This window comes from Tepidiphilus thermophilus (assembly GCF_001418245.1).
Lineage (GTDB): Bacteria > Pseudomonadota > Gammaproteobacteria > Burkholderiales > Rhodocyclaceae > Tepidiphilus > Tepidiphilus succinatimandens.
In genome coordinates, this window is sequence record NZ_LIPU01000013.1 from 1 (window position 1) to 52805 (window position 52805).

The following is a 52805-nucleotide window of genomic DNA, read 5'->3' on the forward strand; positions in this document are numbered from 1 at the left end:
AGTCCCAGTGTGGCGGATCGTCCTCTCAGACCCGCTACCGATCGTCGCCTTGGTGGGCCTTTACCCCACCAACTAGCCTAATCGGACATCGGCCGCTCCGAGAGCGCGAGGCCCGAAGGTCCCCCGCTTTGCTCTTCCGAGTTCATGCGGTATTAGCCAGCCTTTCGGCCGGTTATCCCCCTCTCCCGGGTACGTTCCGATGCATTACTCACCCGTTCGCCACTCGCCGGCACCCCGAAGGGCCCGCTGCCGTTCGACTTGCATGTGTAAGGCATGCCGCCAGCGTTCAATCTGAGCCAGGATCAAACTCTCAGGTTCAATCCAAAAACCTCGCACGCATCCTGCGATGCGCGTGCCAGCGCTCTACCCCTCGCCAGCACCCACACCGCTCGGCTGTCCCCAAATTCTTAAAGAACCTTCCCTTCCCACCACACCGCCTCAGCAGCGCGGCAGAACCAGCATTATTCCTTACTCCCCTACCGCTGTCAACCCCTCCCAACATCCTCTACCTTACGGAGGGCGCCGCTTCCGCGGCAGGGAGGCGAATTATAGGGAGTCATGCGACGCGACGCAAGCCCCCTTGCGGTTTTCTTCAGCTACGCAACTGCCCGAGGAGCGATTCGAGCTCTCCGCGAACCTGCTGTACGCGGGTGCGCAATTGTTCGAGGGCCGCCCTGGCTGCGGCCTCGACGAGGTGCTCTTCGCCGAGTCGCTGACGCGCCCCGGCGATGGTATAGCCTTCGTCGTAGAGCAGATGCCGGATGCGGCGCACTAGGAGCACTTCGTGGTGCTGATAGTAGCGGCGATTGGCCCTCTTGGCGGGTCGCAGCTGGGTGAATTCCTGCTCCCAGTAGCGCAGCACGTGGGGTTTGACGTCGCACAGCTGCGCTACTTCGCCGATCGTGAAGTAGCGCTTGGGTGGGATGGGCGGCAAGGCGCCGCCCTCAGCGGGTTTCTTCTCCATGCGTCAGTCGCTCCACGGCGTGTTTGAGCTTCTGGCTGGCGTGGAAGGTGACCACCCGCCGTGGCGGGATGGGAACTTCTTCGCCGGTCTTGGGGTTGCGCCCCGGGCGCTGCGGCTTGTCGCGCAGCTCGAAATTGCCGAATCCGGAAAGTTTAACCGTTTCGCCGCGTTCGAGCGCGTCTTCGATCTCGGCGAAAAAGGCGTCGACGAGCTCCTTGCTTTCGCGTTTGGCGAGGCCGACGCGCTCGAACAGGATGTCGGCGAGCTCGGCCTTGGTGAGCTGGGCAGTCATGGGATGTTCCTCATCGTCATTGTTGCCTCAGGCGGGCACCGAATTGCGTCTCGATCTGGGCACACAGGCGCTGCAGCAGCGCGTCGATCTCTTCGTCGGTGAGTGTGTGCTCGTCATGCTGCAGGGTGAGGCGGAAGGCAAGGCTGCGCTTGCCTGGCTCGACACCTTGCCCCTGATAGACGTCGAAGAGCGTGATCTGACGCACCCAAGCAGGGGCTTCGCTGCGCAACGCATCGAGCAGGGTCTGCGCCGGCACGTTCGCGTCGACCACGAAGGCGAGGTCTCGCTGCACGACGGGCTGGCGCGACACGGGAACGTAGTGCGGCGCGGGGCGACGGCGGATTGCGTCGAGCTCGAGCTCGAAGAGCTGGGGCGCAGTGCCGAGTTCGAGCCGCTGCACCCATTCGGGATGCAATTCGCCAATCCAGCCGACGGCTCGCCCCTCGAGAAGCACGCGCGCGCTGCGTCCTGGATGCAACGCGGGGTGAGCGGCAGGCTCGAAGCGGGGGACGAGCGGCGCGAGAAGCGCTTCCAGGTCGCCTTTGAGATCGTAGAAGTCTACCGGACGGGAAGGGACGCCCCACTGTTCGGACACGACGGGGCCGGCAGCGAGCGCGGCGAGCCGCAGCGGCTGGGCGAAACCGGGCACGGCGGCATCGGCGGATTCGTCGCGCAGGAAACAGCGGCCGAGCTCGAAGAGGCGCACGCGTGCCTGCTGGCGCTTGCGGTTCGTCTGCAGCGCCTGCAGCAGCCCCGGCCAGAGGGAGCTGCGCATGGCGTTCATGTTCCGGGCGATCGGGTTAGTGAGCAGGATCGGTGCGGCGTTGGCCAGGAGTTCGCGCTCGAGCGCCTCGTCGATGAAGGCATAGGTGATGACTTCATGGTAGTCGCGCAGCACGAGGCGGGCGCGCACGTCCGCGTTCGTGCGCTCGCCCTCGGGCACGGGCAGGGGCGCCATGGGTGCAAGCGGGGTGAGCGCCGGGATCTCGTCGTAGCCATGCAGTCGGGCGACTTCCTCGATCAGGTCTTCTTCGATGGCGAGATCGAAACGCCAGCTCGGGGCCTGGGCGATGATCACTCCTCCGTTTTGCTGCACGTCGATGAAGTCGCGCCGCAACAGGGCGAGAATGCGATCGAATGATAAAGGGATGCCCAGTACGTCAGGGACTTTCTCGGACCGCAACCAGATGGGATCACGGCGCGGCAGGTGCTCGGGGGCGACGGTTTCGTTGATGGGGCCGGCAGCGCCGCCAGCGAGTTCGAGCACGAGGGCAGTGGCGCGCTCGAGGGCGCGGCGCGGCAGTTCGGGATCGACGCCGCGCTCGAAGCGATGCGAGGCTTCCGAGACGAACCCGTAGCGACGCGCGCGTCCGGCCACGGCGGCAGGAGCGAAGAAGGCGCTCTCGAGAAAGACGTCGGTGGTGTCGAGCGTGATCCCACTGCCCTCGCCGCCCATGATGCCGGCCATCGCGACGGGGCCTCCCTCGTCGGCGATGACGAGCACGTCGGGCGCGAGTGTGACGCGCTGCTCGTTCAAAAGCGACAGGGACTCGCCTGGCCGAGCCCAGCGCACGGTGATGCCGCCCCGCAGCCTGGCCTCGTCGAAGGCGTGCAGCGGCTGGCCGAGTTCGAGCATCACGTAGTTGGTGATGTCGACGAGCAGATGGATGGCACGCACGCCGCTGCGTTCGAGCCGGCGACGCATCCATTCGGGCGTGGGGCGCTTGGCATCGACCCCACGGATCATTCGACCGAGGTAGCGCGGGCACGCTTCGGGGACCGCCAGCTGGATAGGCCGGACGGCGTCCAGCGTCGCCGTGACCGGATCGATGCGCGGCAGGCGCAGCGGCGCTTCGGTGAGCGCCGAAACCTCGCGCGCGATACCCAGGATGCTGAGGCAGTCGGCACGGTTGGGCGTGAGCGAGACGTCGAAGACGGCTTCGTCGAGTTCGAGTACCTGGCGGATGTCCTGGCCGGGTGTCAGGTCCGGGTCGAGTTCGAGCAGCCCCGAGTGATCCTCGCTCAGACCGAGTTCGCGCGCCGAGCACAGCATCCCTTGCGATTCGACGCCGCGCAGCTTGGCACGCTTGATTACCAGCCCGCCCGGCAATTGGGCCCCGACGAGGGCGCAGGGCACGACGATGCCGGCCCGGGCGTTGGGTGCGCCACAGACGATCTGTAATGGCGTTTCGCCCCCTACGTCGACTTGGCACACGCGCAGCTTGTCGGCATTGGGATGCGGTTCGGCGCCGAGGATGCGGGCGGTGACCACGCCGCTGAAGGGCGGCGCGGCCGGCTCGAGGGATTCGAGTTCGAGCCCGGCCATGGTGAGCCGCTCGCCGAGTTCTTCCGCCGAGAGAGGGGGATCACAGAATTCGCGCAACCAGCGTTCGGGAAACTTCATGATGGGCCTCTTTAGCGGAATTGCGCGAGGAAGCGCAGGTCGCTCTCGAAGAAGAGCCGCAGGTCGTTGATGCCATAGCGCAGCATGGTGAGGCGGTCGAGCCCCATGCCGAAGGCGAATCCGCGCACCGACTCGGGATCGAAGCCACCGTTGCGCAGCACCTGGGGATGCACCATGCCGCAGCCGGCGATCTCGAGCCAACGGCCCTCGAGTGCGCCGCTCGTGAAGCGCACGTCGATCTCGGCGCTGGGCTCGGTGAAGGGAAAGAAGGAAGGGCGAAAGCGCACGGCGAGCGCCTCGGTCTCGAAGAAGGCGCACAGGAAGGAGGCGATGACGCCTTTGAGGTGGGCGAACGCCACGTCCTTGCCGACCCACAGTCCCTCGAGCTGATGGAACATGGGGGAGTGGGTGGCGTCGGAATCGACACGATAGACGCGCCCGGGGACGATGACGCGCAGATCGGGCATCGACGCCGCGTCGCGATGCCGCGCGGTATGCGCGAGCATGGCGCGGATCTGCACGGGGCTGGTGTGCGTGCGCAGCACGACGTCGTCGCGCCCTTGCAGATAGAAGGTATCGTGCATGGAGCGCGCCGGGTGATCCGCCGGCGTGTTGAGCGCGCTGAAGTTGTGCCAGTCGGTCTCGATCTCGGGGCCATCGACGGAAGCAAAGCCCATCGAGCGAAAGAGCGCCTCGACGCGCTCCAGCGTCCGCGTGACCGGATGCAGACCGCCGATACTCCCATTGCGCCCCGGCAGGGTCACGTCGAGCGCCTGGGCGGCGAGCTGCGCTTCGAGCCGACACCGGGCGAGCGCCTCACGCGCCTCCTCCAGCAGGGTCTCGATTTGCGCCTTGGCCCGGTTGATCGCCGCGCCAGCGCGCTTGCGCTCTTCCAGCGGAAGATTTGCCAGACTTTTGAGCGCCTCGGTGACGACGCCCGCCTTGCCGAGGAAACGCGCCTTGACGCGCTCCAACTCGGCCGGATCGGCCGCGGCGGCAAATGCCTGCCGCGCCGATTCCACCAAGCCATCCGGATCGATCATCGCTTGCTCCTGCTGCCAAAGTAAAAAAGGAGGCAAGCGCCTCCTTTTGGACACCTCGTATAACCTGCTGCGCGGCTGCATGGCGGTGTTGCGCGGTGCTCGGATGCTCGCCTATCTGGGCGATAGGTCTCGCATCCTGCGCTCCGGGCGCCTTGCCCTGCAGCCGCTCGCGACGGTTCTTCGAGCTGCCCTTTCGCCGCCGTCTTCGTGGGCTCAGGCGGAGAGCTGGGCGCGCGCCCGTTCGACGAGAGCAGCAAATGCCGGCTTGTCGAACACGGCCAGGTCGGCGAGCACCTTACGGTCGACCTCGACGCTGGCTTTCTTGAGTCCGTTCATGAACGCGCTGTAGGTGAGGCCGCACTCGCGCGCGGCGGCGTTGATGCGGGCGATCCACAGGGCACGGAATTGGCGCTTGCGCTGCCGCCGGTCGCGGTAGGCATACTGGCCGGCCTTCATCACCGCTTCTTTGGCGATGCGGTAGACGTTCTTGCGGCGGCCGCGATAGCCTTTGGCAAGGGCTAGGACTTTCTTGTGGCGGGCACGGGCGGTGACACCGCGTTTGACGCGAGGCATGTCGTTCTCCTATCAGGCGTAAGGCATCATCTTCTTGACGAGGGACAGGTCGCTCGGATGGACCTCGACCATGCCGCGCAGCTGGCGCTTGCGCTTGGGGCTTTTCTTCGTCAGGATGTGGCGCTTGAACGCCTGGGAACGCTTGATGCTGCCGCTCGAGCGCACTTTGAAACGCTTGGCGGCCCCGCTCTTGGTTTTCATCTTGGGCATGAAGGCTCTCCTATGACATGACGCCAGGCAGCCTCCGGCGGAGGCGTTTATGGGCCCGGCTTCACTTGTGGTGCACCGCGACCGAACCGCCGCGGCGCCCTTTCTCGCCACGACGGCGAGAAAGCTTTTATTTTACCGCGAATCGAAGCGCAAGACCATCATCTATTTGCTTTTCTTGGGCGCGATCACCATCACCATCTGCCGCCCTTCGAGCCGGGGCATCTGCTCGACCACGCCGATGTCGGCCAGATCCTCGCGGATACGCTCGAGCTGGCGCATGCCCAGCTCCTGGTGTGACAGCTCCCGCCCGCGGAAGCGCAACGTGACTTTGGCCTTGTCCCCCTCTTCGAGGAAACGGCGCAGGTTGCGCAGCTTGATCTGGTAGTCGTTCTCGTCGGTCCCCGGACGCAGCTTGATTTCCTTGACCTGGATCTGCTTTTGCTTGAGCCGGGCTTCCTGCGCTTTTTTCTGCTCCTGGTAACGGTACTTGCCGTAGTCCATCACCTTGCACACGGGCGGATTGGCCATGGGCGCGATCTCGACGAGATCGAGCCCCGCCTCCTCGGCCACCGCCAGCGCCTTAGCGAGCGGCACGACGCCCAGCTGCTCTCCGTCCTCTCCGATCAAGCGAACTTGCGGCGCGTCGATTTCGTCGTTGACGCGTACTTTCTTTTCCTGTGCGATGGTCTTGCTCTCCTATGTCTGACTGGACGCAGGGGCGGGCGACTTGCGCTCGATCTCCTCGCGCAGACGCGCGATGAAACCGTCGAGCGGCATGGAACCCAAGTTGAGGTTGCCGCGGGCGCGCACCGCCACCCCTCCCGATTCCCGCTCCTGGTCGCCGACGACGAGCAGGTAAGGGATTTTGTGCACACTGTGCTCGCGGATTTTATAGTTTATCTTTTCGTTGCGCAAATCGGTCTCGACGCGAAAACCTTGGCGTCGCAGCGCATCGGCCACCTGCTGTGCATACTCGGCATGACGCTCGGCGATGCTGAGCACCACGGCCTGCACCGGCGCGAGCCAGGCGGGCAGCGCCCCGGCGTAGTGTTCGATGAGGATCCCGGTGAAGCGCTCGAGCGAGCCGAAGAGCGCCCGGTGCAGCATCACCGGCCGTTGGCGCGTGTTGTCCTCGGCCACGTATTCGAGGTCGAAGCGCTCGGGCAGATTCATGTCGACTTGCAGGGTGCCGCACTGCCAGTCGCGGCCGATGGCGTCGCGCAGCACGAATTCGAGCTTGGGCCCATAGAAGGCGCCCTCGCCAGGGAAGAGCTCGTAGCTCATGCCCATGGATTCGAGCGCCCGTGCGAGCGCCCCTTCGAGCCGATCCCAGATCTCGTCGCTGCCGATGCGGTGTTCGGGGCGGGTGGAGAGCTTGACGCGCACCTGCTCGAAGCCGAAATCCTTGTAGATGTCCATGATGAGACGCACGACGGTGCGGCACTCTTCTTCCATCTGCTCGGGGGTGCAGAAGATGTGCGCATCGTCTTGCGTGAAGTGGCGCACGCGCAGCAGCCCGTGCAGGGCGCCGGAAGGCTCGTAGCGGTGCACCTTGCCGAATTCGGCCATGCGCAGCGGCAGATCGCGGTAGCTGTGCAGCCCGTGCTTGAACATGGTCACCGCCCCGGGGCAGTTCATGGGCTTCAAGGCAAAGACGCGACCGTCCTCGGTCTGGGTGGTAAACATGTGGTCGCGATAGTTCTGCCAGTGGCCGGAGAGCTCCCACAGCGAGCGGTCCATGACGTCGGGGGTGTTGACCTCGACGTAGCCGGCCGCTTCCTGGCGGGCGCGCATGTACTGGATGAGGGCCTGGAAGATGCGCCAGCCCTTGGGATGCCAGAAGACGGCGCCGGGCGCGCAGTCCTCGAAGTGGAAGAGGTCGAGTTGCTGACCGAGCCGCCGATGATCGCGTTTCTCGGCCTCTTCGAGCAGGGTCAGATAGGCCTTGAGCGACTTCTCGTCGGGCCAGGCGGTGCCGTAGATGCGCTGCAGCTGCTCGTTGCGCGCATCGCCCCGCCAATAGGCTCCGGCCACTTTGGTGAGCTTGAAGGCTTTGAGCTTGTCGGTGGAGGGGACGTGCGGACCGCGGCACAGGTCGATGAAGCCACCTTGCCGGTAGAGGGAAATGGTCTCCCCTTCGGGAATGGAGGCGATGATCTCGGCCTTGTAGTGCTCCCCGAGGGATTTGAAGAATTCGATCGCCTGGTCGCGCGGCCACTCCTCACGCACCACGGGGATGGCTTGGGAGGCGAGCTCGCGCATGCGGGCTTCGATCTTCTCCAAATCCTCGGGGGTGAAAGGACGGTCGTAGGCGAAGTCGTAGTAGAAGCCGTTTTCGATCACCGGGCCGATGGTCACCTGGGCCTCGGGAAAGAGCTCCTTGACGGCGTGCGCGAGCAGATGCGCGGTGGAGTGGCGCAGGATCTCCAGACCTTCGGGGCTGCGATCGGTGACGATCTCGACGCGAGCATCGTGCTCGATGCGGTGCGACAGATCGACGAGACGCCCGTCGACCTTGCCGGCGAGCGCGGCCTTGGCAAGCCCCGGGCCGAGCGACTCGGCCACTTCGCGCACCGTCACGGGCGCGGGGAATTCCTTGATGGATCCATCGGGCAGGGTGATTCGAATCATGTTCGTGTCTCGCAGGCAAAAAAAATGCGGCCACCGGGCCGCATTCTTGGTACAGGAGCTTCTTCCCCGGTGAGGCGGTCAGGAAGAGCGCAGGGTAGTTCGGATCATGAGAAGCTCCTAGAATCTGGTAGGCGCGATTGGACTCGAACCAACGACCCCCACCATGTCAAGGTGGTGCTCTAACCAACTGAGCTACGCGCCTGTTAGAGGTGGGGATTATATCTTCGGATCGGCGGCTGTCAAGGGCCACTGCGCCAAAAATTCGCGCCAGTGCGCACCGGGGAGTTTTTCGAGATGTTCGCGCAGGCGATCGAGAGCGGACTTCAGTTCCCTCTCGTCGAGCTTGCCGCGCAGCCACTGGAAGCGCAGGAAGACGAGATGGGTATTGACGGCATCGGTCTCGCAGTACGCCCGGATCGCCGCGGCTTCGCCCCGGCACCAGGCGCCCCACACCTGCCCGCCGTCCATGCCGAGTTTGCCGGGAAAACCGAGCAGCCGGGCGATCTGGTCGAGCGGTGCGGCGGCGCGCGTCTGGTAGCCGGCGAGCACGTCCATCAAGTCGAGATGGCGCCAGTGGAAACGCCCGAGGTAGTTGTTGTAGCGGTATTCCGACTCCCGCTCGCCCACTTCCCAATAGGCGCTTGCCTGCACGCCGTGCAACAGGCTGCGGTAGTGCAGCACCGGCAGGTCGAAGCCGCCGCCGTTCCAGGTCACGAGCTGGGGGCGTTTCTTGTCGATGGCGGCGAAGAACTGACGCAGGATCTCGGCCTCGTCCAGTTCGGGCGCGGCCAGTGAAAACACTTTCACGTCGTGCCCATTGTCCCAGACGCCGGCCAGCGTCACGATGCGCTGCAGGTGATGCGGCAGAAAGTCGCTGCCGCTGCGGGCGCGCTGGCGCTGGGCGGCGTATTCCACCACTTCCTCGTCGGACAGCGCGTCGGGCAGCTCGTGGAGCAGCCGCAACGCTGCCACGTCGGGGATCGTCTCCAGGTCGAAAACGAGCGTCGGCGCACTCATCGTCAGGCGGGAAAGACGCCGGTGGAGAGATAGCGGTCGCCGCGATCGCACACGACGAAGACGATGACCGCATCGCGCACCCCGGAAGCCACGCGCAGGGCCGCTGCCAGCGCCCCGCCGGAAGAGATGCCGGCGAAGATCCCCTCCTCACGCGCCAGCCGCCGTGCCATTTCCTCGGCCTCGGCCTGGGTGATCGGTTCGATCCGGTCGACGAGCTCCGGGCGATAGATCTTCGGCAGATATTCCGCAGGCCACTTGCGGATGCCCGGGATTTGCGATCCTTCCTCCGGCTGGCAGCCGACGGTGACGACGGCAGGATTCTTTTCCTTGAGGTAGCGCGCCACGCCCATGAGGGTGCCGGTCGTGCCCATGCTGGAGACGAAGTGGGTGATGCGCCCCGCCGTCTGCTCCCACAGCTCGGGACCGGTGGTTTCGTAGTGCGCCCGGGGGTTGTCGGGATTGGAGAACTGATCGAGGATGACGCCCTTGCCTTCGCGCTGCATTTGCTCGGCGACGTCGCGGGCGAGCTCCATGCCGCCGCCCTTGGGCGTGAGCACGAGTTCGGCGCCATAAGCCTTCATGATCTGGCGCCGTTCGACGCTCTGGTTTTCCGGCATCACCAGGATCAGGCGATAGCCCCGGATCGCCGCCACCATGGCGAGCGCGATGCCGGTGTTGCCGCTGGTGGCCTCGATGAGCGTGTCGCCCGGCTTGATCTGGCCGCGGGCCTCGGCACCGCGGATCATGGCCAGCGCCGGGCGATCCTTCACCGAACCGGCGGGATTGTTGCCCTCGAGCTTGGCGAGCAACACGTTGTTCTCCCCCGCCCCCAGACGCTGCAGACGCACGAGCGGCGTCTTGCCCACCCAGGATTCTATCGTCTCGAACATCACTCGTTCCTCTCAATGACCGGCGATCGCGTCGATCTCGATGACGCGCGCCGGGCCGAACGTCTCCCATTGACCGCAGGCAGGACAGCGCCACAGGTGGCGCCGCGCCTTGAAGCCGCATTGCGTGCAGCGATAGCGCGCCAGCCGCTGCACGTAGCCGTGCACCACCTCCCGCACGCGCTCGACGTCGGCGAGCCAGGCCGGATCGACGTGGCGCGCCACCAGCAGCAGGTATTCGTCGAGCACGATGAGGCTGGGCTGCTGACGCAGCAGCCCTTGCAACAGGCGCATGGCCGTGGCCGGCTCGCCGTGGCGCGCCTCGAACTCGACATAGCGCTCGACCAGGTCGAGCTGCGGGTAGCGGTGCAGCCACTGCCGCATGCGCTTCAAGAGCTTCGCCTGCCAGCCGCAGCGTTCGGCCACCGCCATGAGCCGGTCGATCGCCAGCGGCAGATGCTCCACGGCGATACGCTCGAGCGTGAGCCACTCTTCGAACGCCGCCTCGAACCGTCCCTGCAGGAAATGCCGCTCTCCTTCGAGCAGAATCGGACGCACGGCGTGCCGCTCGATCGCGCGCGCCTGCTCGAGGTGGTGCCCGGCCTCGTCCCAGCGTTCGGCAGTCAGCGCGAGCGCCGCGAGCTCGCAGTGGTAATGGATGAGCCGGACGCGCCAGACGGGGCTATCGTCCCGCGCCAGGCGCGTAGCCACGTCGATGCACTTGCGCCAGTCCTTCTCGACCTGATAGATCTCCAGCAGCTGGGCGAGCGCCCAATGTTTGCGCTCGGTCTGCTGCAAGGCGGCGTAGAGCGCTTCGGCACGGTCGAAGAATCCGGCCTTGTGATAATCGAGCGCCAGTTCGGCAAGGATCTCGCTGCGACGCTCCTCGCTCAAATCCTCGCGCGCGAGCAGTTCCTGATGAACGCGGATCGCGCGATCGAATTCACCGCGCCGGCGAAAGAGCACCGCCAGCGCCAGCTGCAGTTCCAGCGTGGCGGGGTTCTCACGCGCGGCAGAAAGAAACGCCTCGATCGCCTGATCGAGTTCGTCGTGCAGCAGGTGATTGAGCCCCGTGAGGTAGATACGCGGCAGGCGGCTCGAAGCGCGCACCACCTGGCGCATGTCGATGCGCGCGGCCACCCAGCCCACGCCGAAGAAAACGGGCAGCAGCAGTAGCCACCAGAGTTGGAGTTCGTTCATGCGGTAGGCAGCGTGCGGTCAGGGTTCTCGTTCGTGCGCTCCGCCGTCTCCAGACGGCGACGAAGGCGGGACAGCGTCCATTTCTGGCGCATGAGGGTACCCAACGTGAAGCTCAGGCCGAGCAGGATTCCCACCAGGGCCGCGACGAGCAGCACCACGGCGAGCGGCGCCTGCCATTGCCGGCCGAACCATTCCACGGTCACCGGCGCATGATTTTGCGCCGCGAAGGCGACGAGCACGCCGAAGACGACGAACCGGAGCACCCAAACGAACATTCGCATCTCGTTTCCCCTGGTTGGCGGAACCCCTGTCCGCACCGTGCGATTATCCCAAGCCGGACGAAAAAAAAGAAGCGGCCCTCGCGGGCCGCCTCTCTCGGGACGAGCGCCAGGCGCTCAAAGGCGCCTCGAAAGACCGTCGCGCAGCAGGTTAGTCGAGGTGCCGTCAACACACGGCCGCCGGCTCCGGGGCCTTGTGCCGGTCCACGCGTTCACGCAGCTCCTTGCCCGCCTTGAAATGCGGCACGTATTTCGCCGGCACCGGCACGGGCAGACCCGTTTTCGGGTTGCGCCCCATGCGCGGCGGGCGATACGTGAGCGTGAAACTGCCGAAGCCGCGGATTTCGATGCGGCCATTGGCGACGAGCGTCTCGCCCATCGCCTGCAGGATCAGTTTCACGGCAAGCTCCACATCTTTGGACGGTAGCTGCGGGAAACGCGCGGCCAGCCGTTCGATCAATTCGGAACGGGTCATGGCCGCTGGTCGATCAGGACTGTTTCTGTTCGTTGAGCTTGGCTTTGAGCAGTGCCCCCAGGCTGGTGGTGCCGCTGGCGGACGCGCCTTCGCCAGAGAGGCGATTGAGCGCTTCGGTCTGCTCGGCCTGCTCCTTGGCGCGGATCGACAGATTGATGCTGCGGTTCTTGCGATCGACGTTGACGATGGCCACTTCCACCTGCTGCCCTTCGTGCAGGAGCTGGGTGAGATCGTCGACGCGATGCGCCGCCGCCTCGGAGGCGCGCAGATAGCCCTCTACCTCGTCCTCGAGCTGGATCACGGCACCCTTGGGTTCGACCGACTTGACGGTACCGGTGACCACGGAGCCCTTCTCGTGCGTGGCGATGTAGTTGGTGAAGGGGTCGCCCTCGAGCTGCTTGATGCCCAGCGAGATGCGCTCGCGCTCGACGTCGACGGCGAGCACCACGGCCTCGACTTCGTCGCCTTTCTTGTAGCGGCGCACGGCCGTCTCACCCGGCTCGGTCCAGGAGAGGTCGGAGAGGTGCACCAGGCCATCGATGCCCCCTTCCAGGCCGATGAAGACGCCAAAATCGGTGATCGACTTGATCTGGCCGCGGACCTTGTCGCCTTTCTTGTGATTCTGGGCGAACTCTTCCCACGGGTTGGGCTTGCACTGTTTCATGCCGAGCGAAATGCGACGGCGGTCCTCGTCGATTTCCAGGATCATCACCTCGACTTCGTCGCCGACCTGCACCACCTTGCTCGGGTGGATGTTCTTGTTGGTCCAGTCCATCTCGGAGACGTGCACCAGCCCTTCGATGCCCGGCTCGATTTCCACGAAAGCGCCGTAGTCGGTGAGGTTCGTGACCTTGCCGAACAGGCGCGTGCCGGCCGGATAGCGGCGGGAGATGCCGACCCAGGGATCCTCGCCGAGCTGTTTCAAGCCCAGGGAGACGCGCATCTTCTCGCGGTCGAACTTGAGCACCTTGGCCTCGACCTCGTCGCCGACGTTGACGACTTCGGACGGATGGCGCACGCGGCGCCAGGCGAGATCGGTGATGTGCAGCAACCCGTCGATGCCGCCCAGGTCGACGAAGGCGCCGTAATCGGTGATGTTCTTGACCACACCCTTGACGATGGAGCCCTCTTGCAGGGACTCGAGCAGCTTTTCGCGATCCTCGCCCATGGTCTCTTCGAGCACGGCGCGGCGCGACACGACGATGTTGTTACGTTTGCGGTCGATCTTGATGACCTTGAACTCGAGCTCTTTACCCTCGATCGGGGTGGTGTCCTTCATCGGGCGGATGTCGACGAGGGAACCGGGCAGGAAGGCGCGCAATCCATTGACCATGACGGTGAGGCCGCCCTTGACGCGGCCGGTGACCACCCCCTTGACGATGCGGCCTTCTTCGAAAGCCTGCTCGAGCTCGTTCCAGGCTTCCAGGCGCTTGGCCTTCTCGCGCGACAGGCGCGTTTCGCCGTAGCCGTCTTCGAGGGCCTCGATCGCCACGTGCACGAAGTCACCGACCTTGACTTCGAGCTCGCCGCGGTCGTTCATGAATTCTTCTTTGGGGATGTAGCTCTCGGACTTCAGGCCGGCATTGACGATGACGAAGTTGTCGTCGATACCGACGACCTCGGCGGTGATCACCTGCCCCGGCGTCATCTCCTGCAGCACGAGGCTTTGCTCGAAGAGATCGGCGAAGCTTTCTTGGGTTTCGGTGGGTTGAGTGGCTACGGCGGTTGAGTTCATCGTTTCGGTTTCCAAAGACGTTTCTCCATCAGGAAAAACGCAAGACAAAAAGAGTGAATGAAAATTCCCGGATCACGCAAGCCCGCGCGTCCGGACCCAATCGAAAATGGCCTCCACGGCCTCTTCCACGCCGATGTGGGACGTGTCGAGCCGCAAGGCGTCGGGGCATTGCTGCAGAGGGGCGATGGCGCGTTCCCGGTCCCGCCGGTCGCGCGCCTCGAGCTCTTCACGCAATCTTTCAATGCTAGCAGACATTCCTTTGTCGATCAACTGCTTGAAGCGCCGCTCGGCGCGCACTTCGACGGAGGCGGTGAGAAAGACCTTGAGCTCGGCATCGGGGAAGACGACCGAGCCCATGTCGCGCCCCTCGGCCACGAGCCCCGGACGGCGGCGGAAAGCCCGCTGGCGCGCAAGGAGCGCCTCGCGCACGGTGCCGTGTACGGCGATGCGTGAGGCCGCGGCGGAGACGTCCTCCGTCCGGATGGCCTCGGTCACGTCCTCGCCGGCAAGAAGGATGCGATCGCCGGAGAAACGCACGTCCAGGTCGCGCGCAAGCCGCGCGAGCATCGCGGCATCCTCGGTCGCCAGGCCGCGGCGCAGCGCCGCGAGCGCGACCAGCCGGTAGAGCGCACCGCTGTCGAGATAGTGCCAGCCAAGCCGCTCGGCCAGGCGCGCCGCCACCGTGCCCTTGCCGCTTGCCGTCGGCCCGTCGATCGCCACCACCGGCACCGGCCGTACCACCGAGCGGTACACCTGCCAATACTCGGGAAACGTCTTGTTGACGCATTCGGGCTCGAGGATGCGCACGTAGATGTCGCCGAAAGCCGCCAGCGAAAAGCACATCGCCATGCGATGGTCGTCGTAGGTGGCGATCGCCGCCGGCTGCAGCCGCTCGGGCGGGGTGATGACGAGAAAATCCGGCCCCTCCTCGACCGTGGCGCCGAGCTTGCGCAGCTCGGTGGCCATGGCGGCGATGCGGTCGGTCTCTTTCACCCGCCAGCTGCCGATGTGGCGCAGGCGAGACGGCCCCTCGCAGAAGAGCGCCACGACCGCCAGCGTCATCGCCGCATCCGGAATGTGGTTGAGATCGAGGTCGAAGGCGCGCAGTCGGCCGTTTTCAGGGGCAGACGCCTCGATCCAGTTCTCTCCCATCGCGACCCGGGCGCCGAGCGCCTCCAGGGCCTCGGCGAAACGCACGTCGCCTTGCAGGCTCGTCCGCCCCACGCCCTCGACGCGCACCGGTCCACCGCCCAGAACCCCGGCGGCGAGGAAATAGGAAGCCGAAGAGGCATCCCCCTCGACGTAGACTTCCCCTGGCGAGCGGTAGCGCGCCTGGCCATCGTAGTGGAAGCGCCCGTCGCGCTCGACGAGTTCCACGCCGAATCGCGCCATCAGCGCGAGGGTGAGGGCCACGTAGGGACGGGAGATGAGCTCCCCTACGACTTCGACGGTGATCGGCCGGCCGAGCAAGGGCAGCGCCATGAGGAGCGCCGAGAGGAATTGACTGGAGACGTTGCCCCGGATACGGACGGTCTCGACGGAGACGGGCGCGGGCGGATGGATCGCGAGCGGCGGATAGCCCTCGTTCTCCAGATAGTCGATGCGCGCCCCAAGCTGACGCAAAGCCTCGACCAGATCGCCGATGGGCCGCTCGTGCATGCGCGGCACCCCGCGCAGGCGGTATTCCCCGTCCATCAAGGCGAGCACGGCGGTGAGCGGCCGGAAGGCCGTACCCGCATTGCCTAGGAAGAGCTCGGCCTCACGCACCGGGAAGGGAGCGCCAGCCGTGCCATGGACCACGTAGTCGTGCGCGCCGGTGCGCTCCCAGCGCACGCCCAACGCCTCGAGCGCCTCGAGCATGCGCGCGACGTCGTCGGAGTGCAGCAGGTCATGGATGTGGGTGTCACCCTCGGCGAGCGCCGCGAGCAGCAGCACGCGATTGGAGATGCTCTTGCTGCCCGGCAGCCGCGCGCTGCCCTGGGCGCACCGCGCAGGTGGCAAATCGAGGAAGGCGCTCATTCGTCGGAACCTCCGCCGTTGGCGTCGTTGACGTAGCGCTCGCCCCAGGCCATGCGCGCCGCGCGCGCCTTGGCGAAGACCTCCTCCAGTCCCGGGCCGTTGGCCGACAGCAGCAGGGCGCGGATGAAGGCGAGCTCCGAGAGATACTGATCGAGCTCGGCGAGGATCGCCTGGCGATTGACGAGGCAGATGTCGCGCCACATTTCGGGATGGCTCGCGGCGATGCGGGTGAAGTCGCGAAAGCCGCCCGCGGCGTACTCGAAGAGCTGCTCGGCGTTGGCACGCTCGGCGAGGTCGTGCACCAGGGCGTAGGCGAGCACGTGCGGCAGATGGCTCACCGCGGCGAAGACGCGGTCGTGCTCCTGCGGCGACATCTCGCGGATGATCGCGCCGCAGGCTTGCCAGAGCTGCGCCACGCGCAGCACGCTACCGGGCTCGTTCTCGGGCAGCGGTGTGAGCACCACCTTGCGGCCGCGAAAGAGCGTCGCATCGGCCGCCTCGCAGCCGCTCTTCTCCGCCCCGGCGATGGGATGCCCCGGCACGGCGTGCGCCAGATGTCCTCCCAGGTGCAGGTAAAACGCCTCGATCACGTTGCGCTTGGTGCTGCCTGCATCGGTGACCAGGGTGCCCGGCGCCAGATGCGGCGCCATGGCCTTGACCACCGCCTCCGTCTGCCCCACCGGCATGGCGAGCAGCACGACTTCCGCCCCGGCGAGCGCCTGGGCCCAGTCCGCGGCGGCCCGATCGATCACCCCCAAGGCGAGCGCCCGCTCGAGGGACGCCTGCGAACGCCCCACGCCCACCACCTCGCGCACCAGGCCGGCCGCCTTGAGGGCGAGCGCGAACGAGCCGCCGATGAGCCCGACACCGCACACGACCAGGCGTCCCACCGGTTTCGTCTTCATGGGACCCCCTCAGGTGGGAAGAATGTCGGCGAGCGCTTCGAGAAAGCGGGCGTTCTCTTCGGGCAGACCCACGGTGACGCGCAGCCACTCGGGCAGACCGTAGCCGGCGATCGGCCGCACGATCACGCCGCGATCGAGCAGCGCCTCGTTGACCGCCGCCGCATCGCCCACGTGCACCATCACGAAGTTGCCGCGCGAGGGCACCCACTGCAATCCCAGCCGCGCGAATCCTTCATAGAGTTGCTGCAGACCCCGGCGGTTGAGCTCGGCGCTGCGCGCGACGAACGCCTCGTCTTCGAGCGCCGCTGCCGCTGCCGTAAGCGCGAAGGAATTGACATTGAAGGGCTGCCGGATGCGGTTCATCACATCGACGAGCTCGGGACGCGCCACGCCGTAGCCCACACGCAGCGAGGCAAGCCCATAGATCTTGGAAAACGTCCGGCACACGAGCAGGTTGGAGAAGCGATCGACCCAGGAGAGCGCGTCGTAGCGCTCGGCAGGATCGAGGTATTCTCCGTAGGCCTCGTCGAGCACCACCAGCACGTCCTCGGGTACCCGTTCGAGGAACGCTGCCAGCGCCTCGCCGGACACGAAAGTGCCGGTAGGATTGTTCGGATTGGCAAGAAAGACGACGCGCGTACGCGGGGTGATCGCTGCGAGCATCGCCTCGAGGTCATGCCCGTAGTCCCTGGCGGGCACTTGGACCGGCCTTGCCCCCAGCGCCTGCGTCACCAGCGGATAGACCGCAAAAGCGTATCGAGAATACACGGCCTCGGTACCTGGCTGCAGCACGATGCGCGCGGCCAGTTCCAGCACGTCGTTCGAGCCGTTGCCAAGCACCAGGCGCTCGGGCGCGACGCCGAATTTACGGGAAATCGCCTCCTTGAGCACGAAGCCATTGCCGTCGGGATAACGGGCCCCTTCGGCCGCAGTCGCTTCCAGCGTGGCCCGCGCCTTGGGACTCATGCCGAGCGGATTCTCGTTCGAGGCGAGCTTGACGATGTCGGCCGGGTTCAGGCCGCGTTCGCGCGCGAGCTCCTCGATGGGCTTGCCGGGCTGATAGGGGGCGAGCGAGCGAATCGCCGCCGGAACGTGATCGATGACGCGCATAGCTTCTCCTCGTCGCGCTGTTGCCCAAAGTCACCACGCCGCGGCCGGATAGGAACCGAGCAGCTTGAGGAAGGTGGCGCGTTCCTCGAGCGCCGCAAGCGCCTGGCGCACCGGTTCGTCGAGCCGATGTCCCTCGACGTCGATGTAGAAGACATACTCCCACAGCCCGCTCTTGGCCGGACGCGATTGCAGCTTGGTCATACTAACGCCATAGTGCGCCAAGGGTTCGAGCAGACGGTGCATGGCGCCGGGCTTGTTCGGCGCGGAGCACACGAGCGAAGTCTTGTCCCGCCCCGAAGGGCCGGCGGCGTCGTGTTTGGCGATGACGAGGAAACGCGTGGTGTTGTTCGGATCGTCCTCGATGTTGGCCGCAAGCACCGTGAGCCCATAGCGCTCGGCCGCCGCCTCGCCGGCGATGGCCGCCGCGTCCGGATCCTGCGCGGCAAGGCGCGCCGCCTCGGCGTTGCTCGCCACCGGCACGTAGGGCACGTCGGGCAGATGGCGCGAGAGCCACTCGTGGCACTGCGCGAGCGACTGGGCGTGGGAATAGACGCGCTTGACCGCCGCAAGGCTCGGGGCGAGCGACATGAGGTGCTGGTGGATGCGCAGCATCACCTCGCCGCAGATCTGCAGCGGATGCAGCAGGAGCAAATCGTGTGTGACCCCTACCATGCCCTCGACCGAATTCTCGATGGGCACCACGCCGTAGTCGATGTTGCCCGCCTCGACCTCACGAAAGACCTCGTCAATGGAAGCAAGCGACACGAACTGCGGCGCGCTGCCGAAATGCTTGCGCGCGGCCGCCTCGGAGAAGGTCCCGGCCGGGCCGAGATAGGCTACCTTGAGCGGCTGCTCGAGCGCGAGGCAGGCCGACATGATCTCGCGAAAGATGGTGCGCACGGCGCTCTCGGGCAGCGGCCCGGGGTTGAGCGCGGCGATGCGGCGCAACACCTGCGCCTCGCGCTCGGGGCGATAGATCGCCCCCTGCTTGAGCTCGCCCACGCGCCGCGCACAGCGCCCGCGCTCGGAGAGCAGCTTGAGGATCTCCTCGTCGATGGCATCGATACGGCGGCGCAGCGCCAAGAGTTCCGACTCGTCCATTCCCTCCCCCCTTGCTCAGGCATGCCGCACGGCAAAATCGCGCAGGAAGGCGGCGAGCGCCTCCACCCCCTCGAGCGGCATGGCGTTGTAGATGGAAGCCCGCATGCCGCCCACCATCTTGTGCCCCTTGAGGTATTTGAGCCCGGCGGCCTCGGCTTGCTGCAGGAACGTTTCGTTCAAAGACTCGTCGGCGAGACGAAAGGGCACGTTCATCCAGCTGCGCCAGCGCGGCTCGACGGCGTTGCGGTAAAAGGGCGTGGCATCGATGCACTCGTAGAGCAGACGCGCCTTGGCTTCGTTGCGCTGCGCCATCGCCGCGAGCCCGCCGAGCGATTCGAGCCACTGAAAAACCAGCCCGGCGACGTAGATGGCAAACGTGGGCGGCGTATTGAGCATCGAGCCGTTCTCGGCCATGCGGTCGTAGCGCAGCACCGGCGGCGTTCCCTCCCAGGGCGAAGCCATGAGATCGCGGCGCACGATCACGAGCGTCAGTCCCGCCGGGCCGATGTTTTTCTGCGCCCCGGCATAGATGAGGCCGAAGCGGCGCACGTCGATCGGGCGCGACAGCAGGTGCGAGGACATGTCGGCAACGAGGGGCACGCCAGAGGCTTGCAGCGCCTCGAGCTCCAGCCACTCCACGCCGTGGATCGTCTCGTTGGTGCACACATGCACGTAGCGCGCATTGGGATCGAGCGAAAGCTCCTCGGGGCGCGGCGCGCGGGTAAAGCCGCTTTCCTCGGTGGAGCCGGCCAGACGGACCCTGCCGCCGAGCACGGGCGCGATGCGCTGCGCCTCCGCGAACGCCTTCTGCGACCAGGCGCCGGTGACGACGTAATCGGCCGAGCCGCCGCCAAGCAGGTTCATGGGGATGGCGGAGAACTGCAGCGTCGCCCCGCCCTGCAGGAAGAGCACGGCGTAGTCCTCGGGAATGGAGAGCAGCTTGCGGAGATCGGCCTCCGCCCGCGCGATCACTTCTGAAAAGTGCTTGCCGCGATGGCTCACCTCGATGATGCTCGAGCCGATCCCGTGCCAGTCGAGCAGCTCCTCCTGCACCGTGCGCAGGACCGGCTCCGGCAGCATCGCCGGCCCGGCACTGAAGTTATACACCCGCATCGTCTTCCCCTTCGTCCTCGTCCCCGACCACCGGCGTACGCGCCACTTTCACCACCGTCACCAAGCGGTCGCCGTCGTCCAGCGCCATCAGCGTCACCCCTTGGGTGGAACGGCCCATCTCGCGGATGTCGTCGACCGAAGTGCGGATCAGCACCCCGTTCTGCGAAATGAGGATGATCTCATCGCCCGGCTGCACCAGGCAAGCGGCCACGAGCCGGCCGTTGCGGCGGCTGGTCTGGATGGCGATCATCCCCTTGGTGCCACGCCCGTGGCGGGTGAATTCGGCCACCGGCGTGCGCTTGCCGTAGCCCGCCTCCGTGGCCGTGAGCACCGAGCCGGACTCGTCGCGCACCACCAGCATCGACACCACCTGCTGACCGTCTTCGAGCGCCATGCCGCGCACACCGCGCGCCTCGCGCCCCATCGGCCGCACGTCGTCTTCGGCGAAGCGCACCGCCTTGCCCGCGTCGGAGAAGAGCATCACGTCGCAGGTCCCGTCGGTGAGGTCTACGCCGATGAGGCGGTCGCCGTCGTCGAGCGACAGCGCCACGATCCCGGCCTTGCGCGGATTGGCGAATGCCGACAGCGCCGTCTTCTTCACCACGCCGGAGGCGGTGGCGAAGAAGACGTAGTGCGCATCGTCGAACTCACGCACCGGCAGTACGGCCTGGATGCGCTCGTCCGGCCCCATGGGCACGAGGTTGACGATGGGCTTGCCGCGCGCACCGCGAGCCCCCTCGGGCAGCTCGAAGACGCGCAGCCAGTAGACGCGCCCGCGGCTGGAGAAGCACAGCACCCAGTCGTGGGTATTGGCCACGAACACCTGCTCGAGGAAATCTTCCTCCTTGACCGCGGCCGCTTGCTTGCCGCGCCCGCCGCGGCGCTGCGCCCGGTAGTCGTCGAGCGGCTGGCGCTTGACGTAGCCGGCGTGCGAGAGCGTGACCACCATGTCCTGTGGCGCCACCAGGTCTTCGAGGCGGATCTCGTCGGCTTCGAGCACCAGCTCGCTGCGGCGCGGATCGGCGTACTGGGCGGCGATCTGGCGCAGCTCCTCGGCGATGATGGCCGAGACGCGCTCGGGCCTGGCAAGGATGTCGAGCAGATCGGCGATGCGCTCGATCACCTCGCGGTACTCCTGCACGATCTTGTCCTGCTCGAGCCCCGTGAGGCGCTGCAGGCGCAGATCCAGGATCGCCTGTGCCTGCACTTCTGACAGGCGATAACCTTCCTCCGACCAGCCAAACTCGGCCCCCAGCCCCTCGGGACGGAAACGCCCAGCATCCTCGCCTGCGCGCGCCACCAGCTCCGCCACCACCGGCGAATGCCAGCGGCGTGCGAGCAGCGCCTCTTTCGCCGCAGCCGGCGTGGGCGAAGCCTTGATGAGCGCGACGATTTCGTCGACGTTGGAGAGCGCCACCGCCAGACCTTCCAGGATGTGCCCGCGCTCGCGCGCCTTGCGCAGCTCGAAGACGGTGCGCCGCGTCACCACCTCGCGCCGGTGCGCAAGGAAGTGTCCGACGAGGGCCTTGAGCGTGAGCGTCTGCGGCCGCCCATCGACGAGCGCCACCAGGTTCATGCCGAAGGTATCCTGCATCTGCGTGTGCTTGAAGAGCTGGTTGAGGATCACCTCGGGATGCTCGCCGCGCTTCAATTCGATGACCACGCGCATGCCGGACTTGTCCGACTCGTCGCGGATCTCGCTGATGCCCTCGATGCGCTTCTCATTGACGAGCTCGGCGATGCGCTCGAGCAGCGTCTTCTTGTTGACCTGATACGGCAGCTCGTCGACGATGATCGCCTGCCGGTCGCCGCGGCCGATCTCCTCGAAATGGGTGCGCGCCCGCATCACCACGCGGCCCCGCCCCGTACGGTAGCCCTCGCGCACCCCTTCGAGCCCGACGATGAGCCCAGCAGTAGGGAAATCCGGCGCCGGTACGTACTGCATCAGATCGTCGTCGGAGAGCTCGGGGTTTTCCAGCAACGCCAGGCACGCCCGCACCACCTCGCCGAGGTTGTGCGGCGGGATGTTGGTGGCCATGCCCACCGCGATGCCGCTCGAACCGTTGATGAGCAGATTGGGAATGCGGGAAGGCAGCACCAGCGGCTCGCGCTCGCTGCCGTCGTAGTTCGGACCGAAATCGACGGTTTCCTTGTCGATGTCGACCAGCATCTCGTGCCCGATGCGCGACATGCGGATTTCCGTGTAGCGCATGGCCGCGGGGCTGTCACCGTCGACCGAGCCGAAGTTGCCCTGACCGTCGATGAGGGGATAGCGCAGGGAAAAATCCTGCGCCATGCGCACGATGGTGTCGTAGACGGCCGTGTCGCCGTGCGGGTGGTATTTACCGATCACGTCGCCGACGATGCGCGCCGACTTCTTGTAGGGCTTGTTCCAGTCGTTGCCCAATTCGTGCATGGCGTAGAGCACGCGCCGATGCACGGGCTTCAAGCCGTCGCGCACGTCGGGCAGAGCCCGGCCGACGATGACGCTCATGGCGTAGTCGAGATAAGAGCGCCGCATCTCCTCTTCGAGGGGCACGGGCAGGGTTTCGCGGGCAAAAGAATCCATTGAGCAAAAACCGCCGTACAAATCCGTAGAATTCGCTATTTTATCACGCCGTTCAACCCCCTTCCGGAGCCCGCCGATGCCCGAGCCGACCGCGCTTCAGTCCGCCGATGCCCTCCTCCTCCCCCGCTGGTTGCTGCCGATGGAACCGGCCGGGGCACTGCTCACTGGTCACGCCGTCGCGATCCGCAGCGACAAAATCCTCGACGTAGGGCCGACCGACGCGCTGGAACGGCGCTGGCGCCCCCGCGAGCGCGTCGAGCTGCCCGAGCACGTGCTGCTGCCCGGCCTCATCAACGCGCACACGCACGCGGCCATGACCCTGCTGCGTGGCATCGGCGACGATCTCCCTTTGCGCCGCTGGCTCGAAGAGGCGATCTGGCCGCGCGAGGCGGCCCTGATGAGCGAGGAATTCGTCTACGACGGCACGCTGATCGCCGCCGCCGAGATGCTGCGCGGCGGCATCACCACCGCCGTCGACATGTACTTCTATCCCGAGGCCGCCGCGCGCGCCTTCACCACCATGGGCATGCGCTCGGTGCTCGGCATCACCGTCATCGATTTTCCTACGCCGTACGCGGCCGACGCCGACGAGGCGCTCGCCAAAGGGCTCGCCGTGCGCGACGCCTGGCGCGAGGAACCGCTCGTCTCCTTCCTGCTCGCGCCGCACGCACCCTATTCGGTGGGCGATGCGGCGCTTGAGCGCATCGCCACCCTCGCCGCCCAGCTCGACCTGCCGGTGCAGATCCACCTGCTCGAAACGGCGCAGGAGCGGGAAGAATCACACGCACGCCACGGCGAGACCCCCCTGGAGCGGCTCGACCGCCTCGGCCTGCTGGGACCGGGGCTCGTCGGCGTGCACGCGGTGCACCTCACCGAGAGCGAAATCGCGCTGCTGGCCGAGCGCGGCGTAGCCCTCGTGCACTGCCCCACCTCCAACATGAAACTTGCCAGCGGCATCGCCGCCGTACCCCAGTGGCTCGATGCCGGCATCGCCGTCGGCCTGGGCACCGACGGGGCGGCGAGCAACAACCGGCTCGACCTCTTTCAGGAGATTCGCCACGCGGCCTTGCTCGCCAAGGTCAGCCAAGGACGCGCCGAAGTACTACCCGCGATACAGGCGCTGGAACTGGCCACCATCGGCGCCGCCCGCGCCCTCGGGCTGGATGCACGCCTCGGCTCGATCCGCCCGGGCAAGGCCGCCGATCTCACCGCCGTGGCGCTCGACGCCGTCGAAACCCAGCCCTGCTACGACCCCTGCTCACATCTCGTCTTCGTCGCCGGACGCGAGCACGTCAGCGACGTCTGGGTCGCTGGCCGGCGGCGCGTGGCCAACGGCCAACTTCTGTTGCAAGAAAGCAACAGCCATTTGACCGCTTTGGCGCAAAACTGGCGACAGCGGATTCAGTTGCAAACCCGCTGAAAAAGTGCTTGTATAATGAACTCAAGGATGCAATCCCAGACCTTGTCCCAACCGTTTTCACAAGAAAGGATGCTGCCATGACTAAAAACACCCGCCTCAAGCTGCTCGCCGTGCTCGGAACGCTCGGTTTCTCCATGAGCGCGATGTCCGCCGACGTCGTCGTCGATCCGAAAGGCGTCGTTCCCTACGTCACCGACTCCCGCAACGTCGTCGTCACCTCGGGTTCCGGCCTGTGCGTGCAGGCAGGCGCCAGCTGGTCGCCCGCAGCCGCCGAACAGGCCAAGGACGCCAGCGGCAAACCGCTCGCCTGCAGCTGCGATCCCGACCTGATCGCCAAAGAAAAATGCGAACCGCCCAAGCCGGCCGCTCCGGTCGCGCGTCCCGCGCCGAAACCTGCCGAGCAGAAAGTCAAGCTCGCGGCCGACACCCTCTTCGACTTCGACAAGGCCACCCTGCGCCCCGAAGGCAAGGCCAAGCTCGACGAAATCGTCTCGCAACTCGGCAAATACAACGTCGAAGTCATCCTCGCCGTCGGCCATACCGACCGTATCGGCAGCGATGCCTACAACCAGAAACTCTCCGAGCGCCGCGCCGACGCCGTCAAGAAATACCTGATCAGCAAAGGCGTGCCGGCCAACCGCGTCTACACGGAAGGCAAGGGCGAGAAAATGCCCGTCACTGGCGACAAGTGCAAAAACATGGGCCCGGAAAACCGCCGCAACAAGAAACTCATCGACTGCCTGCAACCCGACCGTCGCGTCGAAATCCAGGTCATCGGCACCGACAAGTAATTCTGGTCATCCGATGTCTGCGAAAAACCCCGCCATGGCGGGGTTTTTCTTTGGAGAAACTGCTATGACGAACGTCGACCCGCTGGAACTCGCCAAATTCGACGAGCACGCCCACCACTGGTGGGATCCGACGAGCGAATTCCGCCCGCTGCACGAGATCAATCCGCTGCGGCTCTCCTGGATCGAGTCGCACGTCACCCTTGCCGGCAAACGCGTGCTCGACGTCGGCTGCGGCGGCGGCATCCTCTCCGAAGGAATGGCGCAGCGCGGCGCCAAGGTCACCGGCATCGATCTCTCCGCTGCCGCCCTCGACGTCGCCAAGCTCCATCTCCTGGAATCCGGCCTATCGGTGGACTACCGCCTAGAGAGCGCAGAGGACCACGCCGAAGCACATCCCGGTGCCTACGAGGTCGTCACCTGCATGGAGCTGCTCGAGCACGTCCCCGACCCCGAATCCATCGTCGCCGCCTGCGCCGCGACGCTCGCCCCCGGCGGCTGGGCCTTCTTCGCCACGATCAACCGCACGCCCAAAGCCTACCTGCACGCCATCCTGGGGGCGGAATATCTGCTGAGGCTGCTGCCGCGCGGCACCCACGACTTCGGAAAATTCATCCGCCCCGCCGAACTCGCCCGCTGGGCGCGATCGCACGGGCTCGAACCGGTCGCCCTCAAGGGGCTGGGCTACAACCCGCTCACGAAAACCTATCGCCTGATCGACGAAACCGCGGTAAACTACCTGCTCGCCGCCCGCAAGGCGACGTGAAAAAAGTGCACCCACCGGCGGAACTTTTCCGCCCTGCGATGCACTAATACCTTGCAAACCCAATGGGGCCGTACCTGGCTTCGACGGGGGTCGCAAAGCAGCACAGCGCATACCGAGGACCAGTCCCCTCGTAAATCCACTGGAAAGCAAACAAACGCCAACGACGAGCGTTTCGCTCTCGCCGCCTGAGGGCGGCGAGCGCTGCACCGGCTGGCCTCTGGGCCGGATGATGGCGTAAGCCATCTCGCAGCGTCATTCACAGAGGCTCGTCCCCGGGTCGGGCCGCTTGGCTCGGGGCCTAAAACCAAGGCGGCTCGCGTCGGTGCGGTGAGCCTACCCACCCACACCGGCGCTAAATTCAAACGGTAGGCTAAGTATGTAGACCTGGCTGTAGAGGGCTTCCGGACGGGGGTTCGACTCCCCCCGGCTCCACCAATACCCCAAGGCCAACCGATCTCGGTTGGCCTTTTTTCATGCCCGCAACGCCAGTATTGGCGCGGTTTCCGGGCGGCGCCTTGCGGACGCGCGCGCCGTCCGAGCGCCGTTTCCGCCCCGACAGCGCCTCTCTGTTCTCGGTTTTTCTCTGCGGCCCGTGGTGGGAACCAGAGGCCACCTCCTTGTCTGACAAGGACTTAGAGACCCCGGGTTGCGGTCGGAGACTGCCTTGCAACGGCGACCGAAGTAAGTGGGTGAGCCCGACGTGAAAAAGACCCCTTCCGCGCTCAAGTGGCTCGCCGAGAGGCGCGCCCGCACGGCCCGCGACTTGGCGCAAAACCTGCGCTTTCTGCAGCGCGTGCAACACGAGATCAAGACGCTCGAACTCGGCCTCGAGAGTTTCTTCCCCAACTCTTCCCGTCATTGACGAACGCACGTCTTCAGGGCAATACTTTTGCAACACCGAATGGGACCAAAGCGATGCCGCGAGTCAGACGCAAGACCGAAGTCGCGACCATCAAACTCACGCCTGAAGTCAGGCGTGCATGGGTGGCCGCCGCCGAGGCCGAGCGCCGCTCGTTGGCCAACGTGTTCGAGGTCGCCATCCTCGAGTACGTCAAGCGCCACCACATAGCCGTGCCCGCTGCCGTCAAAGAAGAACAGCCCAGGGAAGACTGATGCCGACGACCCCGCAACACGGTTTGCTTACACGCCTGCTCGATTACATCGTCGAGCAGGGCAAGGAGATCGACCCCAGGGCCTACGTTCTCACGGGCGCCTCCGACTTCAGGCGTTTCCCAAAGGACCTGTCCGGGCTGCCCGGCGTCGACCTCGATCGCAAGGTCGAAGGCGACCACATCTGGCTGCAGGTTGCGCGCCTCGCGTCCACCTCGCCACCTGCTCCTGACGAGGAGGCGCGGCCCTATATCACCTATTCCGACGATCCGAGCGGGCCCGTGCCGACCCTCAACGAGCAGGCGCTGCAACATCGATTCGCAGCTGACAGACGTACGATGAGTGAGGAGGTCGCGGCCACTCGCGACAAGCATCGCCGCGAGCGCGTCACGAGAGCCTTGACGGACTACATACCGCTTTGGCAGGCCTGGGCCGAAGGGGAGAAACCCCGGCGCCGCACCATCGCACTCTATGGCGATCTCTTCATGCTCAAGGGTCGGCTCGAAGCCGAGGAGACCTCCAACCCATGGGAACTGGTTTGGGGCATGGGCGTGTCGGCCTGGAAGTTCACCGGCACGCGCACGGAGGACGGAAACGGCAAGGGCGTCAGCGTCGACTACCAGTACCCGCTGCTGACACAAGTCGTCGAGATTGACCTCGACCCCCAGACGCACACGATTTCGGTGCGCCCCAGGGCCGTGGCCCCGCGCCTGGAGTTCGACGCCTTTGGCGCCTGTCAAGTCATGGGAGCGGCCGAAGTCGAGAAGCAGGCCAAGGTGCTCCTGGAGAGCGACTCGGAACGCACGCTCACGCCGTTCGACATCGGCAGCTTCGAGCCCATCTTGAAGCTCGTCGCCGGAAGCCTCGACAAGGCGGGGCGCTACGACCCGGCCTATCAAGACTTACCCACTCCGTCCGACCAACTGCTCGTCACGGCCGGATGGGTGTTGTTCGTTCGTCCGCGCTCGGCCAACTTCCTGGTCGAGGACATCCGTCGTCTAAAAGCACGCCTGCAAGCAGGCGATGCGATACCTGCCGGCCCTGCTTGCCTCGTGACGCCGCCCTCTGATGAGGTCGTCAAGTACGAGGCCATCTCGTTTCGAGGCCTATGCAGCGGCAGCAGTGCCAAGGGTGAGCCGCGCGAACTCTACTTCCCGCTGCCCTATAACCAAGAGCAGGAGACCATCGTCGAGATGCTCGAGCGCGCTCCTGGCGTCTGCGTCCAAGGGCCGCCAGGCACCGGCAAAACGCACACGATCGCCAACATCATCTGTCACTACCTCGCCACTGGGCGCAAGGTGCTGGTGACATCCAAGGGCGAGCATGCGTTGTCCGTGCTGCAGGAGAAGATCCCGGAGGACGTGCGGCCACTGACAGTGGCGCTGCTTTCAGGCGACAAGGAAGGGATGCGGCAGTTCCAGGCCTCCATCGAGGCCATCATCCACAACCTGTCGCAGCTCAACACACGCGCCATACAAGACGAGATTGAGCGCTGCAAGCAGCTGATCGACGCCGCACACGCCGAGATCGCCCGTATCGACAAGCGCGTTGACCAGATTGCCGTTCAGCAGTTGGCGGGCATCGAGGTCGATGGCGTGCAGATGCGCGCGCAGAAGATGGCCGAGCTGGTCGTCTGCGGCCAACAACAGCACGACTGGTTCGACGACGATCTGACGCTATTGCCGGAGCACGCCCCGCCCCTGAGCGACGCCGAGGCACAGACGCTCAGAGATGCCCGCCGCCGACTGGGAACCGACCTCATCTACGTCTCTTCACGGCTGCCCTCGAGCTTCGGGCTCTTGCCTACCGAAGAGGTGGCCAAGCTGCACGACGCTCTCGTGGGTATTCGCGAAATCGATGGTGCTGAGGCCGACGGCGAATTGCTGGCGCTGCGTGCCTTGACGCCCGAGGTGCTCGATGAAGCCCGCCGCATGCTCGCGGCAGTCGACCAGGTGCTCAAGATCGTGCACCACCTGGAAGAATTGGAGAGCCCCTGGGTCTTCGATCTGCGAGCCAAGTGCCGACGCCCGGACTTCGCCAGCGAACAGGAGGCGCTGAAGGCACTGCTGGCCGAGGTCGACGAACTGGTGCAGGCTCGCGCGGCATTCCTGCAGCGGCCTGTGGCGTTGCCCGCCGAAGCATTGGGCAACCCGAAGGTCATCCAAGCCATCGAGCGGGCGCGCGAGACGGGAAAGCCCTTCGGGTTGATGAGCTTTGGCAACGGTGATGCGAAGGAACAGGTGGGTGCCATCCGCGTGTCCGGACTACCGCCCCAAGCAGTCGAGGATTGGGTACATGTGCATCGCTATGTGCGATTGCACGAGAGGGTACTGTCGTTCTCCGTGCGATGGAATCAGTTCGCGCAGGAACTCTCGGTGCCTGAGGTCAAGGCTGACGTAGAGGCGCTGCGTTCGACCGAGCGGATTGCGCTCGCGGCGAAACTGGCGCACGAACTGGCGATCGCCCACGACGCCAATCTGCCTCGCATGGCCGAGAAGGTGTTTCGCGAGCCGCCGAAGAACGAACTCCTTGGCGGCTCGTCTCAACTGCAGACGGTGCGCGAACATCTACGCCGCCACCTCACGCGCGCCGAGCTCGCGACTGCCGCCGCGCAGCTCGCCATTCTCCAGGAGAAGCTCGCCGGCACTTCGGGGCCGGTGGTCGAGCGGCTGCGCGCGTTCATCGACTCGCAGCTCGGCAATCCCGAAGTCGCCACCGAGCGCATCGTGGCGCAGTATGCGGAGATCATCGGTGAGATCAAGCGCGTCGAGTCGCTGTCGTCGAGCCTGGCAACCGTCAACGACCTGTGTACGCGCATCGAGCGCGCCGGGGCGATGAAGTGGGCAGCCCGCCTGCGTTCTCAAGTACTCCCGCCCACCGGCGACGACGAGGTGTTGCCTGTCTCATGGCGCGATGCCTGGAACTGGGCGCGCATCAAGAACCACCTCGCAACCATCGAAGCCCGCGATGAACTCCTGACGCTCGCACAACGCCGCCGCGACCTCGAGAGAGTGCTCGCTCAGCAGTACGAGCAGTTGGTGGCCAAGTCGGCGTGGCTTGAGACAAAGGCCCAGGCATCAGCCAGGGTGCTATCCGCCCTGGAGAGCTACCGTGTGGCCATCCGGAGGATCGGCCAAGGCACCGGGCCCAACGCCACCCGCTATCGACGCGACGCACAAAAGGCGATGCTCGACGCTCAAGGCGCCATTCCCTGCTGGATCATGAGTCATGCCAAGGTCTCCGAGAGCATGCCGGCCCAGCTCGGTGTCTTTGACCTAGTCATCGTGGACGAAGCCAGCCAGTCCGACCTCTGGGCATTACCAGCGGTGCTACGTGGCAAGAAGATCCTGGTGGTGGGCGACGACAAGCAAGTATCACCGAGTGGTGGCTTCATCTCGGCAGCCAAGATCGCAACGCTCCGAGAGCGCTTCCTCTCTGACCAACCTTACGGGCGGGACCTGACTCCTGAGAAGTCGCTGTACGACATCGCGTCCACCGTCTTTGCGGCCGAGCGCGTGATGCTCGCGGAGCACTTCCGTTGCGTGCAGCCCATCATCGCCTACAGCAACAAGACCTTCTACAAGAACCAGATTCGACCCCTTCGCGTGCCCAAGGCCTCTGAGCGCATCGACCCACCGCTCGTGGACGTATTCATTGAGCATGGGGTGCGGGACAACCGGGACGTCAACCGGATGGAGGCCGAGTTCATCGCAGCTGAGATCGAGGCCATCCTGCGTAACCCCAAGCTGCGCAATCGCACGATCGGGGTCGTGTCGCTCTTGGGGCCAGAGCAGGCCAAGTTCATCCACAACTTGGTGGTCAGCCGGGTGGACCTGGCCGAACTCGATCGCCGAAAGTTCGCCTGCGGCGACGCCTACGTGTTCCAGGGCAGCGAGCGCGACATCATGTTCCTGAGCATGGTGGCCGACGCCACCCGCCATCACGCGCTCTCCGGACAGATCTTCGAGCAGCGATTCAACGTCGCCGCCAGCCGTGCCCGCGACCGTATGTACCTCGTACGCTCAGTCAAGCTCGGTGAGCTGTCGATGACGGACGTCCGGCGCACGCTCGTCGAACACTTCACCATGCCGCTGGAGGGCGGCGAGGAGGAAACGAGCCTCGTCGACCTGTGTGAGTCTGGTTTCGAGCGCGACGTGTATTCGTCGCTCGTCGATCTCGGCTATCGCGTCACGCCTCAGGTCAAGGTTGGTGCCTACCGCATCGACATGGTGGTGGAGGGAGCGAACGACACGCGCCTTGCTATCGAATGTGACGGCGACGAGTTCCACGGGCCGGACCGCTGGCCGGCAGACATGCAGCGCCAGCGCATACTCGAGCGCGCTGGCTGGGTCTTTTGGCGGTGCTTTGCGTCGACGTGGTCGCTGCGTAAGGACGAGGTGCTAGCCGAACTCAAGGCACGGCTACATGCAATGGGCATCGAGCCGCTTGGGGCTCTGGAGCGCATACCGTCGGTTGTCGAGAGTCGCGTGTGGTCGATGCCGAGTGCAGTTGCCGGCAGTTCGGTTGCAGATGAGGCTGGCGACGCGGTTGCGGTGTAGCGATGACTGGGCTTTCTCGCAATGCTCGCTGCCCTTGCTAAACAGGCAACAAGTACGCACTGCTGCTTGGGCAAACTCGATTGGGATATTCGTCCCGCCGACTGGTTCAAGATCGCCTCAGTCAAGCAACCGCACCTGCTCGCGCCAGCCGTAAGGCCAGGGGCGGCCCAGCACCTTCTCGACGGCGAGGTCGGGCGATCCGATCAGCCGCTCGACCACCTCGGGCGCGAGCAGCGTCAGCCGCATCAGGCGATGCACTTTGGATACATCCAGCCCTTCGGCCTGGGCGATCTCGGCCGCCGACGCCACCCGCCCCTCATGGAGCAGCCGTTGCCAGTGGTGCGCCAGCCCGAGCGCGCGCATCAACGCCGTGTCCTTGGCCTCGGTGCGCGCCGGGCCGGCCCACGTCGAGTGAACCTCCACACCTTTCGGTGCGCCGGGCGGCGCGATCACCGCGCGCCGGATGCAGCGCTGCACCAGCCGCCAGGGCACGAAGGTTTCCAGTTTCACGCCGCCCGCCGGCGTCGGCAGTTTCTGGGTGACCGGCGCTCCCTCGATGCGTCCCCGGTGCTTCGTGCTCACGCTTTCTCCTCGAAGCGCCGCACGATCTCGCGCTGGGCCGCCCAGTCCACCGGCAGCGGGTGGCGCTGGAACCAGATCAGGCTCATCCGGCGTGGCTGCCGCCCGGCCATCAGCATCTCGACGATGTCGGGCGCGAGCAGCGTCAGGCGCAGCAGCTCGTTGACCACGGAGTGGTGCAGCCCTTCGGCGCGCGCGATGGCCGAGCCGCTGGGCATCGCGCCGCTGTCTAGCAGCCGTTGCCAGTGGAAGGCCCGTGCCATCCCTTCGATGAGCGTGCTGTCGTGCGCGTCCCGGTCCTCGGCCTGGTGCTGGACCAGCCGGCGCACGCCGCGCCGCCGCAGGGTCAGCGGCACGAAGGTCTCGAGCGTCCCGTCCTTCATGCCTCGACCTCCAGCAGCTCGGCGCCGATGCTCCTGGGCGCGAACTCGCCGATCAAGGCGTCCCAGCCCAGTTCGCGCCACTTCACCCGGATGCCCTGCATCTCGTCGGTGTGGACGAGATCGATGCGCTCGATCATCAGGTTGGCGATGCGGTGCTGCTCAACCGGGAAGAGCTGATCCCACACGTCGTTGAGGCGCCCCATCGCCATCACGACCGTGGTCTCGTCGATCGGCACGCCCTGGCGTTGGATGTGGCGCACGACGGCGGCGATGGATTCGGGGCTGGTCAGCACGGTGCGGATCTGGGCCACGACCGCCGCCTCGATCTCGCGGGCGGGCAGGCGCTCGTAGCTCTTGCCCGGCGCGCCGAAGGGGCTCTCGGACTTGGAGACGTAGTACTGGTACTTGCGGCCGTTCTTGCGCGAGTACGTGGGGTACATGCGTTCGCCCGTCGGCGCGTACAGCAGCCCCCGCAGCAGCGCGTCGTTGCGCGAGCGGATCTTGGTCTCCACCGACCGCGCGTGGCTGTCGCGGGCCAGCACGACGTGGACCTGGTCCCACAGCTCGCGCTTGATGATCGGCTCGTGTACGCCGGGGTACCACTGGCCCCGGTTCGACAACTCCCCGAGGTATATGCGGTTGCGCAGCACCTTGTGGATGTACTTCTTGTCGATGCGCGTGCCGGTCCGCACCCGCCCGTCCTGCGTCGTCCACGCCTTGGTCGTGATGCCCTCGGCGGTCAGGCGCGCTGCGATCTGCGTGGGTGAGCCAATGGTCAACATCTCCTCGAAGATGCGGCGCACCACCGCCGCCTCGGCGGGGTTGACCACCAACTGGCGGTTGACCACGTCGTAGCCGATGGTGGGCACGCCGCCCATCCACAGCCCCTTCTTCTTGGCCGCGGCGATCTTGTCGCGGATGCGCTCGCCCGTGACCTCGCGCTCGAACTGGGCGAAGGACAGCAGGATGTTGAGCGTGAGCCGCCCCATCGAGGTCGTGGTGTTGAACTGCTGCGTGACCGAGACGAAGGACACGCCGTGGCGCTCGAACACCTCGACCATCTTGGAGAAGTCGGCGAGGCTCCTCGTCAGGCGGTCGATCTTGTAGACCACCACGATGTCGATCAGCCCGCGCTGGATATCGGCCATCAGGCGCTTCAAGGCCGGGCGCTCGGTGTTGCCGCCGGAGTAGCCGGGGTCGTCGTAGTCGTCGGCCACCGCAATCCATCCCTCGGCGCGCTGGCTGGCGATGAAGGCGTGCCCGGCTTCCTTTTGCGCATCGATGGAGTTGAACTCCTGGTCGAGCCGCTCGTCCGACGACACCCGGCAGTAGACCGCACAGCGCTTGCGCGCCTTGGTGGAGGCGATTTCCGTCATCGGGCGCCTCCCTTCAGGCCGAAGAACAGCGGGCCGCTCCAATGCTGGCCGGTGATGTGCCGCGCCACGGCGGTCAGGCTCTTGAAGCGGCGGCCTTCGTATTCGAAGTGACCATCGGCGTCAACCGTCACCCGGTGCTCGCGCTCGCCCCATTCGCGTAGCAGCACGGTGCCCGGTGCGAAGTCGAACTTGCGCGGGCGCGCGCGCAGTTTGATCTTGGAGTGCTTCGCGCCGATGGCCTCAAGGCGCTGGCGCGTTTCGGGTGCGAGTCCGCCGAAGGCTTCTTCCTGCAGCTTGTAGGCGATACGGGATTCGACATGGGTGCGGTTCGGAAACTCCGGGCGCCGCTCGAAGTACCGATCCCAGAGCACCCAGAGTTCGGCCATCGGCAGGTGACTCAGCTCGGCGATCCGCGCCGCGACGGAAGCTTGTTTCTCGTTCATCACAACTTCTCCTGTTGAGAGGGGGTTGTATGAACGCGCTGGTCGGGCAAGAAGCCAAGGCGAACCGCGCTCTGTTCCAGCCCGGAAGACCCGAGGGTACGGACGATGGCGGCCGCAAGGATGGTGGTGATTTCGCCAGCACGGGCGCTGGCGCTCATCTCTGCCGGAGATGCAAGTTCGAGGTTTCTCATGACGGCTCCAGGGAATCGAAACCGCCAGGGATGATGTGCGCAGATTTCCGAAGCGGATCGCAACGCCGATCAATCGGCGCGGCGCGCTGACGCCTCAACGGCGGTCAGACGTCTTCGGTGACTGCTTCGATCGCAGCGCTGCGCGTGTCGCTGTCATCGACGATCACTCGATCGAGTGGGGTCAGCTTCAGCTGCCACGCCCGCGTGCCTGGGACCCTTTCGAGATAGTCGCGCCAGGGCGAGTGCTTGCCGGTGAAGAGGTTGGCCGGAGACGTGCAGCCCGTGCCGGCCATCAGCGCCTTCGTGTTGACGTGGGGCGTTCCTGCGGCCCAGGCCTCCACCAGCCGCTGCAAGACGGCGATCCTTGCTTTGCCCGTGACCCGCCACGGCGCCTTGCCCGGAAGGTACAGCGTCGCCGCGTGACCATCGGGGGCGACCTTGAGCGTCACCGTCGACCCGCCCATGGCCGCCAGTTGCCCGTGGCGATAGGCCACCTTCAGCCGGTCCAGGTCGATGGCGCTGCCGTTGCCCGCATCGGCGAGCACATCCTCGATGGGAATGACGACATTGGTGCCGGCGAATGGCAGCGGCGTCGAGGTCGTCGTCAACACCACGCCCGCCACCGGGCGCGGACGAAGCCTCAGCGCAGCGTCGACTTTCGCGTACGCGCGCTCGTGGGACATCCTGGAGGCGAAGTACAGCGCCACGGCATGGCCGTCGATGTCGATCTCGCCAAGGAACACCGGCTCGTCGTCGAAGTGCCGACTGCGGGGTCCTTTCAAGGCCGATCCCAGCGCCGTGATCAATTCCTCGCGCAACCAGTCCAGCTGCACCTTCCAGCGCCGGGCGAGACGGGCCGGCATGACCACGTCGTTGCCCGTCAGAGGATCGCGGTAGCGCACGGTGTCGGCATCGGCGCAGCGTTCGAGCACCACCTTCATCGGCTCGCCTTCGTCGACGGGGACCGACAGCTCGGCGATGCGCTCGCCTTCGATGAGGATGCCTTCGTCCTGCAGCCGCTCGATGTCGATGCCGAGCTTATGCAGTGCGAAGCCGTCCATCGGGCTGCTGGCGCTCTCCAGAAGCCGGGCCACCTGCGCGATCAGGCTCGGATCGTCCCGCCCGCAGCCCGGGTGCAGCGGTTTGCGCACCCCCAGGGCCTCGAGCAGTTGCATCCCGGCGCGGCGCAGGCGTTGGTCTTTCTCGCCAGCCAGGCTGCAGCGACCGGGCTCGGCCAGCACGATGGCCAGCGGGGTGGCCGCCGTCTCCCCCTCGAACACCAGTTCGGCCACCAGGGTCACACCGAGCAAGGCACCAGGCTGCGCGAAGGGGTGGTTGCCCCAGCGCTCGTCGATCACCTCGTGCAGTTCTGCGCCGCTGTCGATGTGCAGCGTGACGGCGTCCGTGGCATGCCCAAGCAAAGCCTTGGCTTCGGTCAGATACAGCCGCTCGATGCGGCCCCCGTCGATGCGCGGCTTGGTGTCCTTCAGTGGCCGCGCAAAGCGCGACAGGTCGTAGCGCGAGCGGTCCAGCGGACGGTTCGACAAGGGGGCCTTGAAGCCGTGCCGGGACAGCACGTTGGCCAGCGGCGCACGGGTGCCCAGCGTCGGGGCAAAGACTTCGACGAGCCCACGATGAGGCGCGTAGATGAGGGTGGCGTCGCGCGCCGGGAAGTAGAAGAAGCTCTTGCGCTGGCGGTTGCGCATCTCCACCGCGGCCACCTGATCGCCGGCGAAACGCACCACGAGGTAGTGTGTCGCCTGGGTCTGGCCTTGCCGGTTCGGCTCCTCCATGGCCACGTGGATGACCTCGCAGGGCTCGGCCAGCCGCATCGCCTCGGTGAGTTGCGCTTCCAGCCGGTCCTTGACCTCATCGTTCCACAGGAAGGGCGGCGCCTCGCCAGGCACGTCGAACGCGTCGTGCAGGCGTTTGAGCCCCTTCAGGTCCTGGGTGTTGACGATGGACTCGGCAGTGTCGAAGAGCTTGATCGAGGCCTCGCTGTGCGTGCGCATCCACACCGCGCGACCGACCTCGCCGCCTTCTTGCGCACGAAACCGTGCGAGCAGGTCCTCGTCGTAGAGCTGCTCGGCGACGGTGGCGAGGATGGCGGCCCCGCGTGCGGTGCTCAGGCGCAGCACCCGCAAGGCTTCGCGCTCGGCCGGATCGCGCTGCTCCTTGCGCAGGTGCTTGATGTGCTCGATGAGGGCAGCGCTCAGCCCCTCGTCGGGCTGCGTCCAATCAAACCCGCGCTGCAGTCCCAGGCACTCGGGCAGGCCGGCGAACAGCTTGAGGACTGAGGCCGGCACGCGCTCGACCAGCTCCAGCAGACAGTGTGCGTTGGTCAGGGTCTTCTTGCCCATGCTCCCTCCGATACAGCGCGGTGCCTCACATGGCCATGACCCATGGGCGCATCACCGCCACCGATTGCGTCAGCCCCTGCGCCAGCAGGGTGTCCAGGTAGTCGTCCGCCGACTTGGGCGGGTTCTTCAGACTGCGGCGGTGGCGGGCGACTGCTTCGAGCACGCCGGCCGGGTGCAGATCCAGCAGATCGACGATGAAGTCGTCCGGATGCTGCGCCGCGAGGTTGTAGGGCTTGAGCGCCTCGGGCGGGAAGTCCTTGAGGTTGAAGGTCACGATGAGGCTGGCGCCGGCGTGGATGGCGGCCGCCACCACATGGCGGTCGCTGGGGTCGGGCAACTCGATCGAGGCAATCAGGTACTCGAAGCCGGTGACCAGGCAGTCGCGGACGTGGGCGTTCATCAGCCGCCGCGTGCGCTCGAGTTGCTCGGCAGTCAGATCGGGACGGCTGGCCAGCACGTGGCGCATCCACTCGTCGTGAATCATGTCGCTCCAGCGCGCCCGGTACAGGTCCGACAGCGCCAGATGCATCAGCAGGTCGCGCAGGGGCGCGGGATAGAGCACGCAGGCGTCGTAGACGACGGTGAAGTGCGAGCTCATCCGCTCAGTACCCCATGCCGAGTTCCTGGGCCTGCGCGGCCAGTTCGTCGAGGGCCTTGCGGCGCTCGGCATCGATCCGGTGCTTGTAGGCGATCACGTCCTGGTAGCGCACCCGACGATGCGTGCCGATCTTGTGGAACGGGATCTCGCCTTTTTCCAGCAACTGCACGAGGAAGGGCCGCGAGACGTTGAGCAGGTCGGCCGCTTCCTGCGTGGTCAGTTCGGCGTGGATGGGGATGACGGTGACGGCATTGCCCTGGCCGATCTCGGTCAGCACGTCCAGCAGCAACCGCAGCGCCGTCGTCGGCAGCGTCACTGAGCGCACGGCGCCCTTGTCGTCGTGGAAGTCGATCTGCTGGGTCTCGGCGCGCGTTTGCAGCACCGTCGAGAGCACGCGCCCGGATTCCCGAGCCAGCGCGACGTCCTCGGCCGAGGGCAGCGCATTGGGGATGGTGGGGGTCGTCATGGGGCTCTCCTGGTCGGATCGGATGCGATAGGGGTCATTGTAAACGAAACAAACGAAATCGCAATAACCGAAAAGACATTGTTCTGACCATACAAATCAAAGACTTAAGGCGCATGCCTGGCTCGCCACCGGTCGGGCCGCGCCCCGTGATCGCCTAAAAAGCACTCGCCCAAGCCCAAAGCGCCGGGCAATTCAATGAGGGCTCCCAAACAGAAGGAGCCCCGCCATGCAGAAACACCCTGCATCTGTTCGATCCCCCCGGAACTTCTATCCGGCACCACCCGAAGGCACGACGCCGGTCGCGCTCAACGAGTTCGAACTCGCCGCCCGCTGGCGACTGTCCGTCCACACCCTGCGCCGCTGGCGGCAGGAGCAGCTGGGCCCGGTCTTTTGCAAGCTGGGCGCACGCGTCACCTACCTGATCAGCGACGTCGAGGCCTTCGAGCGGCGCGTCTCGCGCTACTCGACCTTCGCTCGGGCATACCAGTGAGGGGGCGGCCATGAGCGACCTCACCCTCTACCCCGCCGACATCGCCGCGATGTCCGTCGGCCAGCTGGCTCAACTCCCGCCCGCCCAGAAGGCGCAGATCAGCCGCAACCTCGACGAAGCGCTCGCCTGGCTCAAGCAAGCCCGCGCCAAGTTCGACGCTGCGCTGGAGGCCGCCTACGGCGAGCAGGCCCGTGCTGCCCGCCTCGAGGCGGGCAAGGACTTCGGCGTCGTGCACCTGCAGGACGGTGCGCTGCGCGTGACGGTCGATGTCCCGAAGCGCGTGTCCTGGGACCAGGCGCAACTGGCGGCGATTGCCCGGCGCATCGCCGCCGCCGGCGAGAAGGTCGAGGACTACCTCGACGTCGAGTACTCCGTCTCGGAATCGCGCTTCTCCAACTGGCCGCCGGCACTGCGCGCCGGGTTCGAGGCCGCCCGCACCGTCAAGCCCGGCAAGCCCACGTTCCGGCTGGCCCTCGTCTCGGAGGAGTGATCCATGAGCACCGAACTGATCCCGTTTGATTTCGAAGGCCGTCCGGTCCGGGTCGTCACGGATGCCCAAGGCGAACCGTGGTTCGTCGCGGCGGATGTGTGCGCGGTTCTTGAACTGCCGAACACCACCCGCGCCCTGGCGCGACTGGACCCTGACGAGCAAGCCCTGATCTCGATTCAGGGCATCTCGCGCGGCAATGACCAGGTCAACGTCGTCAACGAGCCCGGGCTGTACAGCCTGGTCCTCGGCAGCCGCAAGCGCGAGGCCAAGCGCTTCAAGCGCTGGGTCACCCACGAGGTGCTGCCGGCGATCCGCAAGACGGGCAGCTACACGGCGCCAAGTGCACGCCCGACCCTGCCGGCACCCACCCAGGACCGCGTCGCCGCTCTGCTGCTGATCGGCGAGGCCGTGGCCAAGGTGCCGGGGGTCAAACCCGGCATCGCGATGGCGGCCACGCTCACCTGCATCCAGGAGAACACGGGGTTGAGCGTCCAGACCCTGCGTCGCGCGCTGCCTGCGGCGAACGAGGCGATCTGCTCGCTCAACGCCACCCAGCTCGGCAGGCTGCTCGGCCTGTCGGCCAAGGCCACCAACCAGCGCCTGGCCCACCACGGCCTGCAGTTGCGCAACGAGCGGGACGAGTGGGAACTGACCGAAGCCGGCGAGGCCTGGGCCGAGGCGATGCCGTATTCGCGCAACGGGCACAGCGGCTACCAGATCCTCTGGAACCCGGCGGTCGCTGAAGTGCTGAAGGAGGTGGCGTGATGGCCCTTCCCATCATCACCGCCGACCAGCGGCTGCGCGAGAAGCAGGGCGTCAAGCTCGTGCTTCTAGGCAAGAGCGGCATCGGCAAGACCAGCCAGCTCAAGACGCTGCCGGAAGGATCGACCCTGTTCGTCGACCTCGAGGCTGGCGACTTGGCCGTCAAGGACTGGCGCGGCGACTGCGTGCGCCCGAGCACCTGGCCGGAGTTCCGCGATCTCGTCGTGTTCCTCGCCGGCCCGAACCCGGCGCTGCCCGCCGACGCGCCGTTCTCCGAGGCGCACTACCGGCACGTGTGTGAGCGCTACGGCGATCCCGGTCAACTCGCCAAGTACGACACCTACTTCGTCGACTCGATCACGGTACTCGCGCGCCTGGCGCTCGTCTGGGCCAAGACCCAGCCGCAGGCCTACAGCGAGCGCACCGGCAAGCCCGACACCCGGGGCGCCTACGGCCTGCTCGGCTCGGAACTGATCGGGGCGCTGACCCATCTGCAGCACGCGCGCGGCAAGCACGTCGTGTTCGTCGCCATCCTCGACGAGCGCCTGGACGACTTCAACCGCAAGGTCTTCGTGCCGCAGATCGAGGGCGCCAAGACCGCCGCGGAACTGCCCGGCATCGTCGACGAGGTGGTCACCTTGGCCGAGATCAAGGCCGAGGACGGCTCGTCCTACCGCGCCTTCGTCTGCCACACGGTGAACCCCTACGGCGTCCCGGCCAAGGACCGCTCCGGCCAGCTCGAGTTGCTGGAGCCGCCGAACCTGCGCGCGCTGATCGACAAGTGCGCCGCCGCCACCCGCATCCCGCCATCCCCCACTGCATCCCAGGAGTAAGCCATGACCCATTGGTCCGATTTCAACGACGCCGAACAGCAGCAGCACTTCGACCTCATCCCCAAGGGCACGCTCGCCCGCGTGCGCATGACCCTCAAGCCCGGGGGCTACGACGACCCAGCCCAGGGTTGGACCGGCGGCTATGCCACCCAAAGCTTCGAGTCCGGCTCGGTGTATCTGGCGGCCGAGTTCGTCGTGCTGGAGGGCGAGTACGCCCGTCGCAAGCTCTGGAGCAACATCGGCCTGCATTCCCCGAAGGGCCCGACCTGGGGCCAGATGGGCCGCAGCCTCATCCGCGCGATCCTCAACAGCGCCCGCAACGTCCATCCCCAGGACATGAGCCCGCAGGCCGCCGCCGCGCGGCGCATCCAGGGCTTCCACGAGCTCGACGGCATCGAGTTTGCGGCCCGCATCGACATCGAGAAGGACGGCCGCGGCGAGTTGAAGAACGTCGTCAAGAGCGCCGTCGAGCCCGACCACCCGGAGTATGCCCGCCTGATGGGCGTGCCGCCGAAGAACCCTGGCAGCGGCTCCAGCGGTGCGCCGGCGGCGCTCACCCCGCCCCGTGCGATGTCTGCGCCAGCCGCCCCGCAACCCCCCGCCATGCCGGGCAAGCCCGCCTGGGCGCAGTGAGAGGAGGGTCAGTGAAGTGTTGGGTCTGCAAACGACAGGCGCGCGGCTACGGCCACTCGGACCTTCGGCATCCGGTGGGCGACGCCCGGCGCTATCCGATCGACTGGGTGTTCTGCTCGCGGCGTTGCCAGGAGGCGTTTCACGCGCTCTACGGTCAGTGGCTGCGGGTGCAGGAAGGACGCACGCCCAAGACGGAGGTGGCCATGATCGACCCGTCTGACGTCGAACTGGCCGCGATGAAGAAGTGCCTCAAGGCCTTCGGCGCGGCGGCAGAAAGCATCGGCTTTGCCAAGCCGCTGGGCGAGTATTCCGAGGCTGAGGCGATGCAGGTGATCGACGCCATCGTCACCTGCTACACGGACGCGATGGTCGAGCACCACGAGGCGACCAAGTATCCGCCGGTGCGGGGCTTGAAAGACCCGGTGTCCGACCCGTTCGCCGACCTCGAGGACGATCTGCCGTGGGAAGAACCGAAGGCTCAAGCGCAGACGGCACGCACGGCAGCACCCAAGGAGGCGCGGCGATGATGGACTTCAACGCCTCCAAGAGCCTGTCGGGTCAGCTCACGGCGCTGATCGACGCCGGGCTGCAGCAGTCTCGCGCGGCGCAGCCTCGCCGCACCTACCTCGGCGCCTCGCGCCTCGGGGTCGCCTGCGAGCGCGCGCTGCAGTACGAGTTTGCCGACGCCCCGGTCGATCCGGGTCGCGAGACCGACGGCCGCCTGCTGCGCGTCTTCGATCGCGGCCACGTGATCGAGGACTGCATGGTCGGATGGCTGCGTGCCGCGGGCTTCGATCTGCGCACGCGTAACGACGCGGGGGAGCAATTCGGCTTCTCGGCGCTAGACGGGCGCCTGCAGGGCCACGTCGATGGCGTGCTCGTCGCCGGGCCCGACCTGGGCTTTGGGGCTGGCTATCCCGCGCTGTGGGAGAACAAGTGCCTGGGCGCCAAATCGTGGCGCGAGTTGGAGAGACATCGCCTCGCGGTCGCCAAGCCCGTCTACGCCGCCCAGGTCGGGCTCTACCAGGCCTATCTCGAACTGCACGCGCACCCGGCCCTGTTCACGGCGGTGAACGCCGACACCATGGAGATCCACGCCGAGCTGGTGCCGTTCGATGCGGCGTTGGCGCAGCGCATGTCCGACCGGGCGGTCAAGGTCATCACGGCCACCGAGGCGGGCGAACTGCTGCCGCGCTCGTTCTCCGATCCCACCCATGTCGAGTGCCGGATGTGCCCATGGCAGGACCGGTGCTGGAGGGCTGCGGCATGAGGACCCGATCCGTATCGACGACGGGCGCGATTGGCGAGCCCATGATCGACGCCAAGCAAGCCGCGGCCAGCCTGCGCCTGCCGTACTACTGGTTCGCCGATCCAATGATGCGCGCCAAGCACCGCATCCCGCACTACCTTCTGGGTGGGCTGGTGCGCTACCGGCTGTCGGAACTGCAGGTTTGGGCCTCGCACCACGCGAGAGCCATGGCCCGCAGCGCGTCGGATGGCAGCGAGGAGGGCGGTGCATGATCGATTTCAACGCTCTCCCGGACCCGCCCGCCGACGCCGACCCCACCGCGCGCCGCGAGGAGATTCGCGCCGCCCTGCTCGCGAGGCTGGAGTCGGTGCTGTTCACCCTGTTCCCCGCTGGAAAGAAGCGCCGCGGCAAGTTCTTCATCGGCGACGTGCTCGGCAGCCCGGGCGACAGCCTGGAGGTCGTGCTCATTGGGGACAAGGCGGGACTCTGGACCGACCGTGCCGAAGGCTCCGGCGGCGATGTGTTCCACCTGATCGGCGCCCACTTCGGCGTGGACGTGCACGGCGACTTCGCCCGCGTCCTCGACCTGGCCGAGGACCTCGTCGGCCGAGCGCCCACGGCGCCGCCGCGCAAGGCGGCCAAGAAGGCCTCGATCGACGACCTCGGCCCGGCCACCGCCAAGTGGGACTATCTGGATGCACAAGGGCGCCTCATCGCCGTGGTCTACCGCTACGACCCGCCCGGGCGCAAGAAGGAGTTCCGGCCCTGGGACGCCAAACGGCGCAAGATGGCCCCGCCCGAGCCGCGGCCGCTGTACAACCAGCCGGGGATCCACAACGCCGCCCAGGTCGTGCTGGTCGAGGGCGAGAAATGCGCCCAGGCCTTGATCGAGCTCGGGATCGTGGCCACCACCGCGATGCACGGCGCCAACGCCCCGGTGGACAAGACCGACTGGTCGCCGCTCGCCGGCAAGGCCGTCCTCCTCTGGCCCGATCGCGACAAACCCGGCTGGGACTATGCGATGGCCGCGGCGCAGGCCGCACTCGCCGCCGGCGCCGCCTCCTGCGACGTGCTGCTGCCGCCCGACGACAAGCCCGAGGGGTGGGACGCGGCCGACGCCGTCGCCCAAGGCTTCGACGTCGCCGCCTTCATCGCCTCGGGCCCGCGGATGAGCATCAAGCCAGCACTTGGGCAGCCCACGCAGGAGCCTTCCGTCTGGGCCACCGACGACGCGCTGGCGCTGAGCTTCACCAGCCGCTACAGCGAAGACTGGCGCTACTGCGCCGCCTGGGGCAAGTGGCTGGTGTGGGACGGCCGGCGCTGGCAGGCGGACGAGACGCTGTTGGTGCACCACCTCATCCGGGCGATCTGCCGCGAGGCCGCCCTCAAGGCCGACTCCCACCGGCTGGCGGCCAAGCTCGCCGCGAGCAGCACGGTCGGCGGCGTGGAGCGGCTGGCGCGCACCGACCGGCGGCACGCCTCCACCTCGCAGGAGTGGGACGCGGATCTGTTCGCGCTCAACACGCCGGGCGGCGTGGTCGACCTGCGCACCGGGCGGCTGCGTCCCCACGACCGCGCCGACCGCATGACCAAGCTCGCCACCGCCACGCCCCGCGGCGACTGTCCCCGCTGGCGGGCGTTCCTGGCCGACGTCACCGGGGGCGATACCGACCTGCAGGCCTACCTGCAGCGCATGGTGGGCTATTGCCTCACCGGCTCGACGGCGGCGCATGCGCTGTTCTTCCTCTACGGCACCGGCGCCAACGGCAAGTCGGTGTTCGTGAACACCTTGGCCACGATCCTCGGCGACTACGCCACCAGCGCGCCGATGGACACCTTCATGGAGGCGCGCAGCGACCGCCATCCGACCGATCTGGCGGGCCTGCGCGGGGCGCGCTTCGTCTCCTCCATCGAGACCGAGCAGGGCCGGCGCTGGAACGAGTCCAAGGTCAAGGCCATCACCGGCGGCGACAAGGTCTCGGCGCGCTTCATGCGCCAGGACTTCTTCGAGTACACGCCCCAGTTCAAGCTGGTCATCGCCGGCAACCACAAGCCCGCGATCCGCAACGTGGACGAGGCGATGAAGCGCCGGCTGCACCTGATCCCCTTCACCGTGACCATCCCGCCCGAGCGGCGCGACGCCGGGCTGACCGACAAGCTCCTGGCCGAACGCGACGGCATTCTCGCCTGGGCGGTGCAGGGCTGTCTGGCCTGGCAGCGCGAGGGGCTCCGGCCCCCGGCCAGCGTGGTGTCGGCCACCGCCGAGTACTTCGACGAGGAGGACGCCGTCGGCGACTTCCTGGACGAAGAGGCGCAGCGCCACCCGCAGGCCCGCGTGGCCGTGGCCGACGTGTTCCAGCGCTGGCAGGACTGGGCCGGCCGGCGCGGCGAGTACGTGGGCACGAGCCGCTGGCTCGCGCAGCAACTGGCCAACCGCGGCTTCGAGCGCACGCGCATCCACGGCGGCGTCAAGGCCCTGGCGGGCCTGTCGCTCAAGCCCAAGGACTCCGGCGTACGGCTCCCGTACCGCGACGACTGACCACCCACGGTGACCGAAGGTGACTGGTCCAAGGATTGAATCTCTTTACGCGCGTACGCGCGCGCGGGCGGAAGGGATATTCCCCACGGCGGTCACCTTCGGTCACCGGCATGAGAACACGAACGAAGGACTGCAACGATGACAGCAACGATTCTGGCCCTCGACCTGGGCACCACCACCGGCTGGGCGCTGCGCGACCGCACGGGGCGAATCACCAGCGGCAGCCAATCCTTCAAGCCGCAGCGCTTCGAAGGCGGCGGCATGCGCTACCTGCGCTTTGGCCGTTGGATTTCTGAAATTCAGACATCGGTTTCTGAACTTCAGTTTTTGTACTTCGAGGAAGTGCGCCGCCACGTCTCCACCGATGCCGCGCACGCCTACGGCGGGTTCCTGGCCACGCTCACGGCCTGGTGCGAGCACCACGGCGTCCCCTACCAGGGCGTGCCGGTGGGCACGATCAAGAAGCACGCCACCGGCAAGGGCAATGCGAGCAAGGACGAGATGATGGCGGCCGTGCGTGCGCGGGGCCACGCCCCGGCGGACGACGACGAGGCCGACGCCCTGGCGCTGTTGCACTGGGCCATCCAGCAGCACGACGCGGCGCAGGAGGCGTGAGATGGACATCCCGACCCCTCGCTACCGCTGCCCGCTGGGGCGCCTGCAGCCCGAGCCGATGGACGTGGAAGCCGTCAAGCGCCGCGGCTGGCGCGAGCAACGCCTGCTCGTCGTCTCCCTCGAGGACGACCGGCTCGACTGGATGGAACGCGAGCTGATCCGCCGAATCGGCGAGCGGCTCTACGGTGCACGGGAGGCGCGCCATGGCTGAGTGGACCGTCGAGCGTGTGGCCGAACGCTTCCGGGAGGCGGCCATCACCGCCCACCGCCTGCCGCCCGTGCGCGTGCAGGGCTACTTCAACACCTGGCCCGCGATCCGGCGCATGCCCTGGGAGACGCTGGGGGCTGAGCCGACGATCCGGCGCTTCCCACCCAGCCCCGAGGCCATCGAGCGCATGCTCGAGACCATGCGCTGGGTCTTGTGGCTGGAGGAAGAGGAACGGCATCTCGTGTGGATGCGCGCCGAGCGCCACCGCTGGCGCGACATCTGCGCCCGCTTCGGCTGCGACCGGACCACGGCGTGGCGGCGGTGGCAGCGGGCGCTCTCGATCGTGGCCGACCGTCTGAACGGAGAGCAAGGAACTTCTCGACACATGGTGCCACTAAGTGGCATACTTCACTAATGAGAAGAGTCTTCAAGACGCGCCACTTCGCTCGTTGGATGCGCAAGACCGAACTGACAGACGCCGGGTTGTGTCAAGCGGTCGAGGAGATGGCCGCGGGCCTCATCGATGCCGACCTGGGCGGTGGCGTGGTGAAAAAGCGCGTGGGCTTGGCTGGCCGCGGCAAGCGTGGTGGCTCGCGCACCTTGATCGCCACCAACAAGGGCGATCGCTGGTTCTTCGTCTACGGCTTCGAGAAAAACGAGCGGGCCAACATCGATGACGAGGAACTGGAAGCGCTGCAGGATCTGGCCGCCGATCTGCTGGCCCGTCCCGCGCGCCAGTTGGATGAATCCGTTGCCGACGGAACATTGCAGGAGATTTGCCATGACAAACGAGCCTAAGTCCAAGAGCCGCCTGCTCGAAGCCGTTCACGAAACGGCGCGCGACCTGCATCGCCTGGGCTTCATCGACAAGCGCAAGATGCGCAAGTACGACGCGCTGTGCCTGGAGCCGGTGCATGAATACGACGCTGAGAAAGTGCGCGCCTTGCGCGAACGCCTGCACTTGAGTCAGGCCGTGCTGGCATCGGTCCTCAACACCAGCGTCTCGACCGTGCGCAAGTGGGAAGTGGGCGACAAGAAGCCCAGCGGTCCCTCGCAGAAGCTGCTCGACCTCATCGAACGCAAAGGGCTGGAGGCGGTGCTCTGATGGGGTAGCTCTTCCAAACCCATGCGCAACGTTGATGAACGCAGGGCGCGCTGACAGACAGTTTCGGACTGGATGCAAATCCGGGGTCGTTCAGGGGTGCAACAAAGCAGGCCGATCAGGGGTAGTATCTCGGCTAACTTCTGGACAGCGGTGACGGTCGAGGAAGCCGCCCGGCCATTCACGGGTCCTTCCTGGCGACCCAGCCATGCGGGGGGCGCGAGCGCGGCGCTTCGATAGCGTCAGGGTGCAAACCGAGGTTTGCAGGGTTTGCGGTTTGCAGCCCTCCAGCCCGAGACCTTCTCCCCGACACCCCCAGCCCGCCTACGGTCCGCCGTCGGCGGGCTTCTTCGTTTCCGAGGCACCGATTCTGGACACGCTCGCCGTCACGTACCGCAAGGTCGAGACGCTGATCCCCTACGCCCGCAATCCGCGCACGCACAGCGACGAGCAGATCGCGCGCATCGCCGCCAGCATCGCCGAGTTCGGCTGGACCAACCCGATCCTGGTCGATGGCGAGCACGGTGTGATCGCCGGTCACGGCCGGCTGCTGGCCGCACGCAAGCTGGGGCTCGCCGAGGTGCCGGTGATCGAGCTTGCGCACCTGACGCCTGCGCAGAAGCGCGCCTACGTGATCGCCGACAACCGGCTCGCGCTCGATGCCGGCTGGGACGAGGCGATGTTGGCGCTGGAGTTCGCCGAACTGGCCGACGCCGGCTTCGATCTGGACCTGACCGGCTTCTCGGCCTCCGAGATCGAAGGCCTGCTCGACGCCATCGAGAAGACGGAACCGTCCGCCGAAGAGGACACGAGCGCTTTGGTCCGCGCCCCGGACGAGGACGACGTCACACCGCCCGCGGTGGCGGTCACACGCCCCCGCGATCTGTGGCTGATCGGTGAACACCGACTGCTCTGCGCCGACAGCCGCGACGCGGCCGCCGTCGCGCGCCTCCTCGAGGGCGAGCGGGCGCACCTGCTCTTCACCAGCCCGCCGTATGCCAACCAGCGCGACTACACCACCGGCGGCATCGCGGACTGGGACGCGTTGATGCAGGGCGTGTTCGGCGCTGCCCGCGCGGCACTGCGCGAGGACGCGCAAATCCTGGTCAACCTCGGGCTCGTGCATCGCGACAACGAGTGGCAGCCGTACTGGGACGGCTGGATCGCATGGATGCGCACGCAGGGCTTTCGGCGCTTTGGCTGGTACGTCTGGGACCAGTCGGTGACCGTGCCCGGCGACTGGGCCGGGCGGCTGGCGCCCCGGCACGAGTTCGTCTTCCACTTCAACCGACGCTCGCGCAAGCCGAACAAGATCGTGCCCTGCAAGTGGGCCGGGCACGAGACGCACCTGCGCGCCGACGGATCGTCCACCGCGATGCGCGGCAAGGACGGCAAGGTCGGCGCCTGGAACCATGCCGGACAGCCCACGCAGGCGTTCCGCATCCCAGACTCGGTCGTCGAGGTGACGCGCCAGCGCGGCCGCATCGGTGAAGGCATCGACCATCCGGCCGTATTCCCGCTGGGCCTGCCGAAGTTCTTCATCGAGGCCTACACCGACGCGGGCGAGATCGTCTTCGAGCCGTTCGCGGGCTCGGGCACCACGCTGCTGGCCGGCCAACTCACCGGCCGCCCGGTACGCGCCATCGAACTCGCCCCCGAGTACGTGGACGTCGCGCTGCGCCGCTGGCTGCAGCACCACCCGGGCACGGCGCCGGTGCTGGAGGGCAGCGGTCGGACCTTCGACGAGGTGGCGGCCGAGCGGCTGGGCGAGACGGCGGAGGTCACTGCATGAGCTGGCTGGCCGATCGCATCGAGCACTGGCCGATCGACAAGCTGCTGCCCTACGTGCGCAACGCCCGCCAGCACTCGGACGAGCAGATCGCCCAGATCGCGGCCTCCATCGCGGAGTTCGGCTTCGTCAATCCCATTCTCACCGGCGCCGACGGTGTGCTGGTCGCGGGCCATGGGCGGCTTGCCGCCGCGCGCAAGCTGGGCCTGCCCACAGTGCCGGTGGTGGTGCTCGATCACCTCACGCCGACCCAGCGCCGCGCCCTGGTGCTCGCGGACAACCGGCTCGCGGAACTCGCGACCTGGGACGATGCCCTGCTGCGCATCGAACTGGAGGCGCTGCAGGACGATGGCTTCGATCTCGATCTCACCGGATTCGACGCCGATGCACTGGCAGAACTGCTGGCCGATGAGGAACCACAGATCGAGGGCCGGACGGAGGACGACGCCGCGCCCGACGTGCCCGAGGAACCCGTCTCCCGGCCGGGCGACGTCTGGCGACTCGGGCCGCACCGCCTGGTCTGCGGCGACGCAACCACCGCCGAGGCCTACGCGCGCCTGTTTCCGGACGGCGAGCGGGCGGACATGGTCTTCACCGATCCGCCCTACAACGTGAACTACGCCAACAGCGCGAAGGACAAGCTGCGCGGCAAACACCGCCCCATCCTCAACGATGCGCTGGGCGAAGGCTTCTACGATTTCCTCTTTGATGCGCTGGCGCTGATCATGGCGCACACCCGAGGCGCGATCTACGTCGCCATGTCCTCCAGCGAACTGGACACGCTGCAAGCGGCCTTCCGCGCCGCCGGCGGGCACTGGTCGACCTTCATCATCTGGGCCAAGAACACCTTCACGCTGGGCCGCTCGGACTACCAGCGCCAGTACGAGCCGATCCTCTACGGCTGGCCCGAAGGCGCGACGCGCCACTGGTGCGGCGACCGCGACCAGGGCGACGTCTGGCAGATCAAGAAGCCAGCGAAGAACGATCTGCACCCGACCATGAAGCCGGTGGATCTGGTCGAGCGGGCCATCCGCAACTCCAGCCGCCCCGGCGACGTGGTGCTCGACCCCTTCGGCGGCTCGGGCACGACCTTGATCGCCGCTGAGAAGGCCGGGCGCGTGGCGCGCCTGATCGAACTCGACCCGAAGTATGCGGACGTGATCGTGCGGCGCTGGCAGGACTGGACGGGGCGGCAAGCCACCCGCGAGGCGGATGGCCTGGCCTTCGATCAGGCGGCGAGCGACTCGTCGGCGATCGCGCAGTGAATCACGAACCCGGTCAGATAGGGCAGCCCGCGCGGGATGTGCTGCCCCATCGCGACTCAGGCAAGCCGGTAGACGCGCTCGCCGCCCGGGGATCTCTCGGAGACGATCGTCAGGCCCAGTTTCTTCTTCAGCGCCCCGGCCAAGGTGCCGCGCACCGTGTGCGCCTGCCAGCCGGTGCTGTCCATGATCTGGCGGAGGGTGGCGCCTTCGGGACGCTGCAGCATCGCGATTACCTGCGCCTGCTTGCTGTGGGCGCGGGGGCGGCGGGGCTCGGCGCTGCGATGCGCATCCTGCGCCCAGGCCGCTTCGGCGGCGTTCACCGCCGCCTCCAGGTCGGCCTCGTCGCGCGCCGTCTGCGCCTGCTCGGCCCGGGCGATCACCGCATCGAGCTTCGCAACGAAGGACTGGCGCTGGGCGGTGCGGGCACCCGGGCGCGGCACGCCCAAGGCCTCGTAGCCTGCGTCGGCAACGACCCAGACCTCGCCCTGGCGGGCGATCAGGGCGCGGTTGGCCAGGCCGTCGAGCACCTTGCGGCGGGCACCGCCTTGGATGTGCTCGGGGAACCAGTCGATTCGGCCGTCGCTGTGCTCGAGCGCATGGGCCAGGATCGCGTGCTGGGCGGGGGTCAGGGTGATGGTGCTCATGGTCTGCTCCTGGATAGGGATGGATCGGCGCGAGTCAGTCTTCCCACAGGTGCTCGCCATCGAGGCTGATCCACAGGCGCGCATCGCGCGCGGTGGCCATCTCGCGCACCGCCAAGCCGGTTTTGAGGTGGGTGCCGGTCTTGCCGGTGAAGTCGTAACGCTGGCCGTCGTGCATCACGGTCGCTGGGCCTTGCTCGTCGAACTCGATTCGGATCAGGCGGGTACCGAGGGCGTTGCCGTTGGTGTCGGTGACCTGGGGTTGGCGGATGCGCAGGGTCATGGTCGGCTCCTTCGTACAGGGTGATCGGGTGAGGTGATGAACGCGCTGTTCGCCCGTGAAGCCAAGCGTTTTCTGCGGGTGTTGGCCAAGAACTGACGATGACTTGATCGAAGAGGGCCATGGGCATCTCGATTCGCGCCTACGCCCGCCACCGTGGGGTATCGGACACCGCCGTGCACAAGGCCATCCGCACCGGGCGCATCACGCCCGAGGCGGACGGCACCATCGACCCAGACCGGGCCGACCGCGACTGGACCCGGAACTCCGAGCCGCCGAAGGCGGGAACGGGCTCCCGGACCGTGAAGGTGCGGGTGGCGGAGGATCCGGCCCCCAACCTCGCCACCGGCCTGCCCGCAGGCGGCACCACGCTCGTGCAGGCGCGCACGGTCAACGAGGTGGTCAAGGCGCAGACCAACAAGGTGCGGCTGGCCCGCCTCAAGGGCGAACTGGTCGATCGCCACCAGGCCATCGCGCATGTGTTCAAGCTCGCCCGTACGGAGCGCGACGCCTGGCTCAACTGGCCGGCGCGGATCTCGGCGCAGATGGCGGCCCGGCTCGGCGTGGAGGCTCACACCCTGCACGTGGCCCTGGATGCCGCCGTGCGCGAGCACCTCGCCGAGCTCGGGGAACTCAAGGTTCGGGTCGATTGATGGACGAGTTCGCCTATGAGGGCTGGGACGTCATCGAGCGCGCTTGGCGCGAGGGCCTCACGCCGGACCCGCTGCTCACCGTCTCCGAATGGGCCGACCGTCACCGGGTGCTGTCGAGCAAGGCCTCGAGCGAGCCGGGGCGCTGGCGCACCAGCCGCACGCCGTATCTGAAGGCGATCATGGACTGCCTGTCGCCGACCTCGCCCATCGAGCGCGTGGTGTTCATGAAGGGCGCGCAGGTGGGCGCGACCGAGACCGGCTCGAACTGGATCGGCTACGTGATCCACCACGCCCCCGGGCCGATGATGGCGGTGTGGCCCACCGTGGAGATGGCCAAGCGCAACTCCAAGCAGCGCATCGACCCGCTGATCGAGGAGTCGCCGGTGCTCTCCGAACTCATCGCTCCGGCGCGTTCGCGCGACTCGGGCAACACCATCCTCGCCAAGGAGTTTCGTGGCGGCGTGCTGGTGATGACCGGCGCGAACAGCGCGGTGGGCCTGCGCTCGATGCCGGTGCGCTATCTCTTTCTCGACGAAGTGGACGCCTACCCGCTCGACGTCGAGGGGGAGGGCGATGCGATCTCGCTGGCCGAGGCGCGCACGCGCACCTTTGCGCGGCGCAAGATCTTCATCGTCTCGACGCCGACGATCGCGGGCGCCTCGGCCATCGAGCGCGAGTACGAGGCCTCTGACCAGCGGCGCTACTTCGTGCCCTGCCCGCATTGCTCGCACCGGCAGTGGCTGCGTTTCGAGCAACTGCGTTGGGAGAAGGGACGGCCCGAGACGGCGGCGTATGTGTGCGAATCGTGCGAGACGGCGATCGCCGAGCACCACAAGACCTGGATGCTGGAGCACGGCGAGTGGCGCGCGACGGCGGAAGGCTCGGGCAAGACGGCGGGGTTTCATCTGTCGTCGCTGTACAGCCCGCTGGGCTGGCGCGCCTGGCGCGAGATCGCCGCCGCGTGGGAGGCCGCCGTCAGTAAAGAGTCGGGATCGGCCGCTGCCATCAAGACTTTCAAGAACACCGAGCTCGGCGAGACCTGGGTCGAGGAGGGCGAAGCGCCCGACTGGCAACGCCTGCTGGAGCGCCGCGAGGACTATGCCATCGGCACCATTCCCGCCGGCGGGCTCTTGCTCACCGCCGGCGCCGACGTGCAGAAGGACCGCATCGAGGTCTCGGTCTGGGCCTTCGGGCGTGGCAAGGAGGCCTGGCTCATCGAGCACCGGGTGCTGATGGGCGACACCGCACGGGATGCGGTGTGGAAGGCGCTGGGCGGGATGCTCGCCGAGACCTGGACCCATGCCTCGGGCGCGGCCATGCCGCTGGCCCGCTTGGCGCTGGACACCGGCTTTGCGACACAGGAGGCCTACGTGTCAGGTCCCGGACGATTACGTGGCACTTTTATGAAAAGTTCCGGTTTTTCTGCGTACCATCTTTTCATGGCCTCGATGGGCGGGACATGCCCCAGGGCTTTCTGGGGAATGTGGTGATTGTACAGCCAGACGTAGCGATGAATCGTTGCCTCCAGCGCTTCGCGGCTGTCGAAGCGATGGGTGGCGAGTACCTCGCTGATGCGCCCATTGAAGCGCTCGACCATGCCGTTCGTCTGCGGACGGCGAGGTTTGGTCAGCCGATGCTCGATGTCGAGCGCCTGGCACAGTTCATCGAAGGCATGCGTTCCCGTAGGAGTA

54 protein-coding genes, 1 tRNA gene, 1 rRNA gene, 1 other RNA gene and 1 pseudogene are annotated in these 52805 nt (G+C 66.7%); 25 read left to right on the top strand and 33 right to left on the bottom strand.

Translation table 11 applies throughout. The annotated features are described in order from the left end of the window. The 22 genes from ASC37_RS09180 to gyrA form a co-directional block, all read right to left on the bottom strand. Positions 1 to 318 (bottom strand): 16S ribosomal RNA (locus ASC37_RS09180); the annotation flags it as partial. Between the two features lie 274 nt (positions 319 to 592). After that, a complete protein-coding gene (locus ASC37_RS09185) occupies positions 593 to 964 on the bottom strand; it encodes a MerR family transcriptional regulator (protein ID WP_055424105.1) in 372 nt (123 codons plus the stop codon). After that, positions 945 to 1256, bottom strand: coding sequence for an integration host factor subunit alpha (locus tag ASC37_RS09190; protein WP_055424106.1), 312 nt, complete (start codon positions 1254 to 1256; stop codon positions 945 to 947). The genes ASC37_RS09185 and ASC37_RS09190 overlap by 20 nt, the downstream gene beginning before the upstream one ends. 16 nt (positions 1257 to 1272) lie before the next feature. After that, positions 1273 to 3660: a phenylalanine--tRNA ligase subunit beta gene (pheT, locus tag ASC37_RS09195; RefSeq protein ID WP_055424107.1), complete on the bottom strand. Its 2388-nt coding sequence runs from the start codon at positions 3658 to 3660 to the stop codon at positions 1273 to 1275. An 11-nt stretch (positions 3661 to 3671) separates the two neighbouring features. Continuing rightward, positions 3672 to 4703 (bottom strand): phenylalanine--tRNA ligase subunit alpha, encoded by a 1032-nt coding sequence (gene pheS / locus ASC37_RS09200; protein WP_055424108.1) that lies wholly within the window; start codon positions 4701 to 4703, stop codon positions 3672 to 3674. A 213-nt stretch (positions 4704 to 4916) separates the two neighbouring features. Further along, positions 4917 to 5276 (bottom strand): 50S ribosomal protein L20, encoded by a 360-nt coding sequence (gene rplT / locus ASC37_RS09205; protein WP_055424109.1) that lies wholly within the window; start codon positions 5274 to 5276, stop codon positions 4917 to 4919. Positions 5277 to 5288: 12 nt separating this feature from the next. Beyond that, complete coding sequence (rpmI, locus tag ASC37_RS09210; protein ID WP_028873846.1) at positions 5289 to 5486, bottom strand: 50S ribosomal protein L35; 198 nt, start codon at positions 5484 to 5486, stop codon at positions 5289 to 5291. Between the two features lie 162 nt (positions 5487 to 5648). Next, complete coding sequence (gene infC / locus ASC37_RS09215; protein ID WP_072247979.1) at positions 5649 to 6170, bottom strand: translation initiation factor IF-3; 522 nt, start codon at positions 6168 to 6170, stop codon at positions 5649 to 5651. Positions 6171 to 6182: 12 nt separating this feature from the next. Next, positions 6183 to 8117, bottom strand: coding sequence for a threonine--tRNA ligase (gene thrS / locus ASC37_RS09220; RefSeq protein ID WP_055424110.1), 1935 nt, complete (start codon positions 8115 to 8117; stop codon positions 6183 to 6185). Between the two features lie 125 nt (positions 8118 to 8242). Further along, a tRNA-Val gene (locus tag ASC37_RS09225) sits at positions 8243 to 8319 on the bottom strand. Positions 8320 to 8333: 14 nt separating this feature from the next. Beyond that, positions 8334 to 9134, bottom strand: coding sequence for a 3'-5' exonuclease (locus tag ASC37_RS09230; protein WP_055424111.1), 801 nt, complete (start codon positions 9132 to 9134; stop codon positions 8334 to 8336). A gap of 2 nt (positions 9135 to 9136) precedes the next feature. Beyond that, positions 9137 to 10027 carry a cysteine synthase CysM gene (gene cysM / locus ASC37_RS09235; RefSeq protein ID WP_055424112.1) on the bottom strand — a complete coding sequence of 297 codons (891 nt, stop codon included), beginning with the start codon at positions 10025 to 10027 and terminating at the stop codon, positions 9137 to 9139. 9 nt (positions 10028 to 10036) lie between these two features. Continuing rightward, positions 10037 to 11221, bottom strand: a complete 1185-nt coding sequence (locus tag ASC37_RS09240; protein WP_055424113.1) for a lipopolysaccharide assembly protein LapB — start codon at positions 11219 to 11221, stop codon at positions 10037 to 10039. Next, positions 11218 to 11496, bottom strand: a complete 279-nt coding sequence (locus tag ASC37_RS09245; RefSeq protein ID WP_055424114.1) for a LapA family protein — start codon at positions 11494 to 11496, stop codon at positions 11218 to 11220. The genes ASC37_RS09240 and ASC37_RS09245 overlap by 4 nt, the downstream gene beginning before the upstream one ends. A gap of 169 nt (positions 11497 to 11665) precedes the next feature. Further along, positions 11666 to 11974, bottom strand: coding sequence for an integration host factor subunit beta (locus ASC37_RS09250; protein ID WP_055424115.1), 309 nt, complete (start codon positions 11972 to 11974; stop codon positions 11666 to 11668). A 13-nt stretch (positions 11975 to 11987) separates the two neighbouring features. Further along, a complete protein-coding gene (gene rpsA / locus ASC37_RS09255; RefSeq protein WP_055424147.1) occupies positions 11988 to 13709 on the bottom strand; it encodes a 30S ribosomal protein S1 in 1722 nt (573 codons plus the stop codon). 72 nt (positions 13710 to 13781) lie between these two features. After that, complete coding sequence (locus ASC37_RS09260) at positions 13782 to 15728, bottom strand: bifunctional 3-phosphoshikimate 1-carboxyvinyltransferase/cytidylate kinase (RefSeq protein ID WP_055424116.1); 1947 nt, start codon at positions 15726 to 15728, stop codon at positions 13782 to 13784. Further along, on the bottom strand, positions 15725 to 16633 hold the full coding sequence (locus ASC37_RS09265) for a prephenate dehydrogenase (protein ID WP_055424117.1): 909 nt from the start codon (positions 16631 to 16633) through the stop codon (positions 15725 to 15727). Before ASC37_RS09265 ends, ASC37_RS09260 begins: the two co-directional genes overlap by 4 nt. A gap of 9 nt (positions 16634 to 16642) precedes the next feature. Further along, positions 16643 to 17743 (bottom strand): histidinol-phosphate transaminase, encoded by a 1101-nt coding sequence (gene hisC / locus ASC37_RS09270; protein WP_055424118.1) that lies wholly within the window; start codon positions 17741 to 17743, stop codon positions 16643 to 16645. 30 nt (positions 17744 to 17773) lie between these two features. Next, entirely contained in the window at positions 17774 to 18844 is a 1071-nt protein-coding gene (gene pheA / locus ASC37_RS09275; protein WP_055424119.1) for a prephenate dehydratase, read from the bottom strand. Between the two features lie 15 nt (positions 18845 to 18859). Then, the gene (gene serC / locus ASC37_RS09280) at positions 18860 to 19957 is read right to left on the bottom strand and encodes a 3-phosphoserine/phosphohydroxythreonine transaminase (protein ID WP_055424120.1); all 1098 of its coding nucleotides are present in this window, start codon (positions 19955 to 19957) and stop codon (positions 18860 to 18862) included. Beyond that, the gene (gyrA, locus tag ASC37_RS09285; RefSeq protein WP_055424121.1) at positions 19944 to 22526 is read right to left on the bottom strand and encodes a DNA gyrase subunit A; all 2583 of its coding nucleotides are present in this window, start codon (positions 22524 to 22526) and stop codon (positions 19944 to 19946) included. The genes serC and gyrA overlap by 14 nt, the downstream gene beginning before the upstream one ends. A gap of 76 nt (positions 22527 to 22602) precedes the next feature. Here gyrA and ASC37_RS09290 point away from each other — a divergent pair, with 76 nt between their 5' ends. The 7 genes from ASC37_RS09290 (at position 22603) to ASC37_RS09310 (ending at position 31169) form a co-directional block, all read left to right on the top strand. Further along, entirely contained in the window at positions 22603 to 23946 is a 1344-nt protein-coding gene (locus tag ASC37_RS09290; protein WP_055424122.1) for a TRZ/ATZ family hydrolase, read from the top strand. 77 nt (positions 23947 to 24023) lie between these two features. Continuing rightward, positions 24024 to 24737, top strand: coding sequence for an OmpA family protein (locus ASC37_RS09295; protein WP_055424123.1), 714 nt, complete (start codon positions 24024 to 24026; stop codon positions 24735 to 24737). Positions 24738 to 24801: 64 nt separating this feature from the next. Then, entirely contained in the window at positions 24802 to 25500 is a 699-nt protein-coding gene (gene ubiG / locus ASC37_RS09300) for a bifunctional 2-polyprenyl-6-hydroxyphenol methylase/3-demethylubiquinol 3-O-methyltransferase UbiG (protein WP_055424124.1), read from the top strand. A gap of 64 nt (positions 25501 to 25564) precedes the next feature. Further along, positions 25565 to 25935: a transfer-messenger RNA gene (ssrA, locus tag ASC37_RS11320) on the top strand. Positions 25936 to 26200: 265 nt separating this feature from the next. Continuing rightward, positions 26201 to 26362 (top strand): hypothetical protein, encoded by a 162-nt coding sequence (locus ASC37_RS11530; RefSeq protein ID WP_156890019.1) that lies wholly within the window; start codon positions 26201 to 26203, stop codon positions 26360 to 26362. Between the two features lie 53 nt (positions 26363 to 26415). After that, positions 26416 to 26613 (top strand): hypothetical protein, encoded by a 198-nt coding sequence (locus tag ASC37_RS09305; protein ID WP_037411672.1) that lies wholly within the window; start codon positions 26416 to 26418, stop codon positions 26611 to 26613. Further along, positions 26613 to 31169 (top strand): AAA domain-containing protein, encoded by a 4557-nt coding sequence (locus ASC37_RS09310; RefSeq protein WP_055424125.1) that lies wholly within the window; start codon positions 26613 to 26615, stop codon positions 31167 to 31169. The genes ASC37_RS09305 and ASC37_RS09310 overlap by 1 nt, the downstream gene beginning before the upstream one ends. A 117-nt stretch (positions 31170 to 31286) precedes the next feature. Here ASC37_RS09310 and ASC37_RS09315 read toward each other — a convergent pair whose 3' ends face one another. From ASC37_RS09315 to ASC37_RS09350, 8 genes are all read right to left on the bottom strand, one after another. Further along, positions 31287 to 31751 (bottom strand): hypothetical protein, encoded by a 465-nt coding sequence (locus ASC37_RS09315; protein ID WP_055424126.1) that lies wholly within the window; start codon positions 31749 to 31751, stop codon positions 31287 to 31289. After that, positions 31748 to 32131, bottom strand: a complete 384-nt coding sequence (locus ASC37_RS09320; RefSeq protein ID WP_004869841.1) for a hypothetical protein — start codon at positions 32129 to 32131, stop codon at positions 31748 to 31750. Before ASC37_RS09320 ends, ASC37_RS09315 begins: the two co-directional genes overlap by 4 nt. Beyond that, positions 32128 to 33507, bottom strand: coding sequence for a recombinase family protein (locus ASC37_RS09325; protein ID WP_055424127.1), 1380 nt, complete (start codon positions 33505 to 33507; stop codon positions 32128 to 32130). Before ASC37_RS09325 ends, ASC37_RS09320 begins: the two co-directional genes overlap by 4 nt. Continuing rightward, positions 33504 to 33950, bottom strand: a complete 447-nt coding sequence (locus ASC37_RS09330) for a DUF2924 domain-containing protein (RefSeq protein ID WP_055424128.1) — start codon at positions 33948 to 33950, stop codon at positions 33504 to 33506. The genes ASC37_RS09325 and ASC37_RS09330 overlap by 4 nt, the downstream gene beginning before the upstream one ends. Next, positions 33950 to 34141: a hypothetical protein gene (locus ASC37_RS09335; RefSeq protein WP_024890398.1), complete on the bottom strand. Its 192-nt coding sequence runs from the start codon at positions 34139 to 34141 to the stop codon at positions 33950 to 33952. The genes ASC37_RS09330 and ASC37_RS09335 overlap by 1 nt, the downstream gene beginning before the upstream one ends. Before the next feature lie 104 nt (positions 34142 to 34245). After that, positions 34246 to 36501, bottom strand: a complete 2256-nt coding sequence (locus ASC37_RS09340) for a hypothetical protein (protein ID WP_055424129.1) — start codon at positions 36499 to 36501, stop codon at positions 34246 to 34248. A 25-nt stretch (positions 36502 to 36526) separates the two neighbouring features. Next, positions 36527 to 37099: a PIN domain-containing protein gene (locus ASC37_RS09345; RefSeq protein WP_055424130.1), complete on the bottom strand. Its 573-nt coding sequence runs from the start codon at positions 37097 to 37099 to the stop codon at positions 36527 to 36529. Between the two features lie 4 nt (positions 37100 to 37103). Beyond that, positions 37104 to 37565, bottom strand: coding sequence for a helix-turn-helix domain-containing protein (locus ASC37_RS09350; protein ID WP_004869856.1), 462 nt, complete (start codon positions 37563 to 37565; stop codon positions 37104 to 37106). 226 nt (positions 37566 to 37791) lie between these two features. Between ASC37_RS09350 and ASC37_RS09355 the strand changes: the two genes are divergently transcribed. The 16 genes from ASC37_RS09355 (at position 37792) to ASC37_RS09430 (ending at position 49540) form a co-directional block, all read left to right on the top strand. Then, entirely contained in the window at positions 37792 to 38055 is a 264-nt protein-coding gene (locus ASC37_RS09355; RefSeq protein ID WP_055424131.1) for a MerR family transcriptional regulator, read from the top strand. 10 nt (positions 38056 to 38065) lie between these two features. Then, a complete protein-coding gene (locus ASC37_RS09360) occupies positions 38066 to 38545 on the top strand; it encodes a hypothetical protein (protein WP_055424132.1) in 480 nt (159 codons plus the stop codon). A gap of 3 nt (positions 38546 to 38548) precedes the next feature. Further along, the gene (locus ASC37_RS09365; RefSeq protein ID WP_055424133.1) at positions 38549 to 39310 is read left to right on the top strand and encodes a BRO-N domain-containing protein; all 762 of its coding nucleotides are present in this window, start codon (positions 38549 to 38551) and stop codon (positions 39308 to 39310) included. Then, positions 39310 to 40140 (top strand): ATP-binding protein, encoded by an 831-nt coding sequence (locus ASC37_RS09370; protein ID WP_055424134.1) that lies wholly within the window; start codon positions 39310 to 39312, stop codon positions 40138 to 40140. Before ASC37_RS09365 ends, ASC37_RS09370 begins: the two co-directional genes overlap by 1 nt. A 3-nt stretch (positions 40141 to 40143) precedes the next feature. Further along, entirely contained in the window at positions 40144 to 40773 is a 630-nt protein-coding gene (locus tag ASC37_RS09375) for a hypothetical protein (RefSeq protein WP_055424135.1), read from the top strand. An 11-nt stretch (positions 40774 to 40784) separates the two neighbouring features. Beyond that, on the top strand, positions 40785 to 41300 hold the full coding sequence (locus tag ASC37_RS09380; protein ID WP_055424136.1) for a DUF6511 domain-containing protein: 516 nt from the start codon (positions 40785 to 40787) through the stop codon (positions 41298 to 41300). After that, positions 41297 to 42043 (top strand): hypothetical protein, encoded by a 747-nt coding sequence (locus tag ASC37_RS09385; protein ID WP_055424137.1) that lies wholly within the window; start codon positions 41297 to 41299, stop codon positions 42041 to 42043. Before ASC37_RS09380 ends, ASC37_RS09385 begins: the two co-directional genes overlap by 4 nt. Next, positions 42040 to 42294, top strand: a complete 255-nt coding sequence (locus tag ASC37_RS09390) for a hypothetical protein (RefSeq protein ID WP_033371809.1) — start codon at positions 42040 to 42042, stop codon at positions 42292 to 42294. The genes ASC37_RS09385 and ASC37_RS09390 overlap by 4 nt, the downstream gene beginning before the upstream one ends. After that, complete coding sequence (locus ASC37_RS09395; protein WP_055424138.1) at positions 42291 to 44561, top strand: phage/plasmid primase, P4 family; 2271 nt, start codon at positions 42291 to 42293, stop codon at positions 44559 to 44561. The genes ASC37_RS09390 and ASC37_RS09395 overlap by 4 nt, the downstream gene beginning before the upstream one ends. A gap of 138 nt (positions 44562 to 44699) precedes the next feature. Then, entirely contained in the window at positions 44700 to 45176 is a 477-nt protein-coding gene (locus tag ASC37_RS09400) for a crossover junction endodeoxyribonuclease RuvC (RefSeq protein WP_055424139.1), read from the top strand. A gap of 1 nt (position 45177) precedes the next feature. Then, the gene (locus ASC37_RS09405) at positions 45178 to 45387 is read left to right on the top strand and encodes a hypothetical protein (RefSeq protein ID WP_019562367.1); all 210 of its coding nucleotides are present in this window, start codon (positions 45178 to 45180) and stop codon (positions 45385 to 45387) included. Next, complete coding sequence (locus ASC37_RS09410) at positions 45380 to 45799, top strand: DUF6362 family protein (RefSeq protein ID WP_055424140.1); 420 nt, start codon at positions 45380 to 45382, stop codon at positions 45797 to 45799. The genes ASC37_RS09405 and ASC37_RS09410 overlap by 8 nt, the downstream gene beginning before the upstream one ends. After that, on the top strand, positions 45799 to 46182 hold the full coding sequence (locus tag ASC37_RS09415; RefSeq protein WP_055424141.1) for a type II toxin-antitoxin system RelE/ParE family toxin: 384 nt from the start codon (positions 45799 to 45801) through the stop codon (positions 46180 to 46182). Before ASC37_RS09410 ends, ASC37_RS09415 begins: the two co-directional genes overlap by 1 nt. Next, a complete protein-coding gene (locus tag ASC37_RS09420; protein WP_055424142.1) occupies positions 46166 to 46489 on the top strand; it encodes a helix-turn-helix domain-containing protein in 324 nt (107 codons plus the stop codon). The genes ASC37_RS09415 and ASC37_RS09420 overlap by 17 nt, the downstream gene beginning before the upstream one ends. 367 nt (positions 46490 to 46856) lie before the next feature. After that, complete coding sequence (locus ASC37_RS09425; RefSeq protein WP_055424148.1) at positions 46857 to 48278, top strand: site-specific DNA-methyltransferase; 1422 nt, start codon at positions 46857 to 46859, stop codon at positions 48276 to 48278. After that, positions 48275 to 49540, top strand: coding sequence for a site-specific DNA-methyltransferase (locus tag ASC37_RS09430; RefSeq protein WP_055424143.1), 1266 nt, complete (start codon positions 48275 to 48277; stop codon positions 49538 to 49540). The genes ASC37_RS09425 and ASC37_RS09430 overlap by 4 nt, the downstream gene beginning before the upstream one ends. A gap of 56 nt (positions 49541 to 49596) precedes the next feature. Here the strand turns inward: ASC37_RS09430 and ASC37_RS09435 are convergent, their stop codons facing one another. Further along, the gene (locus tag ASC37_RS09435; RefSeq protein WP_055424144.1) at positions 49597 to 50184 is read right to left on the bottom strand and encodes a DUF3489 domain-containing protein; all 588 of its coding nucleotides are present in this window, start codon (positions 50182 to 50184) and stop codon (positions 49597 to 49599) included. A 34-nt stretch (positions 50185 to 50218) separates the two neighbouring features. Further along, on the bottom strand, positions 50219 to 50464 hold the full coding sequence (locus tag ASC37_RS09440; protein ID WP_019562355.1) for a hypothetical protein: 246 nt from the start codon (positions 50462 to 50464) through the stop codon (positions 50219 to 50221). 119 nt (positions 50465 to 50583) lie between these two features. Between ASC37_RS09440 and ASC37_RS09445 the strand changes: the two genes are divergently transcribed. Continuing rightward, entirely contained in the window at positions 50584 to 51114 is a 531-nt protein-coding gene (locus ASC37_RS09445; protein WP_019562352.1) for a hypothetical protein, read from the top strand. Then, positions 51114 to 52484, top strand: a pseudogene (locus ASC37_RS09450) (phage terminase large subunit family protein); the annotation flags it as partial. The gene ASC37_RS09445 and the pseudogene ASC37_RS09450, both read left to right, overlap by 1 nt. Here ASC37_RS09450 and ASC37_RS11325 read toward each other — a convergent pair. After that, a partial coding sequence (locus ASC37_RS11325; RefSeq protein WP_141654664.1) for an integrase core domain-containing protein occupies positions 52481 to 52805 on the bottom strand: 325 nt, incomplete at its 5' end. The pseudogene ASC37_RS09450 and the gene ASC37_RS11325 overlap by 4 nt on opposite strands.

Bases quoted from the DNA above. Each gene is read 5' to 3' on its own strand.
- ASC37_RS09340 (WP_055424129.1), bottom strand. From the start codon at position 36,501: ATGGGCAAGAAGACCCTGACCAACGCACACTGTCTGCTGGAGCTGGTC.
- serC (WP_055424120.1), bottom strand. From the start codon at position 19,957: ATGCGGGTGTATAACTTCAGTGCCGGGCCGGCGATGCTGCCGGAGCCG.
- ASC37_RS09250 (WP_055424115.1), bottom strand. From the start codon at position 11,974: ATGACCCGTTCCGAATTGATCGAACGGCTGGCCGCGCGTTTCCCGCAG.
- ASC37_RS09355 (WP_055424131.1), top strand. From the start codon at position 37,792: ATGCAGAAACACCCTGCATCTGTTCGATCCCCCCGGAACTTCTATCCG.
- ASC37_RS09310 (WP_055424125.1), top strand. From the start codon at position 26,613: ATGCCGACGACCCCGCAACACGGTTTGCTTACACGCCTGCTCGATTAC.
- ASC37_RS09390 (WP_033371809.1), top strand. From the start codon at position 42,040: ATGAGGACCCGATCCGTATCGACGACGGGCGCGATTGGCGAGCCCATG.
- rpmI (WP_028873846.1), bottom strand. From the start codon at position 5,486: ATGCCCAAGATGAAAACCAAGAGCGGGGCCGCCAAGCGTTTCAAAGTG.
- hisC (WP_055424118.1), bottom strand. From the start codon at position 17,743: ATGCGCGTCATCGATCACGTTCCGGCGGCGATTCGCTCGCTCGCCCCC.
- ASC37_RS09385 (WP_055424137.1), top strand. From the start codon at position 41,297: ATGATGGACTTCAACGCCTCCAAGAGCCTGTCGGGTCAGCTCACGGCG.
- pheS (WP_055424108.1), bottom strand. From the start codon at position 4,703: ATGATCGATCCGGATGGCTTGGTGGAATCGGCGCGGCAGGCATTTGCC.
- ASC37_RS09440 (WP_019562355.1), bottom strand. From the start codon at position 50,464: ATGACCCTGCGCATCCGCCAACCCCAGGTCACCGACACCAACGGCAAC.
- ASC37_RS09265 (WP_055424117.1), bottom strand. From the start codon at position 16,633: ATGAAGACGAAACCGGTGGGACGCCTGGTCGTGTGCGGTGTCGGGCTC.
- ASC37_RS09375 (WP_055424135.1), top strand. From the start codon at position 40,144: ATGACCCATTGGTCCGATTTCAACGACGCCGAACAGCAGCAGCACTTC.
- gyrA (WP_055424121.1), bottom strand. From the start codon at position 22,526: ATGGATTCTTTTGCCCGCGAAACCCTGCCCGTGCCCCTCGAAGAGGAG.
- ASC37_RS09185 (WP_055424105.1), bottom strand. From the start codon at position 964: ATGGAGAAGAAACCCGCTGAGGGCGGCGCCTTGCCGCCCATCCCACCC.
- ASC37_RS09330 (WP_055424128.1), bottom strand. From the start codon at position 33,950: ATGAACGAGAAACAAGCTTCCGTCGCGGCGCGGATCGCCGAGCTGAGT.
- ASC37_RS09395 (WP_055424138.1), top strand. From the start codon at position 42,291: ATGATCGATTTCAACGCTCTCCCGGACCCGCCCGCCGACGCCGACCCC.
- ASC37_RS09435 (WP_055424144.1), bottom strand. From the start codon at position 50,184: ATGAGCACCATCACCCTGACCCCCGCCCAGCACGCGATCCTGGCCCAT.
- rplT (WP_055424109.1), bottom strand. From the start codon at position 5,276: ATGCCTCGCGTCAAACGCGGTGTCACCGCCCGTGCCCGCCACAAGAAA.
- ASC37_RS09420 (WP_055424142.1), top strand. From the start codon at position 46,166: ATGACAAACGAGCCTAAGTCCAAGAGCCGCCTGCTCGAAGCCGTTCAC.
- ASC37_RS09415 (WP_055424141.1), top strand. From the start codon at position 45,799: ATGAGAAGAGTCTTCAAGACGCGCCACTTCGCTCGTTGGATGCGCAAG.
- pheA (WP_055424119.1), bottom strand. From the start codon at position 18,844: ATGGACGAGTCGGAACTCTTGGCGCTGCGCCGCCGTATCGATGCCATC.
- ASC37_RS09410 (WP_055424140.1), top strand. From the start codon at position 45,380: ATGGCTGAGTGGACCGTCGAGCGTGTGGCCGAACGCTTCCGGGAGGCG.
- ASC37_RS09295 (WP_055424123.1), top strand. From the start codon at position 24,024: ATGACTAAAAACACCCGCCTCAAGCTGCTCGCCGTGCTCGGAACGCTC.
- ASC37_RS09325 (WP_055424127.1), bottom strand. From the start codon at position 33,507: ATGACGGAAATCGCCTCCACCAAGGCGCGCAAGCGCTGTGCGGTCTAC.
- ASC37_RS09365 (WP_055424133.1), top strand. From the start codon at position 38,549: ATGAGCACCGAACTGATCCCGTTTGATTTCGAAGGCCGTCCGGTCCGG.
- ASC37_RS09350 (WP_004869856.1), bottom strand. From the start codon at position 37,565: ATGACGACCCCCACCATCCCCAATGCGCTGCCCTCGGCCGAGGACGTC.
- ASC37_RS09345 (WP_055424130.1), bottom strand. From the start codon at position 37,099: ATGAGCTCGCACTTCACCGTCGTCTACGACGCCTGCGTGCTCTATCCC.
- ASC37_RS09370 (WP_055424134.1), top strand. From the start codon at position 39,310: ATGGCCCTTCCCATCATCACCGCCGACCAGCGGCTGCGCGAGAAGCAG.
- ASC37_RS09230 (WP_055424111.1), bottom strand. From the start codon at position 9,134: ATGAGTGCGCCGACGCTCGTTTTCGACCTGGAGACGATCCCCGACGTG.
- ASC37_RS09445 (WP_019562352.1), top strand. From the start codon at position 50,584: ATGGGCATCTCGATTCGCGCCTACGCCCGCCACCGTGGGGTATCGGAC.
- ASC37_RS09335 (WP_024890398.1), bottom strand. From the start codon at position 34,141: ATGAGAAACCTCGAACTTGCATCTCCGGCAGAGATGAGCGCCAGCGCC.
- ASC37_RS09305 (WP_037411672.1), top strand. From the start codon at position 26,416: ATGCCGCGAGTCAGACGCAAGACCGAAGTCGCGACCATCAAACTCACG.
- ASC37_RS09320 (WP_004869841.1), bottom strand. From the start codon at position 32,131: ATGAAGGACGGGACGCTCGAGACCTTCGTGCCGCTGACCCTGCGGCGG.
- ASC37_RS09240 (WP_055424113.1), bottom strand. From the start codon at position 11,221: ATGAACGAACTCCAACTCTGGTGGCTACTGCTGCTGCCCGTTTTCTTC.
- ASC37_RS09190 (WP_055424106.1), bottom strand. From the start codon at position 1,256: ATGACTGCCCAGCTCACCAAGGCCGAGCTCGCCGACATCCTGTTCGAG.
- ASC37_RS09360 (WP_055424132.1), top strand. From the start codon at position 38,066: ATGAGCGACCTCACCCTCTACCCCGCCGACATCGCCGCGATGTCCGTC.
- ubiG (WP_055424124.1), top strand. From the start codon at position 24,802: ATGACGAACGTCGACCCGCTGGAACTCGCCAAATTCGACGAGCACGCC.
- rpsA (WP_055424147.1), bottom strand. From the start codon at position 13,709: ATGAACTCAACCGCCGTAGCCACTCAACCCACCGAAACCCAAGAAAGC.
- ASC37_RS09405 (WP_019562367.1), top strand. From the start codon at position 45,178: ATGGACATCCCGACCCCTCGCTACCGCTGCCCGCTGGGGCGCCTGCAG.
- ASC37_RS09400 (WP_055424139.1), top strand. From the start codon at position 44,700: ATGACAGCAACGATTCTGGCCCTCGACCTGGGCACCACCACCGGCTGG.
- thrS (WP_055424110.1), bottom strand. From the start codon at position 8,117: ATGATTCGAATCACCCTGCCCGATGGATCCATCAAGGAATTCCCCGCG.
- pheT (WP_055424107.1), bottom strand. From the start codon at position 3,660: ATGAAGTTTCCCGAACGCTGGTTGCGCGAATTCTGTGATCCCCCTCTC.
- ASC37_RS09260 (WP_055424116.1), bottom strand. From the start codon at position 15,728: ATGAGCGCCTTCCTCGATTTGCCACCTGCGCGGTGCGCCCAGGGCAGC.
- ASC37_RS09290 (WP_055424122.1), top strand. From the start codon at position 22,603: ATGCCCGAGCCGACCGCGCTTCAGTCCGCCGATGCCCTCCTCCTCCCC.
- ASC37_RS09430 (WP_055424143.1), top strand. From the start codon at position 48,275: ATGAGCTGGCTGGCCGATCGCATCGAGCACTGGCCGATCGACAAGCTG.
- ASC37_RS09245 (WP_055424114.1), bottom strand. From the start codon at position 11,496: ATGTTCGTTTGGGTGCTCCGGTTCGTCGTCTTCGGCGTGCTCGTCGCC.